The organism is Aquimarina aggregata, assembly GCF_001632745.1.
Classification (GTDB): domain Bacteria; phylum Bacteroidota; class Bacteroidia; order Flavobacteriales; family Flavobacteriaceae; genus Aquimarina; species Aquimarina aggregata.
Genome location: NZ_LQRT01000024.1, coordinates 403,701 through 461,371 on the forward strand (window position 1 = coordinate 403,701; position 57,671 = coordinate 461,371).

Here is a 57,671-nt window from a genome sequence, read left to right on the forward strand (position 1 = left end):
AAGGTGAAGGTAATGCTGTTGTAATTTTTGATGAAAATTTAACCAACTTAACGGGAATCAATATGCAATTAGTGAGTATAAGACAAGCTACTGCAGAGGACCTGTTGGTATTGCCGGCTAGTAGTTTTATAGGAACACTTGCCGATCCAAATAATCCTTTGTCTGTAAATGGAGTCGCGTTGCCTTTAGAAGATAAATGGGTATTAACGCCAGAAGAACAACAAGAAATCGCTACTGCCACAGAGCAATTTAATGGAGTTATTAATGCTGCAGTTCAGGGAGCTGGTTTAGCTTTTGTAAATGCAAATGAACTTTTAGATCAGGTTTCTGCAGGTGGATTGCAGTTTGATGAGTTTTTAATACAGGGAAATTTAGTTTTTGGAGGATTATTTTCTCTTGATGGAGTACATCCTACAGCAAGAGGGTATGCATTCTTGGCTAATAAAGCGGCAGAAGCTATTAATACAACTTATGGCTCTAATTTACCTATGGTTAAAGCAGCCGACTACCCCACTTTTTACTCGGCAATGCTTCAGTAAATAACTTAAAAAATAATACAAGATGCCTTCGTTTTCGAGGGCATTTTTTTATTGGTACAATAGATTGTTAGATAAGATCTTAATTGTTTTTTTCAAAAAATTGAAAGTAGATGGAAAATAATAATGATGCTACAATGTATATGCCTATAATATAAGTCCCTCTGCTAAATAGAGTGTCAATATAAAACCATCCACCATATAGTTTGATAAAATATGCTCCAAGTAGGGTTTTTACTATTTCGGCATATAGTGCGATATTGTGTTTGTCCATCAATGAGGTATAGGCAAATATTGAAATGGCTAGAAATGCAGCATAGTATAAGATTTGAGTAAATTCTAAATCGCCAACACTAATCAATAGATGATACATTAGTGTTGTCGTAATAACAAGTTGTGTCCACGACCATAGTTTTAATAGTAAGGAGTTGTTGGTTTCGTATTTTTTCCTGTTGTAGGGATTTGTGGTAACTAGAATCGGATATGTTTCTTTTATATCCTCGGGTCTCCAACCTGTAGGCATGAACCATATTTTGATTTTATCCAACCAGTTTTTGGTACGCCAAGCATCTTTTAGGATGCCCCAAAAATGCATAAAATTAATCAAGAAAGGATTCCAAGTGTTAACTGGTTTTTTAACGCCATATACAGGAGGTTTTTCAGATAACTCTTCTTGAAATGTTCCGAAAATTTTATCCCAAATTATAAAAATTTCAGAATAGTTTTTATCAAGATATTTTGTATTAATAGCGTGATGAACTCTATGATGAGATGGAGTAACAATAATGTATTCAAGTATCCCCATTTTGTTAATTAATTTGGTATGGTACCAGAACTGTGCAAAAAAATGAATAGGAGCGATAAAAGCTACAATGTGAGCAGGAATACCTATTAGTGCAATCGGAATGTATAAAAAGAAATAAATAGAAACGATGGCCGAAACATTCTGACGCAATGCACAAGCCAAATTAAATTCTTCACTACTATGATGAATAATATGTCTATTCCAAAATACATTTATAGTATGATTAAAACGATGAGACCAATATCCTGCAAAATCTAGCCCAATAAACGTTAAAACGTATGTGAGAACTGTAGATTTGATTTGAATAAGGGCTAAGTGATTTACCATCCATTCGTAACTAACAATAATAATGGTAAGACCAATAAGGTTCTTAAGAGTATTAGTAATCCCTGAACTAATACTCGAAATAGTATCCATACCTTGATTGGTTACTACTCCAATATATCGACCAATGAAATATTCTATCAAAATTAAAATGATAAAGCCTGGTATAGCATAGCTTAAAGCTGTAGCATAAGTTTCCATAAAACATGGGTTTATTTAAAAGTACAAAAAATATAATATTAAGAGTTTAGTATGTTTATACTATTATTTATACATAATTAGTATATTTGTACTAATTCGATAATATGTCAAATACTAAATCAGAAATTATAAGGCAATCTGTGACCCTTTTTAACAAAAAAGGATTCTTTAATGTTAGTGTTAAAGATATTGCCGATATAATGAAAATAAGCCCAGGTAATTTAACGTATCATTTCAAAAAAAAGGAAAATTTATTATCCGCTATACAGGAGGAGATATTAAGTAATTCAATAGATGTGATGCCCAAAGATCGGCTTATTACGCTTTCTCATTTTGAAGAAATGTTTCGAAAATTTCATGCAATACAAAAACAGTACAGCTTCTTTTTTCTTGATATCACTTATTTGATAGAAGAATATCCCATGATTATGAATGGGTATAAGGTAGCTACCTCCAAGAGATTTCAAGATGCAAGAAGATTGGTTGATCATTTCATAGCATCAGGCAGACTGATTCCAGAAAGTGATAGGATCGACTATGATATTATAATTCATAATTTATGGATGGTTAGTACATTCTGGAGTACAAGTACATCTATTATTGATAGAAAACATACGTCTGTATCTTATGATTCTCCTATGAATGCACTTTGGGGGACTTTATCACCTTATTTAACAGAAAAAGGATATGCCGAGTATCAAGAAATATTGCTTTTTAAAAAGGCAAAATTGAATATTAATAATTAAAATAAAGTAATATGGCAGTACCAAACCCACCGTTAGAAATGTTTCCCCAAAATACCCCGTTTCCTCCTAAATTTAATGATGCATTACAAGAAAGAGAATATCTAAAGAAGAAGTTAACAGGTGCTTTTAGAATTTTTGGAAAGTTTGGATTTTCTGAAGGTGTTGCTGGACATATAACAGTAAGAGATCCTAAACATAAAGACCATTTTTGGGTAAATCCTTTTGGATTATCATTTAATTTAATTACTCCTGCAGATTTGTTGTTGGTTAATCATAAAGGTGATGTTGTAGAAGGAAACCTGCCACTTAATAAAGCAGCTTTTGCCATTCATTCTCAAATACATGAAGCTAGACCTGATGTAGTAGCCGCAGCCCATGCGCATTCTGTTTATGGTAAGACGTTTTCAGCTCTAGGTCAAGAATTATTACCCATTACTCAAGATGCATGTGCTTTTTATAAAGACCATACGCTTTTTAATGATTATTCTGGTATTGTAAATGAATTAGAAGAAGGCAAGAGAATTGCAGCTGCACTTGGTGATACTAAAGCAGCGATATTACAAAATCATGGCTTGATAACCGTAGGGCACTCTGTAGATGAGGCGGCATGGTGGTTCATTACTATGGAAAGAACATGTCAAGCTCAACTATTAGCTATGCAAACAGGCGAAAAATTAATTGAAATAGACCATGAGGTTGCAATGAAAACAAGAGCCGAACTTGGTTTCCCATTGGCAGGATACTTTCAATTTCAACCCATGTGGCAAGATATAAGTGTGGCCTTAGATTTTATTAGAGTATAAATATGATTTTGAATTATAAATAGTAACAGTACATGAATGAGACCGGAACTATAATTATTGCAGTATCCTTAATGATCATAATGTTTGGGATGGGATTATCTCTTACTGTTAATGACTTTAAAAGAATTGTAAAGAGTCCTAAAGCTATTGCTATAGGGTTAGTAAATCAATTGCTGTTTTTGCCTATCATAGGGTATGTATTAGTTTCGGTATTGGATCTTGAACCAGAAATAGCTATTGGTATAATGATTTTGGCTGCTTGTCCTGGAGGTGCGACTTCAAATGTTATAGCTCATTTAGCAAAAGGAGATACCGCATTATCTGTTTCTCTTACAGCAATATCAAGTGTTATTACCATAATTACAATACCTTTTATTGTTCAATTTGCATTAGAAGAATTTTTAGGAGAAGCAGAAAAAGTTGTTCTTAATGTTCCCCAAATGATAACACAATTACTGTTTATTGTCATTGTGCCAGTTTTTATTGGAATGTTTATTCGTGCAAAAGCAGAAAATTTTGCGGTTAAAATGGGTAAACCTGTGCGAATAGCATCGGTGGTGCTTTTGGTATTTATTACTACAGCCTTATTTGTTAAGGAAAGTCATAATATCATCCCTTATTTTAAGCAAGCTGGATTACCTACAATCTTGTTAAATGTGTTGAGTATGGTATTAGGGTATACTACTGCATATGTTCTTAAACTAAGAAAACCTCAAGCCATAAGTATTGCAGTAGAGTCTGGTGTCCAAAATTCTGCATTGGCAATTACAATTGCTGTAGTCACATTACAAAACACTTCTTTTGGTATTGCAGGAGCTATCTATACGTTAGTAATGTATTTGGCAGGCTTTGCTATTATACTGTTTGGGCGAAAATAATTTTGCAGTTGTAAGACGTAGACCGCTGTTATATTGTTTTACAGTATTTTGCCTATAAAAACGACTTACAAAAGCTTGTATTTTTCCTCTTAAAAAAAACAAAACAAAAGGCGCTATTTTTTTATTTTAAAAGACTATATTTGCAGCCTGAAAAAGGGAAGTATTTTTAGTTATAGAATTTTAATCTTTTTCATATAGTTAAATACTAAACATTAAATAGTTAGATAATGTCTAAAGTTACGGGTAAAGTATCTCAAATTGTAGGTCCGGTTATCGATGTAGAATTCGCAGCTGGTTCCGAATTACCAAAAATTTACGATTCATTAGAAATTAATAAAACAGACGGTGGTAAAATAGTATTAGAAGTACAATCTCATATTGGAGAAGATACTGTTCGTACTATAGCCATGGACTCCAGTGACGGATTAAGCAGAGGAATGGAAGTTGTTGCGACAGGAGCTGCAATCCAAATGCCAATAGGTGGAGATGTATACGGACGTCTATTTAATGTAATCGGAGATGCGATTGATGGTCTTGGTGAACTTCCAAAAGCAGGAAAAGATGGTCTTCCAATTCACCGTCAAGCTCCAAAGTTTGAAGATTTATCAACTTCTACAGAGGTTTTATTTACAGGTATTAAAGTAATTGATCTTGTTGAGCCATATGCAAAAGGTGGAAAGATTGGATTATTTGGTGGTGCCGGAGTAGGTAAAACAGTATTGATACAAGAGTTGATTAACAATATTGCAAAAGGTCACGGTGGTCTTTCTGTATTCGCAGGAGTAGGAGAAAGAACTCGTGAAGGAAATGATCTTTTACGTGAGATGTTAGAGTCAGGAATTATCAAATATGGTGATGACTTTATGCATTCTATGGAAGAAGGAGGATGGGATCTTTCTAAAGTAGATAAAGAAGTAATGAAAGAGTCTAAAGCTACTTTCGTATTTGGACAGATGAATGAGCCTCCTGGGGCACGTGCACGTGTTGCACTTTCAGGTCTTACTATTGCAGAATATTTCCGTGATGGAGCTGGAGATGGACAAGGAAAAGATGTGCTTTTCTTCGTAGATAATATCTTCCGTTTTACGCAAGCAGGTTCTGAGGTGTCAGCACTTCTAGGGCGTATGCCATCTGCAGTAGGATACCAACCTACGCTAGCAACAGAGATGGGTGTGATGCAAGAACGTATTACTTCTACTAAGAAAGGATCTATTACATCTGTACAAGCGGTTTATGTACCTGCAGATGATTTAACTGATCCAGCACCAGCAACTACATTTGCTCACTTAGATGCAACAACAGTATTATCTCGTAAAATTGCAGAGCTTGGTATCTATCCAGCGGTAGATCCTCTAGATTCTACATCAAGAATTCTTACAGCTGATATTTTAGGTGATGAGCATTACAACTGTGCACAACGTGTTAAAGAGCTATTACAACGATATAAAGAACTACAGGATATTATTGCCATCCTAGGTATGGAAGAATTATCTGAAGATGATAAACTAGCGGTAGGACGTGCACGTCGTGTTCAACGTTTCTTATCACAACCTTTCCACGTTGCAGAACAATTTACAGGTATCCCAGGATGTTTAGTAGATATTAAAGAGACTATTAAAGGATTTAATATGATTATGGATGGTGAATTAGATCACCTACCGGAAGCAGCATTTAACCTTAAAGGATCTATCGAAGAAGCTATCGAAGCTGGTGAGAAAATGTTGGCTGAAGCATAAATAGTACTGAGAAATTAGTTTTTAATGAGATCAATTGGTTGCTCATTATAATCAAACTAACGACTCAATACTCAATACTAAAAGATATGTATTTAGAAATAGTAACTCCAGAAGCAGTATTATTTAGTGGCGAAGTAACATCGGTTGCTGTGCCAGGTGTAGATGGAGAATTTCAAATGTTGGATAATCACGCACCTATTATATCATTACTGGCAAAAGGTAATGTAAAGGTGTATGGAGATATGAATTTAGAGGAAGAAGTAGCAGACAAATTCACCAAAGGTGAAAATGGCGAAACTTTACTTCCTATCAATTCTGGAGCTATCGAAATGAAAGATAATAAAGTAATAGTATTAGCTGATTAGCAAATTATATTATTTTAAAAAATAATAAAATCCCAAATTCTAATTTTTGAATTTGGGATTTTTTATGCTTTGATTAGTCCACTTTTTTTATATTATCAATTCTGTTTTTATCTAACCTTGTGCCATAGGGATCAATTGCTATATAAGATGGGATGTCATCTACAATTATTTTGATCTGGGATTTATGTTTGTTAAACTGATGTGCTTTTAAATATAGGATATCATCATCAAGACCAACTTTTTTAGGATGCTTTCTAAATACACCTATTTGTATAGGTTCTTTAATAGGGATTTCAAGATCTTCGCCTTGTTTTTTTGTTTCAAACCTTTTTGTAATTACATCTAGAATAATCTCGTATTGACCATTTTGAAGCTTTTTATGTGAAGTGTTACCTATTTTTAGTTCATAAGTAATAATACGCTTAAACCAATCATCTATTAAGTCATGATACTTGTGCGGAGTTACTTGATACAATTCTTCAAGAAAATCTAAAGTCACGATTTCAAATTCATCTTTATATCCATATTTAGAAACCATTTTTTGTAATACAGTATTTATTTTTTCACTACCTATTAATTCTTTTAGAGCTAGCATGATAGTGTGATCTTTACCATATTGCAAGTAACTTTGACCATTTGATAAATAAGCTGGTGGTTCTGGTTCGGATGTATGAGAACGGCCTGTAAAATACCGATTATTAGCATTTTCAGATAAATTCCACAGCACACCTTTTCCATAATATTTTTCCATTACCACAATCTCAGTGTATTTAGCCAATCCTTCGATAAAAAAACCTGCTCCTACAGTCATTTTAGGAACTAAAATATGTCCCCACCATTGATGAGCAACTTCATGTATGGTACGTTTTGCTACGAGATCAAAAACATGAGTATTTCTTTGGTCTAGTAAATAAAAATTATCTTCAACCATACTAATCGTTCCTGGCATAGCTTGTCCTCCAAACGTCCAATGTGATGGGATTTCTGCGATGCGAAGGTGATCGAACGAGTAATTACCAAAGTTTTTAATACAATACGCTAATGTCTCTTTCGTGGCTTTCATTGTTGAAGAAATATTCATATTGTGTTTTGGGTGAAAATACTGTTCTATACTTACTCCATTATATTTTTCTTTTTGTACTTCATAACGTCCAGAAAAGTACCCAAGTAAAGGAGATACTTTATTATTGGTTTTATAGTGATAGTAGTTTCTGTCATCTTTTTTCCATGTGCTAATAAGGTTTCCTGGTGCAATGGCAATTTGGTCTGATTGAGTAGATACCAGGGTTTGAAACGATACTCTTCCTATCAAATTATCAGGAGTACCATGCAGGTCAATATTTTCTGTATTTTCTTTTTCTAACTTAGGTAACCCGCGTTTTTTGCGTTCGTCGGCATTTTTAATCTCTTTACTATTTTTATAGCCTAATGAGGGTTCAAAAGAAGAGTGTAGTAGATAACTACCGTTGTTGACAATATCATTTTTGGTATCAAAGCCTTCGTTTTTAACGATTATCTGGTATTTGAAACGTATTTTTTCACCCGGTAAAAGTGGATTTTCTAATTTAAATAAATGAGTCTTGAAAATAGAGTCATATTCGATTAAGATCGCATTTTCTAGAAATACCGATTGTAGTGGCTTTCTTGGAGAGATAAAAACTGTAGTGATTTTAGTATCACTTTTATTGCTTAAGATATAATCAGCTTTTACAGTATATTTTTGTTCATTTGGATAAATATCGACAGTTGTTTTTATATCAACAGGATACAGTTCTTCTAAGGTGTCATATTGCTTGAATTTTAATTCATATGCTTGGGCTAAGTCTAATTGCTTATTTGTAGATGCATATTCGTTTACAACATTGACATTATAAAAAATAAAGCTTCCGGATCCGATCAAAAGTAAAATAGATGAAATAAAGATGCTTTTTTCAAATTTCGTCCAATTATAAAATAGGCGATGTAAGCGAGATCTAAGGTTAACGATACTACCTCGTCTCCATAATTTAAATGCTAATAAAACAAAAAAACCTCCTAAAGCCAACCAATATAGAGTGTACCAATGAAAAGGTTTTAAGTAATACCCATATTCTGATAGGTCGTTATATTGAACTAATGGTGTTCTGCCTAATTTTAATAAAGGATGTTCAATACCAATAAAACTGCTTAAAGTACTACCAAACACAAAGATTAAAATTGCCGAAACAAACATACCTATATATTTGTTTGGCAGTATGTTCTGAATACATAATGCTAAAACCCCATAGAAGATCATTTCGACACCTTGGAAATAGAATAAGTTAATATATTGACGCCATTCGAAATGAAAATAATTTCCTATTATCTGGAAGCTTACTGATATTAGAATATTGATTAAAATCAATAGCATTGGTAAAACAAGTAAGGCTATATATTTTGAGAAAAAGAATGTGCTATTAGCTGTGGGAGTGGTATCCACAATTCCATTGAAATTTAGATTTTGTTCTTTCCAGACCAGTTCTCCGCTATAAAATATGATTAGAATTAACCCTAAAATAGGTAATACTTCTTTTGTTAATTCGATTAAAAGATAGGTTACTGGGTATAGACTATCATAATATGAGCCTCCTTCAAAAACTCTACTATATATTTCTGTTACCACTATTAAAATCCATATCAGTAATACCGCTATAAAAGGTAGGCTTTTAAAGATAGTACTTAGTTCTAATTTTGTTAAGGATAACAGGCTTATAAGTTGTGCTTTTTTTGTTTTAGGGGAAGTTAAGACTGGGGTGTATTTTTTTGTTAACGGGTAAATTATAGAAGGAGTCTTACTCTGTTTAATTTTTTGACTTCCTTTCCTGAATGAGAATAATCTAAATGTTAAGCCTAGCAAAAACAATGAAAATAGAGTCCAGATACTCCTATTCCAAAAAAAATAACCAGAAAAAGACAAAAGTTGAGAATTTTTTTGATGAGGTGTCCAATACATGGTTTGTTCAAAAAAAGCTGATAAACCAAATGGATCTGCTAAAGCTGCAATGATCATATTCTCTGGAGAAGGAGCTACAGCCTGTGCTAACATTGGTGAATTTAAGAATATAGAACATGCCCAATACAATGCATATATAAAAATTGCACCAATATAAATAGTCAATGCTTTTCTTGAGAGGGAAGCAATTGAGAATAATAAGGAGACAAGAATAAATAAATTAGGAAGCAAAATAGTTAACCAGACCCATATATAAGGAACAATAGTAAAGGGGGTAAATTTTTCTGGTTGCGAAGGAAAAAAAGTACCGATACCAAAGCCTACAAGCGCTAATGTCATCACCAATAAGCTTATCAGAAATACTCCAGAAAAGCGACTCCAATAAAAGTAGTGTTTCTTTATCGGTGTGCTGTGAATAATACCCTCTGTATGGTATTGTCGATCTCGAACCATTGCATTAACGCAATAAAACATAATAGCAAAAACAGATACCAAACTAAACATTCCTATAAAAAAACTTATTTGATAAGGGGAATTGCTTTGTACTATTTCTGATCCTCCTAATCGGCCTCTTGAAGACATAAAAAAACCAAAAACAAAAAAGACTATAGAAAATATATAAAATGATAATTGTTTAGAATGGTATTGCCATTCGAACTTAAAAAGTTGAGTAAACATGAGCTGTAAATTTTGTAGTTGTTTTTTATCCTTGTAGTGTGCTAAAATATACATCCTCTAATCCTGGGTGTATAGGCTCAAATCCAGCTTCTGGTTTTTTATCGGCGAGTATATGAAGTTGTGTTTTACCAGAAATCAAGCGAGTAGAAATTACGTTAAAAGCAGATTGATAACTTTTTAGATCTTGCTTTTTGACAATCTTGTGCCAGATTTTGCCTTCTAACTTTTCAGTTAGCTTAGCAGGAATGCCTTCGGTAATAATTTTGCCTTGACTAAGTATAGCCATATTAGAACATAAATCCTTTACGTCTTCTACAATATGAGTAGATAAGATGATAATAATATGTTCTCCTATTTCACTTAAGAGATTTAAGAAACGATTGCGTTCTTCGGGGTCTAAACCAGCTGTAGGTTCATCGACAATGATTAGTTTGGGATTACCGAGCAATGCTTGAGCAATCCCGAATCGTTGTCGCATTCCTCCAGAAAAAGTATGTACCGCTTTTTTTCGGTGTTGATATAGATTGGTTTGTAGCAATAGAGCCTCAACCTGTTCTTTGCGTTCTTTTTTATTAATGATTCCTTTTAGAATAGCTAGATGATCTAAAAGTTTTTGTGCAGAGATTTTTGGGTAAACACCAAACTCTTGTGGCAAGTACCCTAATTGATTTCTTAATTCCTGTGGATGTTTTACAATATCAATTTCGTTAAAAAGGATATTTCCCGATGACTGTTCTTGTAAAGTTGCTATTGTTCTCATTAAGGAAGATTTACCAGCTCCATTAGGTCCCAGTAATCCAAACATTCCATTATGGATGGTTAATGAAATGGTATCCAGTGCTTTTACACCATTAGCGTAGGTTTTGGATACATTAGTTATTTGTAATGTGTTCATAAGAATTAGTTTTGATTTTGGTACGAACATATAATGAGTAAAAAAACTAATCCAGTAATTTTTATAAACACTATCAATATTGAATAGATAGTTTAAAAAAGGAAACCAATGTTGCTCGTAATAAAAAAAGAAGTGTTCGTATAGATTTTGATAGTGTCTGTGCACATACTTATCAAAATGCATGTAGGTTTATTACTTTTGGTCTATGATTTCATTTTTAAAGAAATACCAAGCTATCCCGTATGGATTTGCTGTCCTTTATATTATTGTTCAAGGGCTTGTATATGTTGATTTTATAAGGGTTGATTCAAAAGAAATACTTTTTAATTTAATCGGTTTTATTTTTTGGGGATTAGTAGTTTCTATGATTATGCACGCACTGCTTTTTCACAGAAAAAAGAAGGTTTTTTATGTAATGATACTTGGTTGGGTAGGTGCGTTGTTAGGGTTTATATTAGGACGACTATTGGATTATAAAGTTTTAGGAGTTAGCTGTATATTTTTGTTCTTTATAATTAGTAGTTATATTCTTTGGTCATGGTATGTGCAACAGTATCAAAATAAAAAAGGACTTAATTTCTTAAAAGAACGCAAGCTTATTTTGATAAAGTTAGCGTCGCTCTCTGTAGTTTTTATAATTATGTTTTTTATAGATGACTATATGGGAGTTCCTGATAATCCGATAACATTTGTGTTACTGACTTTATTTTGGTTAGGGGTTTTTTATGTATTAGTTCCGAAATTCTTTCAGAAATACAGATTTTTAATTTTAGGTCTCTACGGGATACTTTTTGCTTTTTTTATTTTATTTATAACGTTGATACGTAGCAGAACACACGAGGAAAATTTAGATGTATTCATACTATTCTTATTTCCCTTACCATTATTTATCATATTATGGATTTATGACCAATGGAAATGGTTTAAAAACCTAAAAGCAGATAAAGCAAAAGCCGAATTGGCATTGTTAAAACAACAGGTAAATCCTCATTTTTTCTTTAATACATTAAATAACCTTTATGGATTAGCGAAACAAAAATCAGATCAAACTCCAGATTTAATTTTAAAACTTTCCGAAATTATGCGCTATGTTATTTATAAAGGAAAAGAAAATGAAGTAAAAATAGAAGAAGAAATAGAATACCTTGAGAATTACATTGAATTACAAAAAATACGACATCATGAAAAAGTAGCGATTACTTTTACTAAAAATATACAATGCGAAAATGTAACGATCACTCCGCTTTTGTTTATTATCTTGTTAGAGAACGCTTTTAAACATGGCGTAGATTCAATGATTTATAATGCCTTTGTAGATGTAAACTTAACGGTTTTAAATCATCAAATCCGATTCGAAGTTAGTAATAACTTCGATTTATCAGAAGATTCTAATGGCTCAAAAGGGATTGGTTTAGAAAATCTAAAAAAGCGATTAGAGATTATATATGCAAAAGATTACGTGTTTAATATTGTCACAGAAGGAAATATTTATAAGGCAAGTTTACTACTTAATATCTAGATTATGAATTATATCATTGTTGATGATGAACCTATAGCGCATACAATAATAGAAGATTATGCGGTATCACTAACCGATTTAATCTTAGTTGGTAATTGCTACAATGCCATTGAGGCTATTTCTCTTTTGCAAAAAGAACAAGTAGATTTAATATTTCTGGATATTGAAATGCCAAAATTAAAAGGATTGGATTTTTTGCGAACTTTAACCAACCCGCCAATGATTGTAATTACCTCTGCGTATTCAGAATTTGCTGTAGAGAGTTATGAATTAGAAGTGTGCGATTATTTATTAAAACCATTTTCTTTTGAACGTTTTTTGAAATCATATACCAAAATTATTAAAGTAAAAGAGCAAGTGCCAAAGAAAACAGCAAAAGCTACAGAAGCTACTAGTTCTAGTGTGTTTTTAAAAGGAGATAAAGAGACGCATCATGTTAAATTAACGGATATTAAATATTTGGAGAGTTACGGAAGCTATACTAAACTGTATTTAAAAGAAGAAATGTTATTGATACACGAATCTATTTCTCATTTTGAAACAATGTTGCCGGCAGATCAATTTATACGAATACATCGTTCTTTTATGGTAAATATTTTTTCTATTAAAAGCATTGTAGGTAATCAAATAAGATTAGAAGGAGCTAACATTCCTATTGGACAATCGTACAAATCAATGTTAAAGAATAGATTACTTTAAATAGGATTGGTTTTAAGCAAACATCTTCATGAAGTGATAAGTTATACAACTCTTCCTGTACCGTTATGGCAGATTAATCAATGATACTGATAGTTCGTAAATTATAAAAGTGTAAAAAGGTGTTGTTAGTAGTAAAGATAACTTTTGATGAGAATTGCTTAATCTATAGGTAATATGTTGAGAGCTATTATAAAGTAATTTTAGAAGCGCAAACTAACATAAAACCTATTAAAAAATGAAAAACAAGCTAATCTTTCTTATACTAATCGTAGTGTTTTTTAGTTGTGAAAAAGGTGATGATTTTATTCAAACACAATCCCAACGTAAGACTCAGAAGAACCAAAATTTCTATAATGATCTTGCCTATCATCACGCTCCGATACATTATCAAGATGTAGATCGTACAGGTTCTCATGGATTAAACGGAAAAGCAGATTTTATTACCAGATATGACTTTGATGGAGATCTAAATGCAAAAAATAATTGGAACAATATAGCAAGCAATACCAGAAAAGGTAAAGCCGTGGGTTATTATTCTATTGTAGAAACATCAACACATTATTTTATTATATACGCATTTTTTCACCCGAGAGATTGGACCGATATATGGTTTTTATATAGAATTGATGAACATGAAAACGACCTTGAAGGTATATTAACAATAGTAGAAAAAGACAATTCTTCTTATGGTAAGGCGTTGGGAATAGTGACTGTTTTTCATTCTGATTTTTACTCTTATAAAGCTCCCAATTCTGGAATTATAAGTGGAAATCAGGATGTAGATGGGACATTAACTTTACAGAATGATAGAGGTGTTATCCGTTTCAAGACTTCGGCAGAAGCTAAAGGACATGGTATAAAGGCTCATTCAAAACAACAACCAGGAGGCAATGATTATGTAGTGTATTATCCAAGTAAAACAATTAGCGAACACCCATCTGATATTTATGATAGAAACGTGAAGTATAAGTTGATTAATATTTTCGAAAATGATGGTATGTGGGATCAGAGGTTTAATACTAGTTTATTTAGTAACGGTAAATCTTTCAAAAAATCTTATGGTAATGGTACTGCTAATGCTCCATGGAATTGGGATGATAGAAACGACGGTGGAAACCAAGGATTACTTGCTGGTGGTTTAGCATACTATCCAGCTCATTTAATTGATGAATATTTTAATGGATTAGGTAATTTTAGTAAAGTGTATACCTATAACCCTTTTCTGGGTATTCAGTAAATAATGAAAACTAGAAAAAAGGGTCTTTTATGGCCCTTTTTATTGCCAATCCCACTGTACAATATGCCAAATTACATCATTAGAAGTATACACTAATAGGTCAGAGAAACCTACTGCATAATGGGCTTGTAAAGAACGAGTATTACTAGCAGCTACTTCAGTGATAAGTAGTTCGTATTTTTTACTTAATTCTTTTTTCATGGTTTGATATAGTCCTCTAAAAAGTCCTTGTTTTCGATAAGCCTTGTCGATACAAATCTGACCCATAGTTATATAAGTGGTTGTGGGATTTAGGATTTCGTCTATTTTAACAAACATCGGTTTTAATATTTCTATCTCATCCTGAAATTCTTTGACCATCGAAAGAGCATACCCTACTACTGTGTCACCACTTTTAGCAATGATATGGGCTTGCGTATCATTCATTTTTTTTAGAACTTCAATATCATGTTGAACAGTTACGAAACCTTCTTTTTGCTTTTCGTTTGTAGATATTGAAGCAGTTAAATTTTTACGTTGTAAAGTTATGATTTGCTGCAATTCTTCTTCACTAGTGGCGATAGTAAAGTTTATATTCATAATAGTTGTTATTTAGCGGTTAGCCATTTTTCACGGTTTTCTATAGCTTTTTTATTAGGCTTCGGTAGTAGGGCTGTTTCAATTTTTGGATCGCTACTTAAAATAATTTCTGTTTTGATTTCTTTTTCAAATCTTTTGTACAGAATTTCTATTTTGCTATCAGGCTTATATTTTTCGAGTATTTTGGATAGTTCGCCTTGACTAGTGAACGATTCTTGGTTTAAGGATAAAATGATATCATTTTTATCTAATCCAGCTTTGTATATAGGAGTGCCTTGTTTAGAATAGTTAGAAATAATAGCATTATTATGTTTGTCAAATTTTATAGACGCACCTAGGTGTGATTTTTCTGAATTAGCATTTATAACGATACCAAAATCAGCAAATAGTTTTTTGTAATCAGGAATTTTGCTGTCGTCAATATATTTTTTGAAGAAGTTATTAGCAAAATCATCTCCGGCATATTCTTGTAAACTTGTTAGCAGGTTTTCTTTAGAATAAGGCACTTCTGTTTTTCCATATTTTTGCCAAATCAACTTCATATAACCATCTAGATTACGATCGTTTTTAAGTGTTCTTAATGATAGGTCTAAGGCTAAACCTAAAACGCTACCATAAGAGTAGTAAGAAATAAATGTATTTTCTCTATTCACAGGATCAACAGATGTTGCAGCATCTACAAACGGAGCTTGATAACTCATTTCTGTTGGGTTGAAATATGCTAATGCAGGTGAGTTCCACACATAATTATACGATCCTTTTAACCCTTTTATATACTGTTCTTGACTTATAATACCAGCTCTACATAAAATTAATCCAGTATAATAACTCGTAAAGCCCTCGGCAAACCATAACTCTCCAGACATGTTTGCTTTTTCGAAATCAAAAGGTTCAAGTGTTTTTGGTCTAATGCGTTCTACGTTCCATGCATGAAAAAATTCATGTGAAACAGTGCCGATATTTTTTTTCATCCCTTCATTGGCGAGACTATTTTGGCTGGTAAGAATTGTTGAATTTCTGTGTTCCATACCATCACCAGATACTTGGGGCATATAACAAGCAAGAAAAGTATAAGTGCCATTATCAAATTTTGGATATTCTCCAAATACTGCTTTTTCTTGTACTACGATTTTTTTTATTTTTTCAAAATAAGTGCTTACTTCTTCTTCATTTCCTAAATGATGTAAGGCTAACTTTATAGTGTATTCGGACTCATTAGAGCCAACTTTGAACTCACGTGTTGCATGATTACTAAGCTCTACAGGACTATCCATGAAGTATTGCAAATTTGGAGCAGTAAATGTATTGTTTCCGATAGCGTTGAGTTGTGTAGCGATTTTCCAATTTAAATCTTTTCTAGGCTCGAAAACTATATCGATTGGTTGATCTTTACGTTTTGGGGCATATATAAAAGTTGCAGGAATATTAAGGTGTGCATGGGTTTCGTCGATTTGAGAATAGGTGCCATCTCCTCTATCAGCAAATAAAACATATGAAATAGTGACGGTTCCATCATGTCCAGAAATGTCCCATTGGTGTGGATTTGGGCGTGTTATTTTTACAGCCTCACCCTTACTATTTGTAGCAATAACATTATATACATTCTTGGCAAACTCATGCAAAGCATATCTGCCAGGTGATGTTCTACTCATTCGTAAAGAAAAAATGTCTGTTTTTATATTAGAAAAAGTAGCTTTTATATTGGCTTCATGATGAACAGCATTTTCAAAAGAAATATGATACGTGTTTTTGGTTTGAGCAAAAGAGACTAATGAAAATAAAATAAAAGCGGTAAATAACCTCATTTTAAAAGTGTTTTAAATAGACAAAATTAAATATAATTATTAAAATTATGGTCTAAGGTTTATATTCTAAAATATCAGAAGGTTGGCATTCTAGAGCTTCGCAAATGGCTTCGAGCGTAGAAAATCGTATGGCTTTGGCTTTACCTGATTTAAGGATAGAAAGATTGGCAGTAGTTATACCAATTTTTTGTGCCAATTCTTTACTTTTCATTTTTCGCTTAATAAGCATTACGTCAAGATTTACGGTTATGGGCATAATTATATGGTTAAGTCATTTTCCTCTTTTAGTGTTTTGGCTCTTTTGAATATTTCTGCAAGTAAATAAAAAGCGAGTCCGCAAGGGATTAAAAAGGTAAATTCGTTTTTAAGTTCTTTAAAAAAGTTAAAAGATGCCCCTTGTATTACAGAAAGTAAAAATTGTAAAACAAGAACATTAATAGTGTATGTAATAAAAACATTTCCAATTTTTTTGAAGTAATTAATGTTTTTTTGACTAAAGTAGTTTTCCTTTTCTATTTCTTTTAAAATAGAAACAAAATGAGTAAAACCATAAATTAGATACCCTCTCCAAAAGAAAAGAGCTGTTATTATGATGTAGTAACTCCACATGATTGCATTTTTTGATGTAAACCAATTTTCATTTTTGTTTACAGATTTTGACCAGCTTGCAAAACTTTTGAATTGCTCAAAATTAAATTCTTGGATATCATTTATTAATATAGATGTTGTAGAAATAAGGACAACATATGTGATGACTCTAAGAAGTGTTGTATTATTCTTCATATTGATAATAATTATTGTTTATCGATAATAAATATACAAAAAATTATTGTTTATCAATATTTTTTTATCGTTAAAGAATATTTTATAAATATTTTAGATAATAGTATATATGTATTTCGTACTACTAATTTATTGTATTTTAGCCCTATGGAAGGGTTGCCAAAAAAACTTCAAAAGAAACTATTTGATAGAGCGCAAAATAATGCGTTGCGCACACTTCCTGGTTCAAAAGGTTGGGTAGATTTTTCATCGAATGATTATTTAGGTTTTGCATCGTCAAAAGATATTTTCAATGAAACCCATAAGTTGTTAGAAGAAAAAAAAACCTTTAGAAACGGAGCTACAGGTTCTAGGTTACTTTCTGGAAATCATAATTTTTACATAGAAACCGAGCAAATGTTGGCAAAGTTTCATTATGCAGATGCAGCTTTGATTTTTAATTCAGGATATGATGCCAATATTGGATTTTTTTCTTCGGTACCACAACGAGGAGATATTATTTTTTATGATGAATTGATTCATGCCTCAATTCGAGATGGACTGCAGATGGGTATTGCTAAGTCTTATAAGTTTAAGCACAATGATATAGATGATTTACAAGAAAAGATAACGACACTTTCTGCCAAGTTAGAAAACGATAATGAAGTATATGTTGTTACAGAATCTGTTTTTTCTATGGATGGCGATTCTCCAGATTTAAAAAAGCTTGTATCTTTTTGTAAAAATAAAAATTATCAATTAGTTGTTGATGAGGCCCATGCCTTGGGAGTTTTTGGAAAAAATGGAATAGGATTAGTACAGGAACTTGGGTTAGAACATCAAGTTTTTGCAAGGATCAATACATTCGGAAAAGCAATGGGTTGTCATGGAGCAGTTATTTTAGGAAGTAAAGATTTAAAGAGTTATTTAATCAATTTCTCTAGAAGCTTTATATACACAACGGGGTTACCACCACATTCATTAGCAACCATACAAACTGCTTATAAAGAATTACAAGATTCTGTAGAGGCACAAAAATTAGTCGAAAACATTTCTTTCTTCAATAAAAAAATCAAAGAAACAGAACTAGATTCAATATTTATCAAAAGTAATTCTGCTATACATTGTTGTATAATTTCAGGAAATGAGAATGTAGAAAAAGTCGCTAGGCAAATTCAAGAAAAAGGATTTGATGTAAAGCCAATTAAATCTCCTACAGTGGCAAAAGGTAAGGAGCGATTACGTTTTTGTTTGCATAGCTTTAATTCTAAAAAAGAAATAACCAAAGTTATAGAGTTGTTAGCTATTTTTGCAAAGACGTAAACCCATACGAATATGTTGAAAATAGAAAACGAAAACCCTAAAAAAATATTTATAACTGGAATTGGTACCGATGTGGGCAAAACTATAGTTTCGGCGATTGTCACAGAGGCATTAAGTGCAGATTATTTTAAACCAATACAAGCCGGAGATTTAGACTATGCTGATGCACATAAGGTAAAAGAGTTGGTATCTAATTCAAAATCGCATTTTTTCCCAAATAGTTATGCGCTAAATACCCCTATGAGTCCACATGCTGCAGCAGAAATTGATGGAGTCGAAATTAAATTAGATGAGATAGTTTTACCTCAAACAGATAATCATTTGGTAATTGAAGGAGCAGGAGGACTTTTAGTACCTATTAATCAAGAAGACACTATTTTAGATCTAATTGCATCAGAATATAAGGTTATTGTGGTTTCAAGGCATTATTTGGGGAGTATTAATCATACGTTAATGACTATTTGGATCTTAAAAGAACAAGGATTTAATGTGTCGGTTATCTTTAATGGAGATGAGCATAAAACAACCGAGGATGTTATTCGTAACATGACAGATGTATCAGTAATTGGTAGGATAGATGATGAGCCATATTTTGATCAAAATGTAGTAAGAGAATACGCAGCATTATTTAAGGAAAAATTAGAATTACTTTAATTGAATTTTTGAAATTTAAGTTGTGAAAACAATGAAACCGAAATTGTTACTCCTTTCTGATTTGTGGGGTATTGAAAATGCCGTATGGATACAAGACTACCTACAACGTTTAGAGAGCGATTTTGAGATTAAAGTTTACGATTCTTGTCGTTTAGGAGAGATTAATACTTCTAGTACATTAGAAACCAAGAGACATCAACAATTTATTGATAAAGGAATCGATAATGCAGTTCAAAAACTTTTAAAATTAGAAAAAAAGAAAATCAATATTCTGGCATTTAGTATTGGGGGTACCATTGCATGGAAAGCAGGATTACAAGGTTTAGATATTGATCGTTTTTATAGTGTTTCTTCGACAAGATTGAGATATGAAGATGAAATCCCTAAGGCTAAGATTAAACTTTATTTTGGAGGAGATGATGTGTATAAGCCCAATGTAGAATGGTTCAAGAAAAATGAAATAGATAATAAAATCTATAAAAATAAAGCACATCATCTGTATTCTGAAATTGATTTTATAACTCATCTGTGTACTGAAATTATAGATGATGAAAAGAGATGTGTTTAGTACATCTTTTTAGAAAATGTATTGACAAATAATATAAGTAGTATAGCAATATGACCTTAAAAGAAAGAGATAAAAAACATTTATGGCATCCACTAACGCAGCATAAAATTCATCCAGATGCATTGCCGATTATAAAAGCAAAAGGAGCATTGTTATACGACGAAAGTGGAAAAACGTATATCGATGGGATTGCCTCTTGGTATACTGCTATGTACGGGCATTGTAATGACTATATTTTAGAGAAAGTACAGCAGCAAATGCAGCAATTGGATCAGATTGTTTTTGCTGGGTTTACACATGAACCAGCTATAAAATTATCGGAGGAACTAATTAAAATCTTACCGGATAATCAAGAAAAAGTATTTTTCTCGGATAATGGTTCTACGGCTAACGAAGTAGGTATTAAAATGGCATTGCAATATCATTTTAATAAAGGAGAAAAACGAAATACTATTATTGCGTTTGAAGATGGTTTTCACGGCGATACTTTTGGAGCTATGTCTGCTTCAGGTTTATCTGTTTATAATGGTCCTTTTGAAGACTTTTTTATAGATGTAAAACGTATACCCACGCCAAATTCAGAAAATATAAATGATGTTTTAGAGCAATTAAAATTCATCATTCAAGAAAACAAGGTTGCTGCTTTTATTTATGAACCCCTAGTACAAGGCGCAAATGCTATGCATATGTTCGAAGCTCACCATTTAGATCAACTCCTAGAACTTTGTAGAGCGAACAAAATTATTACGATTGCTGATGAGGTAATGACAGGTTTTGGAAAAACAGGTAAAACCTTTGCATCCGACTATCTTGAATTTAAACCAGATATTATCTCAATGTCTAAATCTCTTACTGCTGGATTTGTACCTATGGCAGTTACTAGTTGTACACAACAGGTATATGATGCATTTTTAGACGATTCTGTAGGAAAAGCGTTTTTTCATGCACATACCTATTCTGCAAATCCAATTGCGTGTACTGTAGCTTTGGCTGGGATAGAATTATTGCAAAGTGAAGAAATGCAACATAACATTCAACGAATAATAAGTTCACATACAACGTTTGATAATACCATAAAAAACCATCCTAAAGTAAAAATTACTCGTCAAAAAGGTGTTATATATGCTTTGGAGTTAAATATTGATATGAATCGCTATGGCAAAAAACGATATGAGATGTTTAACCACTTTATGCAACAAGGTGTTTTTCTACGGCCATTAGGAAATACCATTTACATTCTTGCTCCTTATGTGATTACAAAAGAAGAGTTAGATAAGGTTTATAATGCTATTTTAGAATTATTGGAAACAATTTAGGCATGTTGTTTGATATGTAGGAGGAAAACTTTTGACATGAAGTCACTTTTACTTTCTTTGCTAATAATTCCTTTTTTAGTTAATGGGCAATCTATACCAATAGACCAAAAGACTCACAATGAGGTTAATAAGAAATATCAATTTTATATAAGTACAAGATATAGTCAAATTCAGTATAATAAGGAATTACAAATTGACGAACCAGTGGATTCTATAGTAATAGACACTGTAGGTTCGCTTTCGATAAATGAATTTAAACAGAAGTACCCTAAATTAGATTCAATAAAATTTTCTTCTAAAGAAGCTATAGCATATAAATGGTTTTCATTAGTATATGTTAAAAAGTGGAAAGAAACCCCCGTATCTTTTATGAGAAGTGTTGCCAAGAAACGCAGAATTTATGAGAAGATTGATAACTTATTGTTAAATTGGAAGAAAGTTGAACAAAATTATGAAAATCAAGTTGGTATAGAATTAAAACTAGATCGGGATATAAAGTATATTAGTTATTATATTTTTGATACGATCAACAAGACACTTGTTCAGTATGATACACTAGGAGATACATCAAAAACTGCTTACGTTCATCTCAATAAGGACAAACAATTTTTATTAATTGTCTTTGATATCCAAGAAGATGAGATGTTTTATGCTAGAAGATATATTAACAGTCATGAAGATCAAGAAATACAACTTTCTTTTAAAGAGGTGAAAATAGATGAATTAGAATATTGCTTTAAGATACATTAAGCAAAGTACTATTCTTGATTTTATCTTCTAAAGTAGTTTTAAATTCTTCTTTAGTATCGATAAAAAATGCGATTCTTTTATAGGTCTTTTCAATTCCATAAAGACCTGTAAGTGTTTGTTCATTTTTTAAGGTAATGACCATATTATGACCTTCTAGTTCACCTAGAGGAGATAATTTTCGAGTTTTAGTATCAAATTCGATATCTTTTGATGTAATTTCTATGGTTTCTATTGAATTAATTTCTATACTCGTTTCACTTAAAATACCATAGCGTAGATGCAGTATATTATCGTCAATTACTATAGGCCTTTTTGCAATAGATTTTAAGAACCCAAAGATTTGAATACCTGAATAAATACTTAGTCCCGAAGCAATCCAAGCAGCAATAACGTTCCATTTTAAGAGAAGTATATGAATTGTATAGGTCTCAACTCCTATAATCAATATCAAAGCTAGTAGTAGTGCAATAGTGCCACTGTTTTTATGATAAGTAAATTCATTTTTCTCAATAGTTCTTTTTTTCCAAGCTATGAAACCGTAGTAAAAAACAGCTAGTTCCATAGCAACTAAAGTTGCTGCTTTACGAGGTAGTATTTCAATACACGTTTCTTTTAACGCAGTAAAAAAATCTGGTTTTAGTTGTGCATTAGCCTTATATCTCAGAATTGTTTTTCGAACCTTATAAAAAACATAACTCGCAACACTTAGCTCAACGATTGGAAATATCCAAGTTTTAGCCCAGTTTAGAGTAAATTGTTGTTCTTGAGGTATAATAAAAGAAGAAATCAGTACTCCTAGCACAAAAAATGAAACTACGGTAGTTTTGGGAATGTTTTTCTTCTTAATCAATAAAAAATAAACAAAAGGTATAGTAAATAACAAATCAATAGTTACCCCAACAGATAAGGCATCAGGATGTGCTTCGAATACTTTTGATCGCGTAATCAAAACCATCACAGCTATTAATGTTAACGGAAGCCCAAAGGTTACTAAAGAGGAAGTGTTAATTCTGGCGTTCGTCTTCGTTTTGCTCATATCCTAATAGATCTATTTGTTCATCTGTTCCAGAAATAATCACATACATGTCTGAATATGTCCATTGATCATTTCGTTTATTTCCAACCACATAAAGTTTAGCTTCTCCTTTTGGGCCTTTAATAGGAACAGAAATATTCGCTATTCCTACACTATTTTTAATTGAAATTTCCCCTTGCATCATGCCATTTGTCTCGATAGGTTCGCCTAGTATCTCAATCACATATTCGTCTTGTTGTACTTTGGCTAGGCCTTCTTTATAAGGGTCAGAACCGGTCATTAACTTACTGACCCCAAAAATCATAGATCCTAAAAAAACAAAAAATAAGACGATAATAGTTAAGCACCCTCCTAAAGGAACTACCCATCCCCAGTTTCTGGCAAACCAACTTTTTTGTTGTCCATGATCTTCCATATTGTATTGTTATAGTTTTGTTTATTAATATGTAGCTAAAAACTAGTTTTTGTTACGAAATTATAGGGTTATAATTATGTAAAAAACAGAATTACTATTGAACAAAACAGATCAAACCCCTACATTTGCCAAAATTTACAAATTGCAACACACAATATCCATTACAGCGATTTCTTCGATATCATCTTTAGGAATTTCGACAGAAGAGATATGGAGAAAATATAAGGAAGCTTCGCATTGTATTTCTTATAAAGATTTTAATGAAGAACAAACTGTTGTTGCCGAACTTTCTGAGCGCGCAAAACAAGTTATACAAGAACTAAGAACCGAATCTGATCACTATAAAGATTTAGATGACTCTGTACTTTTTGGAATATATGCAGCTAGAAATGCGGTACTTGAGGCTGGTTGGAAACAGGATCTTGATTTTGGTATTAATATAGGTTCTTCTAGGGGTGCAACCTCACTTTTTGAGAAATATCATCAGGAATTTCTAGCTACGGGTAAATCATCGACTTTAAGTTCTCCAACGACAACATTAGGTAACATCTCTTCGTGGATTGCTCATGATTTACAAAGTCAGGGGCCAGAAATTAGTCATTCAATCACTTGTTCAACGGCTTTACATGCTGTTTTAAATGGTGTTGCCTGGATACAATCTGGACTAGCAGATAAATTTTTGGTAGGAGGTAGTGAAGCACCATTAACACCTTTTACTATAGCACAAATGAAAGCCCTTAAGATTTATGCTGCTACCGACAAATCGAATTACCCTTGTCAAGCAATGAACTTGGATAAAAAGAGAAATTCTATGTTTTTAGGTGAAGGTGCTGCTGTAGCTTGCTTAGAAAAAGGGAATAAAGAAAATGCTTTGGCATATATAAAAGGAATTGGATATGCAACCGAACCCTTAAAGCACAATATATCAATATCGACAGCAGCAGATTGTTTTCAGAAGTCTATGAAAATGGCTTTGGGAGATACAGCTATAGATGAGGTTGATGCTATTGTATTGCATGCTCCTGGAACTGTAAAAGGGGACCTTGCAGAATATAATGCTATAAAAGCCGTTTTTGGAGATGTGTTACCTGCACTAACCACGAATAAATGGAAAATAGGGCATACTTTTGGGGCTAGTGGTATTTTAAGTTTGGAATTAGCAACATTGATGTTAAAGTATCAAGAGTTTATTCCTGTACCTTATATAGAAAATAATAATATACCAAAACAATTAAACAGAATTATGATCAATGCTGTAGGTTTTGGAGGAAATGCGGTGAGCATTTTATTGGAAGCACCTTTTAGAAATTAACAAGTTTTATGTTTTTTTGTTATTAAAAACTAAGAATTTGATATTTCTTAGTTGTGTTTTTTGATTATAAACAATTACTTTTGAAGATTCACATACCTTTTTTATGAACGTTATAAGACACGATTGGACAAAGCAAGAGATTCTTGATATTTATAATAAACCCATGATGGATTTACTGTATGAAGCAGCAACAATTCATCGCCAATATCATGATCAAAATACAGTACAGGTATCTACACTATTATCAATAAAAACTGGTGGATGCCCAGAAGATTGCGGATATTGCCCGCAAGCTGCCAGATATCATACAGATATTGAAGGAAATGATCTTATGAGCGTACGCCAAGTAAAAGCGCAAGCGTTACGAGCAAAAGCTTCTGGAAGTTCTAGAGTTTGTATGGGAGCGGCCTGGCGTAATGTTAAAGATGGACAGGAATTCGAGGATGTATTAGAAATGGTTCGGACCATCAACAAATTGGACATGGAAGTATGTTGTACTTTAGGTATGATTACCGAAAATCAAGCACAACGATTAGCAGAAGCAGGTTTATATGCGTATAATCACAACTTAGACACTTCTGAAGAGTACTATAAAGAAGTAATTTCTACAAGAGGCTATGAAGACCGTTTAAAAACAATCGATAATGTTAGAAAAACTAATGTTACCGTTTGTAGTGGTGGTATTATTGGTATGGGAGAAGAAGTAGCAGATAGAGCAGGTATGTTAGTTGCTTTAGCAAAACTAAGCCCGCAGCCTGAATCTGTGCCTATAAACGCATTAGTAGCTGTTGAAGGAACGCCGATGGAAGAAGAAAAACCAGTGGCAATTTGGGATATGATTAGAATGGTAGCTACTACTCGAATTGTAATGCCAAATACACAAGTTAGGTTATCTGCAGGAAGAACAGAAATGACTAGAGAAGGGCAAGCAATGTGTTTCTTTGCCGGAGCAAATTCTATTTTTGCTGGGGACAAATTATTAACAACGCCAAACCCAGATGTAAATGCAGATATGGAGATGTTTAAGTTACTTGGACTTCAGCCTCAAAAACCTTTCGTAAAAAAAGCACAACCAGAAACTGTTGAAGCCGAGGATTCTAAATATGAAGCTCTTGGAGAAAAACCGAAATGGACAAGACCTGGGCATACAATAGATAGAAACGAAACAGCTAAACAAAAAGCTAAAGAAATTATAGAAGATAAGTAAAAGCATGATTTGTGTCTTTGACATCATGAAGTTTTAAAATTAGTTCGCAGAAAATGGAATTAAATTTAGAGCCAATAAAAAGGGTTAAAACAATTTCCAAAGAGAAATTTCTTAAGGAATATTTTGCTTTGCAAAAACCTGTTGTAATAGAACGCTTAACCCAAGATTGGCCTGCATATCATAAATGGAACTTAAATTACATTAATGAAGTAGCTGGCGAAAAAAAAGTGCCTTTGTATGATGATAGGCCTTTATCGTCTGAGTTTAAATTTAATGAACCACATACATACATGAAAATGAGTGAATACATTAATTTGCTCAAAACCAAACCGACTAATTATAGGATTTTTTTATATAATTTACTTAAAGAGGTTCCGAAACTTCAGAAGGATTTTAAATATCCAGATATAGGATTTAAATTCTTAAAAAAAATGCCGATGTTATTTTTTGGAGGAATTAATTCTAAGGTATTTATGCATTATGATATTGATCTAGCTAATATTATTCACTTTCATTTTAACGGAGAAAAACAATGTATATTATTTCCTCCTTCGCAGACCAAGTATCTATATAAAGTCCCTCACGCTCTGATTTCTCATCAAGGTATAGATTTTCAAAACCCTGATGTTAAAAAATGGCCAGCTTTAAAAAATGCTCAAGGTTATATTACAAATCTAAAACATGGTGAGACACTGTATATGCCAGAAGGATACTGGCACCAAATGACCTATTTAACACCTGGTTTTTCCATGAGTATAAGGTCTTATCCTAAGAAAACTTTAAATTTTATAAAAGCAGTATATAATGTTTTTATCATGAGACACTTTGATAATGTTATGCGAAAAACAAGAGGAGAGAAGTGGATGAATTATAAAAATGAAAAAGCTATACTTCGTACCAATAAAAGGAATGGATACTTAATTAATGATGACCAATGAGTAACTATAATATATAAAAACAAAACCTTATATAAATTAAATAATAAGGTTTTGTTTTTTCTAAATGTATTATAAAATCGGAGTAAATTTTTTAATGTTATCGTACCATTCGATAGCTTCTTCTACTGCATCTACAATATCATCAATCCAATCTCCTAACCCTCCTCCTTGAGTTTGGGTAATTTCTTGAATATTTAGTTCTGTGACATTTAATTGCTTTACATTCTTCATGTTTTGTTGTTTTTAAGATTTGTAATTAGTTCTAATTAGATTGATCAAAAACACCAGCTTCTCTCATCAAGTCTTTTATCTTTTCAATTTGATATTGAATGTATTCCTCTATCCAATTTCCACCGTCAATTGATCTCATTTCTGCAGTGTTTAGTTCTTTAATGTCACACTTTTCTGTTTTTTTCATTTTTTGAAGTTTTAGATGTTATTTTCAAATTCAAACATATAGTAGAATGGTCTCAAATTATGAGAATATGATTTTAATATTGAATTAGAAATGGATTCAACTATGTTCAAAAGAAAATGAATAAGGAAGTATTATGATCTTATACAAACAAGAATATTATTAATAAAAGTATATTAGAAAGGGATAAGTTCATTAACTTTTTCGAAGACCAGATGAGTCTCCCAGCCACGGTATAAAAGGTAATCAACTAACTTTTTTCGTTGTTTGTTTTTTTCTGATTCACGAATTTTATCAAACTTCTTTTCTGCGAGTTCATGAAAGGTAGTTAGGTAGTCTTTGTCTGAGATTTCTTTAAGAGCTGTTTTTATATTGTATTCAGAAATTTCACGAAATTTAAGTTCTTTAATTATACGTTGTTTACCCCATTTCTTGATTCGAAATTTTCCTCGGGCAAAACTTTGTGCAAATCGTTCTTCATTCAAGAAATTATGTTCTAGAAGGTGTAAAATGATTTTTTCTTTGGCTTCAGGAATTAAGTGCATTGTAGCCAGTTTATTCATAATATCTTTATGACAACGTTCCTGATATGCACAATACCGCTCCATTTTGCTAGTAGCTTCTTTAACTGTTATAGATTGTTGCATTCGATTGTACATTGGCATAAAGGTACAACGCTTTTGCAACACCTTTTATAATTGAGCTTCTAAAATTAGCAACTTATTGGTAATGATATCTTTTTTAGAGAGTCTTTTCTTTTTTAAAAAAGTTCTTACTTTTCTTTCTTCTGGCTTGTCTTTTATATCGGTTAGAAGATTTTTTCGAGTAAGCTTTCGCAACTCTAGTGGGGCATATTTTGTTTTGTAATAATAGGTATCAAATAATAGCCACTCGGGCATTATTTTTTTGTTTTCCTTATAAATATGAATCCAGTCGTTATGGCCAATAAATTCGCAAAAATTTCCATTAGGTAATATGGTAAAATGAAAAGGATCTATTTCATGATCACTATCAATATCAGAATTAATAATACGAATAAGATTGTCTAGATTTAATGGATTGTCGGCATAGAACAAAAGTGTTTCTAATTTATGTGTGATGTCATAAGCTTCAATTTTATTCATTTCATCAAAATGCTTTACAATTTCATGAAGTATTTTCTTGTCGTTTTTCATGATTAATAAAGGTTATGAATTATACTTGAAGATATTTCTAAATTGATAGAATACTCTTTCAATTACTTTTAAGTCTTCTGTCACAATCCCTGCAGTACCTCTCATTTCTCGATTAAAGGATAATGTTTTTCCATAAGTTGTTTGCAAGTTTTCTGGTAAGTTTACTTCGATATAATAGTTGCCTTCGTTATCTGGGGATAAGGACATACTAATTACCTCGCCTCTTACCATTCCAAATTCCTGATAAGGATAATTATCTAGTTTGATTAGAACATTTTGGTTAGGTTTTATTTTTCCTGTATTAATTGCCGGAGTTGTTATTTTTCCGACTAAAAGTGATTTTGAAGGCAAAATAGTTAATACATTGTCTCCGGCTTTTACAAATTGATTTTTCCCCCAAAATTTTTGGAAACTTACTTTTCCATCGATAGATGCGATAAGTAAATAATTTTGTTCCCATTGTTTAAGGGCTCTTTTTAATTGTTTGTAAGATGAGATAACATCTTTAAGGAATTTTGTTTCGTTTTGAATTTTGCTAATATTAGATCCTTGAATTCCTCTGCGAGTATTGTTTTTGGATTCTTGGATTTGAGACATATTAATCTTTGTGTTTTCATAATTACGTCTTGCCTGTAAGTACTCTAATTCTTTGTTTTCAAACTCTACTTTAGAAATTACACCTTTGGTATATAACCCTTTGGTACGTTCTAAATCTTGTTTTCTAAACTCTAATTCTTTTTTTTCTAGTTCTCTTTGAGTCTGTAATACTTGTATTCTACCATTTAATTCAGATAGCGTTTGTTGACCAGAAATAGCTTCCATAGAAAAAGGTTTTAAATTTTTATTCAAAATAAAATCAGTAAATGATTTTTCAAATAAGGCATAATCTTGTTCCAATTCTCCAAGAGATAAATGTGCTGTTTTATCTATAGGAAACTCAAAATTCTGATAGTCTAAACGCAGCGTGTCTACGATACTTTTTAGTTGTAAGAAATCTTCGAAATTTGCAGTATTTTCGATAACAGCAAGTATTTGTCCATGTTTTACATATTCTTGATCTTTAACCAAAAGCTTAAGAATTCTTCCACTATTTTTTGCTTCAATTTTTTCTACTGGGACTTCGGTTGTAATAGTGATGTTTGAAGTAACCATATCTGGATATTCTACAATGCAACTAGCTCCAACGATTAACATTAGAATGAAGAAAACCACTGTGATCCCCCAACGAGTCATCCAACTTGGGGGATTACTTAATATTTCTTGGACCTCTTCTGAGCGTAATTCTAATTCTTTAAGTTTATTTTTTTCTATATCATTCATAACGATAAATATTATTTTAACTTATAATTGTAGCTACAGAATTACCATTAAGAAACTCTGCAGGCAATGGTTTCTTGCCATTTAATTTTTCTAATTCTAATTGGTTTTTTACCAATTCATAATAGGCTCCTTTATAGTCTAAAAGTTCTTTATGTGTTCCTTTTTCAACTATTTTTCCGTTATCCATTACTAAAATTTGATCTGCATTTTTTACTGTACTTAATCGATGTGCAATGACTACTGCAGTTCGACCTTTAAAAAATGTATTTAGATTTTCCATGATCGTTTTTTCATTGTTAGCATCTAATGCGCTTGTAGCCTCATCAAAAAATATAAAATCTGGATTTTTATACACAGCTCTAGCAATTAATAACCGTTGTTTTTCTCCTCCGCTGATTCCAACTCCTTCATTTCCAATTTCGGTATTGTAACTAAGAGGTAATCTTTCTATAAAATCTTTGATATTCGCAACTTTTACAGCATGTAAAAGCTTGTCTTTATCGATGTAATCTTCTCCTAAGGCAATATTGTTTGCAATGGTATCATTAAAAATATAACCATCTTGCATAACGACGCCACAATGACCTCTCCAAGTTTTTTGTGAGATATTTTCAAAATTTTGATCCCCTATTTTAATAAGCCCTTTGTTAGGTTTGTAAAAACGCATTAAAGCTTTCATTAAAGTTGTTTTACCACTTCCAGATGCTCCAACAATTGCCGTCTTTTTATTACGCGGAATAACAAGATTCATGTCTTTGATAATTGGTTCTTCTGCACCGATGTACCTAAAAGTTAAGTTCTCTATTTTTATATCACCTTCAGTTGGAATTTCATAAACTTTAGCATCTTCTATGTTTTCTTCATTGTCCTGATCATGAACTTCTTTTAACCTTTCAAGACTTATTTTTGCATCTTGTGTTTCTTGAATGAATTGTAATAATTGTGATATAGGATTATTTAATTGACCTATTATGTATTGAATAGATAACATCATCCCCAAGGAGATTTGACCACTTAAAACCAAAGAGGCAGACGTAAAGGTGATGAGTATATTTTTGAATTGATTAATAGATGTAGAACCTATAGTCTGTGTTTGTTCTAATGTTAACCCTTGAGTTGCAACTTTAAATAGCCTAATTTGTATAAACTCCCATCCCCAGCGTTTTTGTTTCTCTGCATTATGTAACTTAATTTCTTGCATCCCTTCGATAAGTTCGATGGTTTTGCTTTGCTCATCACTCATTTGTTTAAAACGCTTATAATCTAATTCCTTTCTTTTTTTAAGGAAAAACAAAATCCAGATAACCAAAAGCGTACTTCCTATTGCAAAAATTCCAAATATCTTAAGATTGTAATAGGCCAAAACTGCACTAAAAACTACGATGTTAAAAAAGGAAAACAGGGTATTTAAAGAAGAATTGGTTAGTAGTTTTTCAATTCTTTGATGGTCATTAATACGTTGCATTAAATCACCGGTCATTCTAGTGTCAAAATAAGATATTGGAAGGTTCATTAGCTTGATAAAGAAATCGGAAACTAGTGAAATGTTGATTCTGGTACTTAGGTGCAGTAATATCCAACCCCTTATGGCATCAATACTAATTTGACCAATGAACAACATAATTTGCGCTCCTAGGATTAGATGTATAAAGTTGATGTCTTGATTTTGAATTCCAATATCAACAATACTCTGTGTTAAAAAAGGAAATATTAATTGTAGTAAACTTCCAGCTAACAATCCAACTAGAAGTTGCATCATTAAACTTTTATATTTAAATAAATATCTAAATAAGAATGAGAATCCAGATTTACCATTGTTTACTTTATCCCAATTGGTATCATAAAATTTAGGTGTTGTATCCAGAGATAAAATAAGCCCCTCTTGGGTTTTTTCATTAGCATTGTTTCCAATCCATGCTTCTACAAACTCCTTTTTGCTATAATCGATCAACCCATAAGATGGATCTGAGATATATACTCTGTCATTTTTAATTTTATAGACTACTACAAAATGGTATTTTTTCCAGTGTACTATGCATGGTAGTGGCACATCTTCTTTAAAAGTTTCATAATCGGTTTTTATACCAATTGATTTGAAACCCATGTTTTCTGAAGCTTCGGCAAGTCCTAAAAAAGAACTTCCTGTCCTTGTTGTTTGACTTAAGTTGCGTATGGTTTCCAGAGGAATAACTTTGCCATGATGTTTGCTTATAATTCGCAAACATGTTGGACCACAATCTTTGGCTCCGGGTTGTTTATAGAAAGGAAAAGTTTTCAAATTCTTGTATTTTATGTTCTGTTTGTATATCGTTTAAACCAGTGTTAAATCAACATTATATTCCTGTTTCTCATGTAAAAAATCACTGTCGTTAATCAAATCTTGAATAAAATAATCCAGATTTTCTATATCATAGATTAGTGGGTATTGATATCCATTAATCAGTACTACTGGGGCAAAATCTATTTGATTTTTTGCACACCATTTTTTTTGATGTATAAATGTTGTATTCGCTCTAGATTCGTTTATTTCTGAACCATATTTATCCAGCCAGTTAAAGACATTTTCGTTTTTAAACCAATCATTTAAGGCACCGGAAAAATGTTGTCTTCCTTCACTTAATTGTATAGTAATTAAACGTTGACAAAGTAATTTGTACTCCTCGTATTCATCTTCGATATCAACATTAAGAAGTATGTCTAGATGCAGTTTTTCAGGGTACTTCTTAATTAATTCTTCTAGAAAAAAATGAGCATTTTTACAGTGATCGCAGAAAGGGTCAGTTACTAGTGTAATTGTTACATCTGCAAGCGTATTTTTTGGTGCAATAGTAGTAATGGGGCTTTTGTTCAGAATAGCATTTTTGAATATTGAATAATTACGTAAAAAGCGAGTAGATTTAATCTCATGCGTTCTTAGGTAATTAAGCTTATTTAATATTTTTTTAAGGTAAGTCCAACCAAAAACCAATATAATTTGTATGCCTATAAATAACTGTATTGTATCAAAATTAAATTGAGGAGTTATGGTATTTAGAACAAAAACCATTTCAATAACAAGTGTAGTTAGTATAGCCAGACATATAGGACACCATTTTTTTACAATAAATTTTTGAAAATAGATAGAAGTAACAATTATCGGAAGACTCCCTAGAAGGAGTATTTTTTGATAGATAAAATATGTTGAGGTATTATTAGAGATTGAAAAAACGAAATAAGAAATGAGTTGGGATAAAAAGAAAACTAAACTTAAATCAGAAAAACTGATTTTCTCAAAAACTTTCCATTTTTTGGAATTCAAAACGGCATTGCAGTTAGCGCTTGAAGAAATTGAGCAAAATTTATTAAAAATCCTTGAGTCAATTTTAAATAGATCTTTCAGAGAAAAAATAGAAAGTGTTAATCCAACTATTGGAAATATATAGAATAAGTTTTCTATGATCGTATTGTATTTGCTAACAAGTGAGGTAAAAAAAAGAATAGATAATAAGACTAAAGCAGAAAGAGCATATTTGTTTTTTGACTTTCTAGGTTGGTTTTCTGTGGTTTTATGATCTAATAAAAGCACAATACCTTTCCAACGTTGTTTTAGGTGAGCCAAAGAAGTCTTTTTTGAATCTAGGTAATAAGTATTGTTTTTTTTCTGTATTTGGTGTAGATCTTGTTTTGCATATCGACCTTTTAAGAACGTAAGATAATGATCTGGTGTTATATCAATATCTTTAAAATCAACACTGTAAGCGTCACAATTAATTTCAAAATATGCTAAAGTATCTATTACAGATGTTATGTTTGGGTACTTAGGATGTGTTAATAACCTAAAACCAAAGGCTTCTTTATCCAAAGAAATGTTTTGTTGCTTTGAATAGCTTAGTATTGATTGTAAAAGATTATTATTTTCCATCTGTCGATTTTTAGTTTTTTAAACAATTAAGGTTTTAGAATAACATAAAGAAGTCGCTCCAATCATATTGGTTGTAGTGTAACGATAGTAATACTAATCCTGTTCCGCATAACCCATTAAGAACAGAGACTTGATCCATTGTATACGAAGAATCTTCATTTTGTCTATACCAAGGCAAGTAGATATCGCCTTGTATGTTTAATTGTTTTTCTAGATTTTCTAGTAGTTGTTTTTTCCAAAAATCAATTCGTTTGTCTAGAGTAGTATTTTTTAATTGATTATTGATTTTTTGAAAGATGTAAGTTATTCCACTAAGACCATGGCAAAATCCAGTATCAAAAAAAGAATAGTCTTCATAATGATCTAGTTTAGAATTGCTCATTCTTCTAAGCACAATACTATTTAAGAGTGTTTGAATTTCTTTTTTTAAGTCATCTCTTTTTAGAATTTTGCTGGCATATAATAATGTATTTGCAATACCTAGATCTCCGTAACACCAACCTAAACGACTGTTCATATTTCTTAGGTGTACATCTTCAGAAAAATAGTCTGGAAATTGACTTAGAAGTTTCGTCTCATTTTTGAAGCAAATAAAGCTCTTTATAATCCCTTCAATTAAAGTATCTATATGTTCGTGTTTGTATCCTAATTCTTTTAATCTTACAAGAAATGCTAGTATGCCTGGGAGACCATGCGCCATACCCAAATTAACAAGTTCTTTGTTATCCTCGTTTTGATCGTACCAAAAGATACCTTGATCTGTTTCTTGACGATGCTCATATAGTGAATTTAAAAATTGATCAATTAATCCATTTACTTTTTCTTTATCCTGGTTTTTAGAATTTATAAAGTATAATAGTTTACCAATACTACCGTGCATTGGATCAAAGTGATTGGTTTTAAAATCAATGGATAACGATTGTAGCAGATATTCTTCAAGCCCTTCTAGAATTTTTTCATCTTCTATGATATTACATTTCATTAGATATTGAATCACATAAAATATTCCTTCAAATCCTTCAAAGAATCCAGAACCTAGATTTCGTTCGCCAAATACTTGAGTTAATGTTTTAAGAAGCTTTAATGCTTTTTGTTTGTAGATATCTTCATTCGTATATCGATATAATGTTGCTTCAAAAATCAAAGCCCCAAGATCATTATGAATTGTTGGAATTTCCATTTTTTCAGCTTTTTCAAAAAGAATAGATTCTATTTTTTTTATCTGTGTTTCTATCATTTTTAGTGTATTTATAAGCAACTTTTGTGATTGTCGAATTGTAGTATCATTTTTCTGAATGAAATAAGTCTTGTACTACTGTAGAAAATAATTTTATTGTTAAAAAAGAATTTCTTTGTTTAACTTTACCTCTTGAGAAGTAGTTTTTCTATTGCTTCGTATTAATACTTATTTTTTCCATGCACATATGGAATTAAATTAGGAGAGATTTTGCCAGCAATTTTTAGACCTTTTGCTGGCAAAAATCTAAACCTCCTATGAGAAGAACATTCAGGTTTGGTTATCATGGGATGTTTGTCAAAATAACGGTTACCTGTTTGTTGCTTTAATTACTCAATTGTAATTACAAGATTTGTTGGATCCTCGCAGCAAGGTTTTCCTTTTCTTGTACTTCTTTTACAACTAGCAAGACAGATTTCAATCCCTCCGTTTACACTTGCCATTTCATCGTTGTCCATTTTAGAGATAGTCTCTTTGTTTAAATTTAATTTATTCATTGTTTTGATTTTTGTGAAGTAGTTTTTTTAGTACTTCGTATTAATACTCATTGTTTTTCCATGCACACATGGAATTAGATTAAGAGAGATTTTGCCAACAGTTTTTAGACCTTTTGCTGGCAAAAATCTAAACCTCTTAATTTGGAAAATACTTAGGCTTGGTTATCGATATACATACCAAAATAACGGTTACCTGTTTGTTGTTTTAATTACTCAATTGTAATTACAAGATTTGTTGGATCCTCGCAGCAAGGCTTTCCTTTTCTTGTACTTCTTTTACAACTAGCAAGACAGATTTCAATCCCTCCGTTTACACTTGCCATTTCATCGTTGTCCATTTTAGAAATGGTTTCTTTGTTTAAATTTAATTTGTTCATTGTTGAAAATTTTAAAAATTACCTACTCTTTAAAGGATTTTCGGCTTACTCCTGTGCTATTAATACTTTTTTTGGTACACTATTTTTCATTTGTGCAGCTTTGCTTCTATAATATTGATATAGATAATTATAGAGTACCCATTCGTTTAATCGTTGATTGGATTTAAAAAGGCGATTGCAATGCATATGAATGTAACTACTCAATAAATCAGGAAGATCTAATTTGGTTTTCATGCCTTTATTTTTTCTAGCAATTTGAGAAACAACCCTTTTATTTTCTTCTAGATAATTTTGAAGAACCATATCAAATTCTTCATTTGTATTTTGATCCATTATTTGATTAATATCGCTTCTATTGTTTCTAAATTTTTTAGATAGTTGCCGGTTTATATCTGTATTAGCACCCATTTCTTGATCAAAATCTTTTTTCAAGCCCTCAAAAAAATCTCTTTTTTGAATTACACTCATATTCCAGGCATCTAAAAATGTATCGATCGTTTTTATGCCCCATAACCACCTTTGATTATCATTGGTAACTCTAGAGATTAGGTATACTATTAATCTACTGTTGATAAAAAATATAGATTCGGATTCGTCTATAGTTTCATTGCCATATCTTTCTAACTCTCTTTTATAAGTATCTGCAACGACCTTTTTTATGGTCTTATCGTTTATATATGGCAGTATAGCTTTATGTAACGATTGGATCACATAGTTAAGATTTTGAGGATCTAAGACTCTAAATCTAATACGCACATGTCTCTCTGTATCTTTATAATTAATGAAGAACCATTTATCTATTACATTTTCTTCTAATAATTGGTTTGCAATAGGCGTAAGTGTTTTGGTTAAAAAGATATCCGAGATTCGTGATCCCATATATAATTTATAGTATAGCCACTCACTTCCTATAAAAAAATAACGCTGTACTTTTGGTGTCATATCCGGTTCTTATTTTTGTTTGATGAATGAAAAAAACAGCTCGTTACAAAATGCTTCTCCTTGTCTGGTTACCAATGCATTTTCTTCGTCAAATAAATACTCTGCCAAAGTAATTTGAGATCGTTTTTTTATAGTCGACAGAAATGTTTGTACACTTAAGGGATGGTCTAAGTCTATTAACAATTCATTATCATCATCTTTCAGCATTATTTTTTGCGGTAATTTCTTTTCTTTTCTCCATTCAGTTAGATCATCTAGTTGAATAATTTTTTGAATTTCTTTTTTTCCAATTGTCCATTGAGCAAGAGAAAGTATTATATTTTTATAGCGCACTCTTGGCAAGAAATTTCTGTTTTGTGCAGCATTTCCCCAATCGAATTCTAGATTTTCACGTAGATTCTGTGTTTGGATGTCGCATAAAAAGTGATAAATAGGCAAAGCGTTGTAAGAGAAATTATGAGCAGTTGCCATACGAGGCATAATCTCTTTATTTAATTTTTTTGAGAACAATACAATTCTATCATTTTCTACAGATACTAGAATATCATCAATGGGTATTTGTTGCTCAACAGGTAATGTGCTTTTTGTTAGATAAGGAATTTCATATGCTCTAAGATGACTCCTATTAATGATATTACCGGTTCTTTTTTCTGGGAGATGAGCGATTTCGGCAAAAATCACATCTTTTTTCTCGCTTTCTTTTTTGGTAATTTTCTTTAGAAGCTGATCAATTTTTTTATCTGCTTGTGTAAATCGTCCAAGCATGTAGGTGGCAGAAGCTCCTCCTACATAGGACATATTAATTAATGGATTGTCACTATCATTATTAAATACATGGGCGATAACAGTAAAAGACAATGGTAGATTATTCCAATTTTCTTTAAAGTAATCAAGATCACTTTCTGTAAGAAACATTTCTGTTGCGTCTTTATCTAACTCGATTAATTTTTTATTTAAGAATCCATCTATTCTAGTCCATCTTATTTTTTTGTGCTGGGCGGTATAGTTCTTTTTAGATATATTTAGATCATTAATTAAGGGAGATATATCATAATCATCTTCATTATTAAAGCCATAGCCTACACCAGTTTCTACATCTAAAGCAAGCGATAGAGGGACTTGTTCTTCTTCGAATATGGCGAAGAATCTATTTCTAAAATTTGTTAGCTTTTCATCTTCTCGGTATGGAACAAGCTTATTAAGAAGCTGTACTCCTTTTTGTATATCTTTTATTACTTTTTCTGAAAGTGTGTTGGAGGCTGCTGAGATAATTAAATCGGTCTGAAACAAGTATTTTTTATTATAGCTAATTTCAAATGAATCTAGTAATTCAGATAGTTTTTCGTAATACGAAAAGTTATTGGTATACTTACTATTGTCTAGAGTTTCTAAAAGCTCTTTTATTTGTTTTAATCTATTTTTTATGTCTTGATCAGGAATAGTATCCACTAATATTTCTAAGTAATTTTTTCCTGTTACAGAAGGTGAAATAGAGCTTATTAATATTTGATTGTCGATAAGTTGATGAACAAAAGCCGTCGCGTCTTCTATTGAGACTTCTGGATCTACAATAAATTGTGCTAATTCCTTGATTTTTATGCCTTTTTTAGTGTGATTTAAGATGTGTTCTATGAATTCTGAATTGTCAATAGATACCGTAAAATGACGTCGATTAGCATTTTGGTACCGATATTCTATATACCTTTGTTTATTGCCGACAGGATATAAACTAGTGTTTGGATAATAGGTGAGTTCACTTCTGATTTGGGTTGTTTTTTCTAATTGTTGAACCAATGTACAGATGTAACTCATGTCAATTCTGGTAAATCTTTTGTGATGTTCAGAAGAGTTAAGTTCTATTTTGGTTTGCTCATCAATAGTGCCAACAGAGCAGCCGCTAAATAATCCAAAAGGTGTGCATCGATGGCCCATTCTAAGAAGATACTTATGTAAAGATTGAATCAATCGATCCGGATCTTTCATTTCTTTTCCGTTAAGATATTTTGTCATTTCCTGATGTAATTCTGGAGAAGCCAAGAAAATAGCTTCGGATACAATTGGAGATGCGCATAGTTCTTTGATTTTATCAACAGTAAGACCTGAGACTTCTGTAGAGGCTAAGTTGTGTGTTCTTAGAACATACTCATCGGCTGGTGTATAGATTTCTGTCATCTTCTGTTATTTTTAGTTTTTTACTAGGTTATAATTCAGTAAGTCTTTTTAAATCTAAAAAAAGGTTACTGCAGATTTTACAACTTCAAATATGATTTCTGTTACTTCAAAAACATAGTGTGTGAATATGGATATCATTTTATTTGAAATTTAATGTTGAAAGTTTGTCGTCTGTTTTTCATTTTGACTTGAGCAAATATATGTTCGATAAAACCTTAAAAACAAGGCTAGTAACCTATGATTCATGAATAACCAGCAGACTATTTATGAATTAACAGTAAGAATAAAATTTGTTAAAGGGTATAAAATGAAGGGTTTATAAAACAATTGGTCACATTACTATTAAAAAAAGAAAATGTTATATTTATCCTTCGCCATATGAGCGAATATTACTCTTAAACTTTAGTAAAATTGGAAAATCTATATTCTTTTTTTAGATATTATCATGTTAGAATACTCTACAAAAGAGTGGTTGTTTTTTTGATTCTTATAAATACGATCAATGTTTTTTCTCAAGAAAAAATAGATTCTTTGCAAAACAAGACATACATAGAATTGGCAGATGCTTTTTTTAATGAGGATGACAATAAGGATACGATTGCAGCAACTAGTTATGCAACATATTTTCTTGATAAAGCAAAAAAAGAAGACTTCCTAGAAAGAATAGCTCAAGGGTTTAATTTATTAGCACATATTCATAAAGGCCAGGATAAATTAAATTATTTAGATAGTATTATACAGTATACCAAAGATGCAAATTTAAAAGAATACCCTCTAGAAGCATATATTCATAAGACGGGATATTATTATGCAAAACGAGATTTAAAAAAGGCATTAGATAATTGTATACAAGCCAACCTATATGCGGATAGAAGTGATAATGAAAATCAGAAAATCAGAACTAAATTTAGGATAGGTTTGATTAAAACCCGATTGGGATATTATGAAGAAACTTTAGAAATATTTAAAGATTGCGCAGATGGTTATTTAAAGGAATCTTCGGATAATAGTTATTTAACATCGTTATATGCTATAGCCGATACGTATAGGCATTTGAAATTATTAGATTCTGCATCTTTTTACAATGAAAAAGGAATTAAGACAGCATTGTCAAAAGGTTATGAAGAACGATATTACTATTTCTTGTTAAATGAAGGTGCGAATCAATATGATAAAAATAATTATCAAAAGTCTATAGATTATATAGATAGAGCTATTCCATATCTTCAAAAAATTAACGATAAACCCAATGTTGCAATGGGATATCATTTTTTAGGAAAAGTATATAAGCAATTAAATGATAATGAAAAATCTGAACTCTATTTAAAAAAAGTAGATACAATCTATCAAGAGACTTCTGATATTCATCCAGAGTTAAGAAGTGGATACGAAATCTTGATTGATATCTATAGAAAAAATGGTGATACAGAACAACAATTGTTGTATATCGAAAAATTACTAAAAATAGATAGTCTTTTAAAAAGTAACTATGAATATTTAACAAAGAAGCTTACAAAAGAATATGACACTCCGAAATTAATTAATGAAAGAGATATTATTATTAAAAAATTAGAGAATAAAAATATTTATTGGAGCATCTCTTTATTAATAACTCTTGCCGCTTTTGGAGTTGTTTTGGTATATAACTACAAAAGACAACAAATTAATAAAAAGAAATTTGAAGAATATTTAAGTTCACAAAAAAGAATAGACAAACCAATTGAAGTCAAAAGCGATGAACTACTGATATCTCAAGATATTCAAGATCATATTAATCTAGGGTTAGAAAAATTTGAAAAGAATAAAGGATATTTAAATGATTCTATTTCCTTAAATAGTTTAGCAAAGCAACTACATACCAACACTAATTATTTATCTAAAATGGTAAATCATTATCAAGAAAAAAGTTTTGGAAGCTATATTAACGAACTTAGATTAGAGCATACTATTGAGCGACTAAAAACGGATCTAGTTTTTAGAAAATATTCGATCAAAGCAATTTCCGAAGAGGTCGGTTTTAAAAGTCCAGAGTCTTTTTCGAAAGCATTTTATAAAAAAACACAGTTAAAACCTTCTACTTTTATAAAACAGCTCAAAAAAGAAGGATAATTATAAAGCATTGTAAATCAGTTTTTTACATTAAAATAAAACTGCTTATTCATAAATGTAGACTGGTACTCAATTAAATGAGTACTAATTACAATCGGTTTCTTATACATTTGTTTCATCACAAATTAAAACTTTCGCAAAATGAAAAATCGACTTAAAAAGAAACTGAATTTCGAAAAATTGACAATTGCAAAATTAAATAATATCGATAGAATTAGAGGTGGTTATGGTGATGGAGATACGGTAGATCCACCTATCGAACCAACCAAGTCTACGGATCCTTTTAATCCTAGATGTAGATCTAAAGGAGCTTGTGTCATAGGAATTATAAATATTGCTTAGAAACAATTGATTATAGATATGTAAAAGGTGATGAGAGATTTAACTCATCATCTTTTTTAAATTTCCTTAAATGAAGTATAAACTTATTTATCCCTTACTTATATGCCTTCTCGGTTGTTGTTCTAAACAACGGCCAAATTATTTAGTTTTTGATACTATTACAGTATTTCAAAAGAAAAATAATAAACTTTCTGAAGACGACTTAAAAGATTGGCAGTATAAAGATATTATAACCGATACAATACCGGGGATAAGCTTAGAAAAAACATACACAAAAATATTAAATACTAAAAAAGGAGATGAAATTATTGTTGCAGTGTTGGATTCTAGGTTTGACATAGATCATGAAGACCTAAAAAACCAAATTTGGATAAATCCTGATGAGATTCCAGATAATAACATAGATGATGATAAAAACGGATATATAGATGATGTATATGGCTGGAATTTTCTGGGTAATGATCAAGGAAAAAGTATAATTTATGCAAATTATGAATATGTAAGAGTAATAAGGAGGTATAAAGAATTACATGATCAAATTCCGGAAGATACTTTCTCACAAGAATATAAAGAATATCATCAGGCATTAGAAACCTATGAAAGAGAACGTAAAAAAGCACAGTTGTTCTTGGACTATGCAATAAACGTTAATAATAAATATGTAGAGGCAAAAGCTAAAATAAAAAAATATATACCTGATGGAAATTATACTTTAGAAAACCTCAAAAAGGTAGATACTATTAATAATGATTTAGGTAAATATGTAAAAAGTATTTATGATATCATAGATTATGGGTATTCTGAATCAGATATAGAAGCACTGTTAACAAATAGAGGTATTAAAGTTCATCAACAACTTAATCTTGACTATAAAGAAAGAGCTATTCTTAATGATGATTCAAATAACCTTTCCGATACAAATTATGGAAATAATAGAATCTCAGATAACATAGATAAACTACCCCATGGAACTATTGTATCTGGTGTTATTGCCGCTACTAGAGATAATAATATTGGAATTCAAGGTATTTCTAATCATATAAAAATTATGCCAATAAGTGTATCTCCTATAGGAGATCCGCATGATAAAGATATTGCTTTAGGAATACGATATGCAGTAGATAATGGAGCAAGAATAATTAATATGAGTTTTGGAAAGCAATTTTCATTACATAAAAAATGGATTTTAGAAGCTATTAAATATGCGGCAGAAAAAGACGTTTTGATTGTTTCTTCCTCAGGAAACGGCGCATTAGATTTAGAAGAAATAAATCATAACTATTATCCAAATGATCATAATTCTGGGAAGGAAGTTGCTAGTAACTTTATTATGGTAGGTGCTATTACGAATCAAGTAGATCATACATTGCTAGCGTCTTATTCTAATTATGGTAAAAAGGATATTGATTTATTTGCCCCAGGAAGTGAAATTTATACAACTTTACCCAAAAATAAATATAAAACAGATAGTGGTACATCTATGGCATCAGCTATCGTTTCTGGCGTAGCTGCTTTAGTACGATCTTATTATCCTAAATTATCGGCAAACCAAATCAAAGAAATCTTAATGAAATCGGGAACATCTTATGCTATTAAAGTGAAGATTTCATCAAAAGATGAGAAGTCAGAAAAGATGATTCCTTTCTCAGAACTTTCAAAATCTGGTAAGGTTATTAATGCATATAATGCATTATTGTTAGCCGATAGAATATCTAATCCTAAATAATTTTAAAAGTTTGGTTTAGGTTAGATAAGGTCTAGTCTATAATAGACTAAACTTCTAAAATCAGTAATTTGTTTGTAATCACATTTTTTTTACAAAGACTGCACTTTTTTAAAAAAGTTCTCACGTTGCCTTCTTCAGGCTTATCTTTTATATCGTCTAAGAGATTTTTTCTAGTTAGTTTTCTGAGCTCAAGAGGGGCATATTTTGTTTTATAATAATAGGTATCAAAAATTGACCACTCTGGCAATAACCTTTTATTTTCTTTATAAATATGAAGCCAACTATTGTAGCCTATAAATTCGCAAAAATTTCCATTAGGCAGTATCGTAAAATGAAAAGGATCAATTTCATAATCATCCTCAATATCAGAATTGATAATAGTTTTTAGATTTTTAACACGTATTGGATTATCAGCGTAGAACAAAAGTGTTTCTAACTTATGGGTTAGATCATATGCCGTTATCTTATCTAATCCATCAAAATGTTCTATGATTTTATATAAAATCTCTTTGTCTTTTTTCATGCTATTGTAGTATTTAGGATATTTTAATGGTTATGATTTAATTGTTTCTAGTCTTATAAATTAAATTTCCCCATGTTCTGACTAGATCATGGGGAAATTAGAACTCACTAAACTCACATAATTAGCCTTATAAACTAATACTTTGCATGCCAGCACCAGTATTTACCCAATCAAATGGTTTATAGTCAAGGTCTGACACATATATATCGAATGGATTTAATCCATGAAAAATGGTTAATATAGAAGGTACATTTCCTCCTAAAGTTTTTGAAGTCTCTTGGATCTTCATTTCAGTAACACTAAAAGCGTTTAAATTATCCATATTCTTTGATTTTAAGGACCTGCCTGTAAAACAGACAGGTTTGATATTTTTTTCTTAGAAAGGAAACTGATTATCTTGGTCTCTCGGATCTCCATATGGAGGTCTTGGAAACTTAGGTTTAGGACCAACTATAATTATTGGACCTTGACCACAATCTCCGATTTGGCATCCTCCATTAATATCTTTTGTTTCTTGTTTTGATAATGTTTTCATATTCTTTGATTTTAAACCTACTTATGTGCAGTAAGGTTGGGTTTTTTTTAAAAGTTAAACGGGAACTGATTGTCTTGATCTCTTGGATCTCCAAATGGCGGTATTGGAAAATCTGGTCCGATTACAATGATTGGACCTCCAAACGGTGTTGGGCAAGGATCAACTTGACATCCACCGTTAATACTACTTAATTCGTTGTTTGATAATGTTTGTAAATTTTTCATATTTTTTGATTTTTGAACCTGTCTGTCTAGAGACAGGTTGATGAATAAAATGATTAATTAATGATGTTGATTGATGAATTGTAATTGCGTGATTTCTTATCTGTTGATAATGAATCTAATGTTGTTTAAAGCATCGAAAAGTTCTTGTAATTCTGGACAGATATAATCTTCTGTCATTGTTGAACCCCCATTGATAGTTGTAAGTTCTTGTGAGGATAAAGATGTGTACTGGTTTTTTGCTTGATATTTCATAACGCTGTATTTTTTAATTAATTAATGATGTTCTTTAATAGTACAATGATAGACCGTAGTTGTCTCATTTTTTGAGATGGATTGTTATATTTTGAATTCTAGTAGGAATTTAGATTTGAAGTATAAATGATATTAAGTATCTACAATCTGGTGTGAATGAAAAAAGGATTGATTTTTAAAACCAATCCTTTTCAAATAATAATTTTCATTCTTTTTTGATACAGAAGGGTAGGATTTACTTCTTAACCTGTACTATTAAAAGTCTCCAAGAATATGTACAACTGTATCAATTAATTGTCCTACTGGTGAAGTAGAATTATGAAATACAAGATGTAGTGCCATGAGTACAGAGTCGTCTGTGCAACCGCCATTAGTGTTTTCGATTTCGGTTTGAGTTAAACCTCTGAATGATTGTAAATTTTCCATGTTTTTTGATTTTAAATATTTTACATACTACAAAGAGAGTGTTTTGCTCACTTCATCAGTACAATAATAAAGTTGATTTATCTCATTTTTTGAGATTTTAAAGATTACCCCCAATTGCTTTTTTGAATCTTTTGTTTAAGTTTAAAATAAAAAACCTTCGGAGATTAATCTCTGAAGGTTTTTTTGGAGTAATTAAATAACGATTATTATTTCTCGTCGTCGTCATGCTTTCCACCAGAAGCATCATGATATCCTACATAAGCCGCCAAACCTGGAAGCCCAAATAGAAGCATCCATTCGTTACAACCTCCATTAATTTCTAATGTTTCTTTGTTTGATAATTCTTGAAATTCTAAATTTTTCATTTTTTTATGATTTAATGATTAATGATTTTTGTTTAAATTGTGCCTACACTATTTATTTGGTCAAATATCTATGTAAGCTTTTTTGTTGTTGTAACAATCTTGAAAGGTGTTATTGTTTCCCTTTCACAATACAATGATACAGTCTGGAGGTCTCATCTTTTGAGATTATAAGTATCTTTATCATTATTTTGAAATAAAAAAACCCTTTATCTATTAAGATAAAAGGTTTAAAAATGCATCCCGTACTATTGACTTATTTGTTAAACGGTCATATATGTATACGCTTTATATATTAATTCTGTTATAATTAACATCATTATAATTAAAGTAAATACTTGACCTATAATTTTAATCAATTTTGGAATTTCACTCTGTTTACATAGATAAAATAGACTTACTACAATAATTGGAAGTAATGTTATGTATGGCATAAGAGTGTTTATTTTATTATTTCTCGTCGTCGTGCTTTCCACCAGAAGCATCATGGTATCCTACATATGCCGCCAAACCTACAAGACCAAATAAAAGCATCCATTCGTTACAACCTCCATTAGTTTCTGTTAATTCTTTTTGTGATAATTCGATTACGTTTTTCATGATGTATATTTTTTACAATTATTAAATGATTTGATTAGTGAGTTGCATAGTAATATGCTTTTCCTGCATAATATGATACACCCATTGCTATCGTCGTTAATGCTACGGCAGCTATTATTACAGGACAATCAACACCAGCAATACCTCCTCCGTTAATTTCTAATGCTTCTTTGTTTGATAATTCTTGAAATTCTAAATTTTTCATTTTTTACGATTTAATGATTAATGATTTTTGTTTAAATTTTGCTTACACTACTTACTTCGTCAAATATGTATGTAAGCTTCTTTTTTATTGTTGTAACAATCGTGAAAAGCGTTGTTGTTCCCCTTTCATAGTACAATGATAGGGTCAGGATGTCTCATCTTTTGAGATTGTAAATGTTTTTCGTAATTTTTTAATGATAAATAAATTTTAGTGTTGTTTTTAAGGATTTAATAGATAGCCGTAAAAACAAAAAAGAGTTGAACATAAGGTCAACTCTTTTTTTAAAATAGAATGATGATTGAAATATTGAAATTTATTAAATAAGCCTTACCTAACTTAAAACTAGTATTGTGATATGTATAATACCATTCTAGAATTTGTTATTCCAAAGGCTATTATGATTTCTTTTAAAATTCAATCTTGGTAGTTCTTAATTTTGTGCGTTGTGATTTCCGATACAACTGCCTTGCTCTTCTTGTTCTGGTCGATCCAAAATAAGATCAATTATAGGTTGTATCAAATCTAGTATTCCTGTTCCGCCATTTGTTTCAACTAATTCTTTTTCGTTTAGATTTTTCATGATTTCTCTCTTTTTATAATTAATGATTATTTGAATTTCTATAATTTTCTTTTTCTTCTTCGGGTACTCCAAAAAAATAATCTGCTAAAGGTTGTAACCAGGTAGGAATAGGAAAAGGTGATCCTCCATTGATTTCTAATAACTCTTTGTTACTTAGGTTTTTCATTTTTTATGTTTTTGTGATGAATAATTTTTAACTAGAAGCGCCCTCTAAGGGGTTCTATAGTACAAGAATATGGTAAGCATGTCTCTTAAGATGAGATTTGAGATAATAGTATATCAAAAAACCCAGAAAATACTTTTCTGGGTTTTTATTCAAAAGAATTTTTCATGTTGAAATCTAATTTTATAATAATTGATGCCTATAGTTGCGTAAAACAAGATTGAAAATCAACAGTTAATTATATAGCGGATTTTTTAGTTTATCTATATCAAAAAATAAAATTATTTCTTTTAGTATGGGTGATCATTATTTAATTCTTTTGTTTGTTATGATATTTTCGCCAAATAGTGTAGTCTTTCAAAAGCACTTCCTCCATTTACAGATTTAATCTCGGTAGCATCGAGTTCTTTTGTGTAGAATCCAAACTTAAACCCTACGCTTTCTTCATACACAAAACTTTGTATGGTGAAATCGTATGTAATAGGAGCTTCTAACTCTTTCATGATATCGATCATTCTATAGGTTTGTGCTCTAGAAATCCCTAATCTAGACGCTAATTCTACAGGTGTTCCTGTAGCATGCATACGAATAAGACGATCTATTCTCTCTATAAGTTCGATTTGTTTGATGATGATGTTCATAAGTGTTCGTTTTTAATAAATAAGATGATAACTAAGAATTTTGATTGATTTTATGATGTGTTTTATAGATTATATCCAATCCATCATGTCATCATTGTCAATATAAATCTCGTAATCTTCAGAATACGATATAACGTCAGAGATAACATCTTTGAGTTCGGGATCACGTATTTCTTGTAGTAAGAATTCGTTTTCGATTTCGCCTTGTGTTAGGTCATTTTCTTTTGTTTTTGGATCATAGTTTTTCATAATTTTTATGTTTAAATGTGATTATACTATTCTTAAGCTTGGATATTTAAAATCTACAGAAGCTATTATACTTTGCGTGCCATTTGAAGATACCTCTAGTACTTCTTCTCCATAAAGTCGTCGCGTATAAAAACCATATCTAAAATTTGTCGATTTCTCAAAAACATAACTCTGCAGTTTAATATCAAATACAATAGATGCGTTTAGTTGTTTCATGGCAATTATTATTTGAAACAAAGATGTCTTTGAAATTTCTAATTTTTCGGCCAATTGATCAGGAGTTCCTGTTTCTCCTAATCGTATGAATTGATCTAATTGTTCTATGACTTCAATTTGACGTTCTATTTTTCTCATGGCCTAAGGTTTTGGTTTTAAAAAATTTAGTTAAGCAACAGCATTGATATTGGGTATTTGATCTAGTACTGGCATTTGTTTTTGCCATAACTCATAATATTTTTCCTGCCTTGCATATAATACTTCGTGATTTCCTTCTTCTACTACTTTACCTTTTTCTAGCACTACAATTTTATCGGCGTTTATGACGGTACTTAATCGATGTGCAATAATGATGATTGTTTTATCATGATCACGCAGACTTTGTACGGCTTTTTGGATATAGTTTTCTGAAGTACTATCCAGTGATGAAGTTGCTTCATCCAAGACCAAAACTTCGGGATTTTTGTACAAAGCTCTAGCAATTGCGATACGTTGTTTTTGCCCACCAGATAAGGTAGCGCCATTTTCTCCTAGATAGGTAGCAAAACTATTGGGTAACCCCTCGATAAATTCAAGAATACCTATAGCTTTACATATTGCCATAATACGATCTACATTGGGCGCAAATTCACCAACCGCGATATTATCCATTACATTCCCGGCAAAAAGATCTATTTTTTGTGGTACTACACTAACCAAATCCCTTAAACTGCTATTATCTATATGTTTTAGATCCTGTTCTCCTATAGAAATCTGTCCTTTTTGTATCGGATAGATATTTTGAAGTAAAGACATCAAGGTTGACTTACCTGATCCACTTTCTCCGATAATTGCAGTGATTTTACCTTTAGGGATCTGTAAATTAAAATCTTTAAACACTTCTACCCTTGAACCGTATCTAAAGTCTACATTAGAAAAGCTGATATTACCGATACTTTCTTTTGTTAGTTTTATTTTTTGCTCATCATCTTCACGTTCAAGATCCATGATTTCAAACAAACGATCTGCTGCAATTAATGCATTTTGAATTTGTTTGTTAGCACTAATCAAGCTAGCAACAGGACTCGTAAAATAGCCGATGATTGCATAAAATGCCATAAGCTCTCCTGCTGTAATTTCTTTTTGAATAACAAAAAAAGAACCGCTCCATAATAGGATGATAGTAAATAGTTGTGCAATTGTGCCTGTACTTGCTCCAGAAAAAACACTATTTAATGCAGATTTGTATCCAGTTTTTAATAATCCAATAAAACGTGTTTCAGTTTTAATATTAGCATAATCTTCAAGACCAAATCGTTTTATGGTTCCTACAGCATTTAAGGATTCTACCAATTGACTTTCAAGATCAGCAGATTTTTCCATAATACCTCGCTCAGTACGTTTATTTAGTTTATTGGTAACTGCGTAAATGATCGCATATATTGGAATAATGGCTAGCATAATAAGCGCAAGTTTCCAATAGTAAGTAAACATGAGACCAAATGAAAATACCAGAATCATTACATTAACTGTTAGATTTAAGGCTACGCCATTAATGAAAGCTCTAATTTTTACAGCATCCCCGATTCTTGATACGATTTCTCCAACTCGCATGGTGTCAAAGAATTGTTGAGGTAGTTTAAGTAAGTGTTTGTAATACCCTAGAATTAATCGAGAATCGATTTGTTGTCCTGTTTTGATCAAAAAAACATCTTTGTAAGCACCTACAATTAATTTTAAAACTAATAATGAGATCATGACAATACCTAATAGGTTTAGTAGTTTTGTACTGGTCCCCATAAAGACATGATCTGTTAGTTTTTGGATGTATATCGAAGTCGAAAAGCCCAATAAAGTATAAATAATAGCGCCAATAAAAGCCTGTAGCAGTACGCTTTTATGCGGTTTCAGTAAGAACCAGAATCGTTTTAATACAGAGACTTTTTCATTACCTGTTGTAAAATCTTCTTTTGGTAATAACAATACCAGTATACCTGTCCATTCTTTTGTAAATTCTTCATGCGTTTTTTTATGAAACCTGCCATCTCCCGGGTCCATGATTTTGACGTATTCCCCAGTAACTTCATAAATCACGACATAATGATGTAATTTTTCGTTTACAATCACATGGGCGATGGCAGGTAGAGGAATTTTAGATAAACTATCTAACTCCCCACGTACTCCTTTGGCTTCAAACCCGAGCTTATCGGCAGCCTCAATTAATCCTAATACATTAGTCCCTTTTTTATCGGTACTTGCAAATTGTCTGATACGAGCAATAGGCAATTGTAATTTGTAATGAGCAGATATCGATGCCAAACAAGCAGCACCGCAATCTGTAATATCGTGTTGTTTTATTTTTGTCTTTGCCATGGTATTTACAGTTTAATGATGAGTGTTACTAATTTTGAATAGATGCAATTGTTGGACTGGATGGATTTAACCAATCATCAACTTTGTCATAGAGTAATTCAAATAGCGTACGCTCGGTAAGTTGAAATCGAGCACTAAGGGTCATTCCTTTATTAAAATTTCCTTTAAAACCATTTTTGAGTTCTAGATATTTTTGATCTACAGCGCAACGCACTTTAAAAACAGGCTGATCATTAATCACGTCAACATCTTTGCTGATCTCTAGAATTTCTCCTGTGGCCAATCCCCATTGGTTATAGTTAAAAGCATCAATCTGGAAATTAACGGCTTTATCCTTACTAATCAATCCAATATCAGATGGATATATATAACACTCTGCAATCAATCCCGTATCTGGGGATATTTCTGCAAGTTGTACACCTCCGGGGATTAAACTACCTGGTTCAATACCTAATACATTTTTTAACACTCCGTCTATTGGCGCAGTAATGACTAACTCTTTTTGATTTTGTTGTAGCTGTGATACGTTACTTTCTAAATCACGAATAGCATTTTGATACTCTGTTAACGTGGCTTGCCAATTGTTACGTTGTTGTTTTCTGTATTGTTGCAATGTACTAGCCGCCAGTTGATGTTCAAAAGCACTATTTTCGTAATCTACTTTGGCAACTACTCCTTTTTTGTACAATTTTTCGTTACGTAACTCATCAACTTTTGTTTTCTCGAATCTGGTTTGTAATTCTTGTATTTTTTGAGTGAAGTACAAAAATTCTTTTTGGTAACGGGCAGATTGTATGTTGCTAAAGTTTGGTTTGCTGGTATTAATTAAATATTCACAATCGCGCATAAATTTTTTAGTTTCTACAATTTGTGTGGTAGCCCTTTTGATATTATCCTTAACCACTGTAGTATTGGTCATCATCAGAGTGTCTCCTTTTTTGACCTTTTGATTATCAACCATATTTGCATATACGACCTTACCAGATTGTAAAGGTGTTATGGCGATTCTTTCTTTACTAGGTTTAAGCATTCCTCTGGCGGTTGTATAGATATCGACCTTGATAAAGGGTAGTAAAGCCAGAGTAATAATAAATGCTAATAGTATCGTGCTGTAAATGATTTTACTTTTACTACTATGTTCAAATTGATGAACCTCTACTGTGTTTTCAATAATCTCTTTTGGAAATAACTGTTTCATAAAACTACGATTAAGCATTAAAAATTAGTGAGTACATCGTCATACAGTGATTCATTAAAAATTCGGTAAGAGATGTAATGATGTTGAGCAGTAGATGTATCATAAGATTTGATTTTAGTGATGTGAGAATAGATAAGAACTATTCGTTTTTTGATTTGATCAAATATAGCCTCGATAAAAGCGGTAAAACAAGTGAAGTCCATCTGCATTCCCGAATAACGACCCGCTATTCTAGGAATCCAGACTAAGATTTATTTATTTTAAAATATTGATTATCAGAATGTTGAAGTGTTTTTGTGATAAAATGAATTCAAAGTAGAAAACGCAATTACCTCAAAACTATTAATGAGATGGTTTTTATGAATTTAATAGATTTTGAGATTAAATAAGTAGTTTTACCTTGGTGTTTTGTTGTAGTTGATAGTTTACTTAAGACATGATCTTTATATAGTCAATAAGAATACTAAAAAGAAAATAGTATCTTTACCTCCATTACCCTAGTAATATAGTAGATTTAAAAAATTACCTCTTGAAAACGAATACATTATATACTTTTTTTCAGTCTTTTTTGAAAGTAAAACGATATTCTTCGACTGATATCACACCCAACGCTATGACTATATATAAACAAGGTATAATTATTGTGTTACTTTGCCAGATATCAAATGCTATTGTATATCAAAAACCATCAAGATTTCTAGAGCCGTTTTTTGCTGTAAATTTTGTGTTTTAAGTTGTATCCAGTAAGATAAAAGTAAGCCATCGATTATGAGAAAAGTAGCTCAGCTATTTATAAGTATTCTTTTATTACAAACTATTTCTTTGTTTGCTCAAGAAGAAATAGTTACCCTTCCGGATTCTTTAAATACTTTAAGTTATGAAGAACTTAGTGCCAAATTTTATAGGGTATTACGAGTGAACAATGAACTCGCTAGCTTATATTCCAAAGTATACTTGCAAAAAGGTAAAAATGAGAATAATAAATTAGAAACTGCCAATGGATATTCTTTAATTAGTTATAATTACCGTTCGAAGGGAGAGTTTAATAAAACACTGGTTTATCTTGATAGCGCGATAGTATTTTCTAAAGAATTAAATAATAAAAGATTTCCATTACTTTTTTATATAAATAAAGGAGTAGCATATGAGGATATGGGAGATTTTAAAAGTGCTTTAGATAATTACTTAGATGCTATAAAATTAAGCGAAAAATCTAAAAACAAACACTTAGGGTTTATAACTAAGAATAATATTGGACTTTTAAAACGAAGATTAGGAAAGTATAATGAGGCTAAAGATATTTTTAAAGAATGTCTGACATACAGAATTAATAAAAAAGAGATGTCTAGAAAAGACTCTACTGTCTATCTAGTAACATTATCATATTTGGTCAATACATACCGTCTTAATAATCAAATTGATTCAGCCCTAATTTTAAACAAAACTGGAATTGTATCTTCAAAGAATAGGGATTTAAAATATTTATTTGAATTAAATAAAAGTATACTTAATTATTACAAAGAAAATTATTTAGAGGTAGTAGAAGAAACTAATAAATTATTACCTACATTATTAAAACCTGAAAACAGATATTTTTTTCCGACAACAAATTTAATAAACACATACCTTCATCAAGGAAAGGCTTTTGAAGCTATTAATGATAAATACTCGGCTATAAAATGTTATAAAAAAATAGATTCGCTTTTTCAAGCTACCAATTACTTTATTCCAGAAACAAGAAAGATTTATGCAAAATTAATTGATCATTATAAATTTTTAGATGATAAAAACCAGCAATTATTTTATATCAATAGATTGTTATATTCTGATAGTATACTAGATAGTAGTTATAAATACTTGATTAATAAACTCAATAAAGATTATGATACGCCAGAACTTTTATTACAAAAAGAAAAATTAATTGAAAATTTAGAGGCAAAACATAATAGTTCATCTTTAAGTGTTAGTATTCTTTCCATAATTTTGAGTATTGGAGCTGTGTTTTTGATTGTGTTTTACCGAAAACAAAAACAATATCAACAACGTTTTGAAGAGTTAATTAGCGCACAAAATAGGGAATCAAAACCAAAAGAAACTCCAATACCTAAAGAGACTCCAAAATCAATTGGAATTTCGGAAGATATTGTTAACTCAATTCTTAAAAATCTTGAAGAGTTTGAACGTGAACAAGGTTTTATTGAAGCTAATATTACGACTTCTTCGTTAGCTAGTCAATTTAAAACCAACTCTAAGTATTTATCCAAAGTAATTAATACCTATAAACGAAAGAGCTTTATACACTATACGAATGACCTGCGTATAGACTTTATTATTGATAAATTAAAAAATGAAAATAAGTATAGATTATATACCATAAAAGCTTTGGCATCTGAGGCTGGTTTTAATACTACCGAAGCTTTTTCTAAATCGTTTTATAAAAAAACAGGTATTTATCCTTCCTACTTTATCAAACAGCTCGAAAAAAAGGAAGAAACCTTGAAACAGTAGTGAAGGTAATGTATCGACGAAGTCTGGATTCAGGAATACTGACCCTGTATTCAGGAATACAGAGACCAAGACCATCTTAAATCCGAGTTTTTTTTACTTTTTCTTATATATTCGCTTCATCACAAACTTATAAACTCACATAAATAAAGTAAACATGAAAAAGCTAAGGTTAAAGAAAATTAAGGTGTCTAGATTATCAAACAATCAATTATTAAAGGTACAAGGGGGATCAGAAGAAAGATGTGGAGGAGATGACGGTACTCAAAGTCGAGATGGAGGACCAATGTGTGCAAATGGTACTGGTATTGAAATAATAGCATTTTTTTAGGTGTAAATAATCGACGTTAAGATTCTTATTAAATTTTAATGCAATACAGACATATGTATAAAAAACTTTTTATGGCTCTATTATTTGTGTCGTGCTCAAATGAAGTTTTAAAGCCGCCAGTTGCAAATTCCGTTAAAGTGATTGATAATTACCACGGTTACCAAGTAGAAGATTTGTATAGGAACCTAGAGGATTTAAAGGATTCTACAGTAATTGATTGGTTTAAATCGCAAGGAGATTTTGCTTTTAATAGGCTTAAAAAGATTCCTAAGAGACAACACCTAATTGATATGCAAGATAGGTTTGATAAAATAGCTTCATATCAAATAAGTAATATTTCTAGTACATCAAATGGTTTTTATTTTTACATTAAATCGAATGCTGAAGAGAATATAGGAAAATTGTATTATCGTTCTAGTATTAATATAGAAGAAAAATTACTTTACGATCCTTCTGAGTATCAGAAGACACTCGAAGAAAAATATATTATAAACTATATACAGCCTGATTGGAAAGGAGAAAAAATAGCTGTTAGTTTATCCAAACAAGGAGAGGAGATTTCTGAAATTATTATAATTGATGTTCTAACAAAAGAGGTGTTACAGAGGATTGTGAAAAATGCAAACCCAAGTTACGGTGGTATACAATGGTTACCAGACAATTCAGGTTTTATATATGTTCATTTTCCTATTACGGACCCTAAAGATTCTCAATATAGTATACAATTGAAGTCTGTTTTATTTAGGCTAGATGGTGATCCAAAGAATTTGGAGGAAGTATTTTCAAAAAACAACAATCCAAAATTGCAATTGAAGGATGAAGATTTTCCTTTTGTACATATTAATACGGATTATGATGAGTATGTATTTGGAGAGGTAGGTGGATCATCGTCTTTTAAGCGTATGTATTTTAAGGAGACTAAACATCTCCTTTCTGAGACAAAAAAATGGGAGTTATTATATCGAAAATCAGATATGATAAAGAAAGTAGTCTTAGATGGAGAAGATTTGATTTTTTTGTCTGCAAAAAATGCTTCTAATTATAGAATTTGTAAAACTTCTATAGTTAATCCAAATTTTGAAAACCCCAAAATTTTAGTTTCTGAAAATAGTAATGAAGTAATTACAAATTTTGAAGTAACTAAAGACGGAATTTTCTTTGTTCGTGTAAAGAATGGAGTAGAGGCAAAATTATATAGTTCCATAAATGGATTGGAAGAAGAAATAAAAATACCAAATCCATCAGGAAAAATACAAATAAGTGCTGTAAACTCTGTATCTCAAAAATTGTTAGTTTCCAATTTGGGTTGGATTAAAGGAAATACTTCATATGTCTATAATACCTTAAAAAATACATTTACTAATTTCAATCTTAAATTATCAGATATAGATGAGGATTTCGAAAATTTAATAGTGAAAGAGATTGAAGTAAATTCACATGATGGAACAAAGGTACCTTTGTCGATTATTTATAAGAAAGGAATTCAAAAAAATGGTAAAAACCCTACTTTGTTTTATGGATATGGGGCATATGGTACTTCTGCGGGCCCTTTTTTTTCTACAGGTTTCCTTAGTTGGGTTGCCGAAGGAGGAATATTAGTGATTGCTCATGTAAGAGGTGGAGGAGAAAAAGGAAATGCTTGGCATAAGGCGGGATTTAAAATGACTAAGCCTAATACTTGGAAGGATATGATTGCCTGTACAGAGTATATGATTAAAGAAGGATATACTAAACCAGAAAAATCAGCAATATGGGGTACAAGTGCAGGAGGCATTATGGCTGGTAGGGCAATGACTGAACGCCCTGATTTGTATGCGGCAGTAATTTTAGTATCACCTTCTGTAAATATGGTGCGTGGAGAGTTTCAAGGTAATGGACCTAATAGTATAAAGGAGTTTGGGACTATCAAAAATCATGAAGAATTTAAGGCTTTATTAGAAATGGATTCATATCACCATATTAAAGAAGGCATAAAATATCCATCCACATTAGTTACAGCGGGATTAAACGATGGAAGAGTGGCCCCATGGATTCCTGCAAAATTTGTGGCAAAATTGCAAGCGTTTAATCGGTCTAATAATCCAATGCTTTTTGCTGTAGATTTTGAATCAGGTCATGGAGGTATGAATAATGGGGCATTAAAACTATACGAACAATATGCTAATGCACTATCATTTGCATTTTGGCAAACTGGGCATCCTGGATATCAACCAGAGTAAAATTAGTATAATACTATAATTAAAACTTCATAGCTTTATCCAAGCTATGGAGTTTATTTTTTTAACAAGGTTAGGTTATCCCACAAAAGGATTCAGCCTACTACTGTTTCCTTCCTTCTCATAAAACCCGCAAGCAAAATTCACTTCTTCTTGATAGATAAAACTTTGTAAAGTCATATCATAGACTATGGGAGCATTTAAAGCTTTCATGGTGTTTAATATTCGGTATAATTTGGTTTTTGAGACTCCTAATCGATCTGCAAATACTTCTGGTGACCCAGTGGCTTGTAACCGAATTAATTTATCGATTCGGTCTATAATTTGAATGTGTTTGATAATACTACTCATTTTTAATTCCCTGTATTTTATTAAATAATCACGATTGTATATGCAAAGTATGAGATTGTTTACGTTATACTTTATGTGGGGTAAGTTGCGTGACAACATGATTTTTGATCTGGCCAAATGTAAGATCATGGTGTACTTAAAAACAAGTAAAGTATATCGGTTTTGATAAAATCAGAGCCTTTATGATTTATGTAATAGATTGATAATCAACTCAAAGAAAACGATTGATTGTTTTTAGGGTTAGGCGTTTCTAAAGCTTAAAAAGTTAGTTTAAAGCGATGTATTTTGAGTAAGAAATTGGGGATGTACCACATTATTTTGATATTTTTGAACGACTCAGAAAAACTACCTATGCACGCTCGCCAACTTATCCTGTTTCTTTTTTTATGCTCTTGTTTAGGATATGGGCAATCTTTTAAGATTCCGGATTCTTTAGCAAGTTTAAGTTATGAAGAACTTAGTAATAAGTTT

62 protein-coding genes (2 of these 62 cut by a window edge) are annotated in these 57,671 nt (G+C 31.2%); 24 read left to right on the forward strand and 38 right to left on the reverse strand.

Going from position 1 to position 57,671, the window contains the following annotated elements; all coding sequences use genetic code 11:
- Nucleotides 1–539 carry the 3' end of an SGNH/GDSL hydrolase family protein gene (locus AWE51_RS16935; protein ID WP_066315709.1) on the forward strand. It extends 988 nt beyond the left edge of the window, so only the last 539 of its 1,527 coding nucleotides appear in the window; the start codon falls outside the window, past its left edge; it ends in the stop codon at nt 537–539.
- 79 nt (nt 540–618) lie between these two features.
- On the opposite strand, the gene AWE51_RS16940 is transcribed toward AWE51_RS16935, so the two are convergent.
- On the reverse strand, nt 619–1,866 hold the full coding sequence (locus tag AWE51_RS16940; RefSeq protein ID WP_066315716.1) for a sterol desaturase family protein: 1,248 nt from the start codon (nt 1,864–1,866) through the stop codon (nt 619–621).
- 104 nt (nt 1,867–1,970) lie between these two features.
- Here AWE51_RS16940 and AWE51_RS16945 point away from each other — a divergent pair, with 104 nt between their 5' ends.
- The 5 genes from AWE51_RS16945 to AWE51_RS16965 all read left to right on the forward strand — a co-directional run bounded on the left by AWE51_RS16945 (nt 1,971) and on the right by AWE51_RS16965 (nt 6,394).
- The gene (locus tag AWE51_RS16945; RefSeq protein WP_066315718.1) at nt 1,971–2,612 is read left to right on the forward strand and encodes a TetR/AcrR family transcriptional regulator; all 642 of its coding nucleotides are present in this window, start codon (nt 1,971–1,973) and stop codon (nt 2,610–2,612) included.
- Nucleotides 2,613–2,623: 11 nt separating this feature from the next.
- Complete coding sequence (locus AWE51_RS16950; protein WP_082832487.1) at nt 2,624–3,415, forward strand: class II aldolase/adducin family protein; 792 nt, start codon at nt 2,624–2,626, stop codon at nt 3,413–3,415.
- 32 nt (nt 3,416–3,447) lie between these two features.
- Entirely contained in the window at nt 3,448–4,293 is an 846-nt protein-coding gene (locus AWE51_RS16955; protein WP_066315720.1) for a bile acid:sodium symporter family protein, read from the forward strand.
- Nucleotides 4,294–4,520: 227 nt separating this feature from the next.
- On the forward strand, nt 4,521–6,029 hold the full coding sequence (gene atpD, locus AWE51_RS16960; protein WP_066315722.1) for a F0F1 ATP synthase subunit beta: 1,509 nt from the start codon (nt 4,521–4,523) through the stop codon (nt 6,027–6,029).
- Between the two features lie 86 nt (nt 6,030–6,115).
- Nucleotides 6,116–6,394: a F0F1 ATP synthase subunit epsilon gene (locus AWE51_RS16965; RefSeq protein ID WP_066315724.1), complete on the forward strand. Its 279-nt coding sequence runs from the start codon at nt 6,116–6,118 to the stop codon at nt 6,392–6,394.
- A gap of 73 nt (nt 6,395–6,467) precedes the next feature.
- On the opposite strand, the gene AWE51_RS16970 is transcribed toward AWE51_RS16965, so the two are convergent.
- Nucleotides 6,468–10,043 (reverse strand): ABC transporter permease/M1 family aminopeptidase, encoded by a 3,576-nt coding sequence (locus tag AWE51_RS16970; RefSeq protein ID WP_066316360.1) that lies wholly within the window; start codon nt 10,041–10,043, stop codon nt 6,468–6,470.
- A 25-nt stretch (nt 10,044–10,068) separates the two neighbouring features.
- Entirely contained in the window at nt 10,069–10,938 is an 870-nt protein-coding gene (locus AWE51_RS16975; protein ID WP_066315727.1) for an ABC transporter ATP-binding protein, read from the reverse strand.
- A gap of 205 nt (nt 10,939–11,143) precedes the next feature.
- Between AWE51_RS16975 and AWE51_RS16980 the strand changes: the two genes are divergently transcribed.
- The 3 genes from AWE51_RS16980 to AWE51_RS16990 all read left to right on the forward strand — a co-directional run bounded on the left by AWE51_RS16980 (nt 11,144) and on the right by AWE51_RS16990 (nt 14,393).
- A complete protein-coding gene (locus AWE51_RS16980; RefSeq protein ID WP_082832489.1) occupies nt 11,144–12,457 on the forward strand; it encodes a sensor histidine kinase in 1,314 nt (437 codons plus the stop codon).
- 3 nt (nt 12,458–12,460) lie between these two features.
- The gene (locus AWE51_RS16985; RefSeq protein WP_082832490.1) at nt 12,461–13,156 is read left to right on the forward strand and encodes a LytR/AlgR family response regulator transcription factor; all 696 of its coding nucleotides are present in this window, start codon (nt 12,461–12,463) and stop codon (nt 13,154–13,156) included.
- A 235-nt stretch (nt 13,157–13,391) separates the two neighbouring features.
- Nucleotides 13,392–14,393, forward strand: a complete 1,002-nt coding sequence (locus AWE51_RS16990; RefSeq protein ID WP_066315731.1) for a hypothetical protein — start codon at nt 13,392–13,394, stop codon at nt 14,391–14,393.
- Between the two features lie 39 nt (nt 14,394–14,432).
- Here AWE51_RS16990 and AWE51_RS16995 read toward each other — a convergent pair whose 3' ends face one another.
- The 4 genes from AWE51_RS16995 to AWE51_RS17010 are packed head-to-tail and all read right to left on the reverse strand — an operon-like array spanning nt 14,433 to nt 17,560.
- Nucleotides 14,433–14,972 (reverse strand): GNAT family N-acetyltransferase, encoded by a 540-nt coding sequence (locus AWE51_RS16995; RefSeq protein ID WP_066315732.1) that lies wholly within the window; start codon nt 14,970–14,972, stop codon nt 14,433–14,435.
- 8 nt (nt 14,973–14,980) lie between these two features.
- Entirely contained in the window at nt 14,981–16,777 is a 1,797-nt protein-coding gene (locus AWE51_RS17000; protein ID WP_066315733.1) for a M61 family metallopeptidase, read from the reverse strand.
- Nucleotides 16,778–16,829: 52 nt separating this feature from the next.
- Nucleotides 16,830–17,033, reverse strand: a complete 204-nt coding sequence (locus AWE51_RS17005) for a helix-turn-helix domain-containing protein (protein ID WP_066315736.1) — start codon at nt 17,031–17,033, stop codon at nt 16,830–16,832.
- 2 nt (nt 17,034–17,035) lie between these two features.
- Complete coding sequence (locus tag AWE51_RS17010; protein ID WP_066315738.1) at nt 17,036–17,560, reverse strand: DUF2975 domain-containing protein; 525 nt, start codon at nt 17,558–17,560, stop codon at nt 17,036–17,038.
- A gap of 147 nt (nt 17,561–17,707) precedes the next feature.
- Here AWE51_RS17010 and AWE51_RS17015 point away from each other — a divergent pair, with 147 nt between their 5' ends.
- The 5 genes from AWE51_RS17015 to AWE51_RS17035 are packed head-to-tail and all read left to right on the forward strand — an operon-like array spanning nt 17,708 to nt 22,150.
- Nucleotides 17,708–18,862, forward strand: a complete 1,155-nt coding sequence (locus tag AWE51_RS17015; RefSeq protein WP_066315740.1) for an aminotransferase class I/II-fold pyridoxal phosphate-dependent enzyme — start codon at nt 17,708–17,710, stop codon at nt 18,860–18,862.
- Between the two features lie 12 nt (nt 18,863–18,874).
- Nucleotides 18,875–19,516 carry a dethiobiotin synthase gene (gene bioD / locus AWE51_RS17020; protein WP_066315743.1) on the forward strand — a complete coding sequence of 214 codons (642 nt, stop codon included), beginning with the start codon at nt 18,875–18,877 and terminating at the stop codon, nt 19,514–19,516.
- Between the two features lie 31 nt (nt 19,517–19,547).
- Complete coding sequence (locus AWE51_RS17025; protein ID WP_066315745.1) at nt 19,548–20,084, forward strand: hypothetical protein; 537 nt, start codon at nt 19,548–19,550, stop codon at nt 20,082–20,084.
- Nucleotides 20,085–20,134: 50 nt separating this feature from the next.
- Nucleotides 20,135–21,400 carry an adenosylmethionine--8-amino-7-oxononanoate transaminase gene (gene bioA, locus AWE51_RS17030; RefSeq protein ID WP_066315748.1) on the forward strand — a complete coding sequence of 422 codons (1,266 nt, stop codon included), beginning with the start codon at nt 20,135–20,137 and terminating at the stop codon, nt 21,398–21,400.
- A gap of 36 nt (nt 21,401–21,436) precedes the next feature.
- Nucleotides 21,437–22,150 (forward strand): hypothetical protein, encoded by a 714-nt coding sequence (locus tag AWE51_RS17035; protein ID WP_066315750.1) that lies wholly within the window; start codon nt 21,437–21,439, stop codon nt 22,148–22,150.
- Here AWE51_RS17035 and AWE51_RS17040 read toward each other — a convergent pair.
- The gene (locus AWE51_RS17040; RefSeq protein ID WP_066315752.1) at nt 22,137–23,186 is read right to left on the reverse strand and encodes a hypothetical protein; all 1,050 of its coding nucleotides are present in this window, start codon (nt 23,184–23,186) and stop codon (nt 22,137–22,139) included. The two genes, AWE51_RS17035 and AWE51_RS17040, sit on opposite strands and share 14 nt — an antisense overlap.
- On the reverse strand, nt 23,155–23,601 hold the full coding sequence (locus AWE51_RS17045) for a cytochrome c oxidase assembly factor Coa1 family protein (protein WP_066315754.1): 447 nt from the start codon (nt 23,599–23,601) through the stop codon (nt 23,155–23,157). The genes AWE51_RS17040 and AWE51_RS17045 overlap by 32 nt, the downstream gene beginning before the upstream one ends.
- A gap of 142 nt (nt 23,602–23,743) precedes the next feature.
- On the opposite strand from AWE51_RS17045, the gene AWE51_RS17050 reads away from it, so the two are divergent.
- The 3 genes from AWE51_RS17050 to AWE51_RS17060 all read left to right on the forward strand — a co-directional run bounded on the left by AWE51_RS17050 (nt 23,744) and on the right by AWE51_RS17060 (nt 27,058).
- On the forward strand, nt 23,744–24,913 hold the full coding sequence (locus AWE51_RS17050; RefSeq protein WP_066316370.1) for a beta-ketoacyl synthase N-terminal-like domain-containing protein: 1,170 nt from the start codon (nt 23,744–23,746) through the stop codon (nt 24,911–24,913).
- Between the two features lie 103 nt (nt 24,914–25,016).
- On the forward strand, nt 25,017–26,120 hold the full coding sequence (bioB, locus tag AWE51_RS17055) for a biotin synthase BioB (protein WP_066315755.1): 1,104 nt from the start codon (nt 25,017–25,019) through the stop codon (nt 26,118–26,120).
- Nucleotides 26,121–26,173: 53 nt separating this feature from the next.
- The gene (locus tag AWE51_RS17060; protein WP_066315759.1) at nt 26,174–27,058 is read left to right on the forward strand and encodes a cupin-like domain-containing protein; all 885 of its coding nucleotides are present in this window, start codon (nt 26,174–26,176) and stop codon (nt 27,056–27,058) included.
- 69 nt (nt 27,059–27,127) lie between these two features.
- Here the strand turns inward: AWE51_RS17060 and AWE51_RS26595 are convergent, their stop codons facing one another.
- The 12 genes from AWE51_RS26595 to AWE51_RS17100 form a co-directional block, all read right to left on the reverse strand.
- Nucleotides 27,128–27,289, reverse strand: coding sequence for a hypothetical protein (locus AWE51_RS26595; RefSeq protein ID WP_157766142.1), 162 nt, complete (start codon nt 27,287–27,289; stop codon nt 27,128–27,130).
- Between the two features lie 31 nt (nt 27,290–27,320).
- Complete coding sequence (locus tag AWE51_RS26600) at nt 27,321–27,476, reverse strand: hypothetical protein (RefSeq protein WP_157766143.1); 156 nt, start codon at nt 27,474–27,476, stop codon at nt 27,321–27,323.
- A gap of 173 nt (nt 27,477–27,649) precedes the next feature.
- Nucleotides 27,650–28,120, reverse strand: coding sequence for a regulatory protein RecX (locus tag AWE51_RS17065; RefSeq protein ID WP_232517402.1), 471 nt, complete (start codon nt 28,118–28,120; stop codon nt 27,650–27,652).
- Nucleotides 28,121–28,165: 45 nt separating this feature from the next.
- Complete coding sequence (locus tag AWE51_RS17070; protein WP_066315761.1) at nt 28,166–28,648, reverse strand: hypothetical protein; 483 nt, start codon at nt 28,646–28,648, stop codon at nt 28,166–28,168.
- Between the two features lie 12 nt (nt 28,649–28,660).
- Nucleotides 28,661–29,968, reverse strand: coding sequence for an HlyD family secretion protein (locus tag AWE51_RS17075; protein WP_066315763.1), 1,308 nt, complete (start codon nt 29,966–29,968; stop codon nt 28,661–28,663).
- 16 nt (nt 29,969–29,984) lie between these two features.
- A complete protein-coding gene (locus AWE51_RS17080; RefSeq protein WP_082832491.1) occupies nt 29,985–32,246 on the reverse strand; it encodes a peptidase domain-containing ABC transporter in 2,262 nt (753 codons plus the stop codon).
- 33 nt (nt 32,247–32,279) lie between these two features.
- Nucleotides 32,280–33,869, reverse strand: coding sequence for a vitamin K epoxide reductase family protein (locus AWE51_RS17085; protein ID WP_066315767.1), 1,590 nt, complete (start codon nt 33,867–33,869; stop codon nt 32,280–32,282).
- A 34-nt stretch (nt 33,870–33,903) separates the two neighbouring features.
- Nucleotides 33,904–35,106: a lanthionine synthetase LanC family protein gene (locus tag AWE51_RS17090; RefSeq protein ID WP_066315769.1), complete on the reverse strand. Its 1,203-nt coding sequence runs from the start codon at nt 35,104–35,106 to the stop codon at nt 33,904–33,906.
- A gap of 329 nt (nt 35,107–35,435) precedes the next feature.
- Nucleotides 35,436–35,603 carry a class I lanthipeptide gene (locus AWE51_RS26605; RefSeq protein ID WP_157766144.1) on the reverse strand — a complete coding sequence of 56 codons (168 nt, stop codon included), beginning with the start codon at nt 35,601–35,603 and terminating at the stop codon, nt 35,436–35,438.
- A gap of 209 nt (nt 35,604–35,812) precedes the next feature.
- Entirely contained in the window at nt 35,813–35,980 is a 168-nt protein-coding gene (locus AWE51_RS26610) for a class I lanthipeptide (RefSeq protein ID WP_157766144.1), read from the reverse strand.
- A 45-nt stretch (nt 35,981–36,025) separates the two neighbouring features.
- Entirely contained in the window at nt 36,026–36,922 is an 897-nt protein-coding gene (locus AWE51_RS17095) for a thiopeptide-type bacteriocin biosynthesis protein (RefSeq protein WP_066315771.1), read from the reverse strand.
- Nucleotides 36,923–36,931: 9 nt separating this feature from the next.
- The gene (locus tag AWE51_RS17100) at nt 36,932–39,094 is read right to left on the reverse strand and encodes a lantibiotic dehydratase family protein (protein WP_066315773.1); all 2,163 of its coding nucleotides are present in this window, start codon (nt 39,092–39,094) and stop codon (nt 36,932–36,934) included.
- 411 nt (nt 39,095–39,505) lie between these two features.
- On the opposite strand from AWE51_RS17100, the gene AWE51_RS17105 reads away from it, so the two are divergent.
- The 3 genes from AWE51_RS17105 to AWE51_RS17115 all read left to right on the forward strand — a co-directional run bounded on the left by AWE51_RS17105 (nt 39,506) and on the right by AWE51_RS17115 (nt 43,271).
- Nucleotides 39,506–41,203: a helix-turn-helix domain-containing protein gene (locus tag AWE51_RS17105; RefSeq protein ID WP_066315775.1), complete on the forward strand. Its 1,698-nt coding sequence runs from the start codon at nt 39,506–39,508 to the stop codon at nt 41,201–41,203.
- A 141-nt stretch (nt 41,204–41,344) separates the two neighbouring features.
- A complete protein-coding gene (locus AWE51_RS17110; RefSeq protein ID WP_066315777.1) occupies nt 41,345–41,545 on the forward strand; it encodes a hypothetical protein in 201 nt (66 codons plus the stop codon).
- 70 nt (nt 41,546–41,615) lie between these two features.
- On the forward strand, nt 41,616–43,271 hold the full coding sequence (locus AWE51_RS17115) for a S8 family peptidase (protein WP_066315779.1): 1,656 nt from the start codon (nt 41,616–41,618) through the stop codon (nt 43,269–43,271).
- 46 nt (nt 43,272–43,317) lie between these two features.
- On the opposite strand, the gene AWE51_RS17120 is transcribed toward AWE51_RS17115, so the two are convergent.
- From AWE51_RS17120 to AWE51_RS17150, 16 genes are all read right to left on the reverse strand, one after another.
- Nucleotides 43,318–43,794, reverse strand: a complete 477-nt coding sequence (locus AWE51_RS17120) for a hypothetical protein (protein ID WP_066315781.1) — start codon at nt 43,792–43,794, stop codon at nt 43,318–43,320.
- Nucleotides 43,795–43,921: 127 nt separating this feature from the next.
- The gene (locus tag AWE51_RS17125; protein ID WP_066315785.1) at nt 43,922–44,116 is read right to left on the reverse strand and encodes a hypothetical protein; all 195 of its coding nucleotides are present in this window, start codon (nt 44,114–44,116) and stop codon (nt 43,922–43,924) included.
- Nucleotides 44,117–44,170: 54 nt separating this feature from the next.
- Complete coding sequence (locus tag AWE51_RS26615) at nt 44,171–44,329, reverse strand: hypothetical protein (RefSeq protein ID WP_157766145.1); 159 nt, start codon at nt 44,327–44,329, stop codon at nt 44,171–44,173.
- A 47-nt stretch (nt 44,330–44,376) separates the two neighbouring features.
- Complete coding sequence (locus AWE51_RS26620) at nt 44,377–44,553, reverse strand: bacteriocin class II family protein (RefSeq protein ID WP_157766146.1); 177 nt, start codon at nt 44,551–44,553, stop codon at nt 44,377–44,379.
- 96 nt (nt 44,554–44,649) lie between these two features.
- Nucleotides 44,650–44,805 carry a hypothetical protein gene (locus tag AWE51_RS26625; protein ID WP_157766147.1) on the reverse strand — a complete coding sequence of 52 codons (156 nt, stop codon included), beginning with the start codon at nt 44,803–44,805 and terminating at the stop codon, nt 44,650–44,652.
- Nucleotides 44,806–45,060: 255 nt separating this feature from the next.
- Nucleotides 45,061–45,231, reverse strand: a complete 171-nt coding sequence (locus AWE51_RS26630) for a hypothetical protein (RefSeq protein ID WP_157766148.1) — start codon at nt 45,229–45,231, stop codon at nt 45,061–45,063.
- Nucleotides 45,232–45,437: 206 nt separating this feature from the next.
- Nucleotides 45,438–45,596 carry a hypothetical protein gene (locus AWE51_RS26635; RefSeq protein WP_157766149.1) on the reverse strand — a complete coding sequence of 53 codons (159 nt, stop codon included), beginning with the start codon at nt 45,594–45,596 and terminating at the stop codon, nt 45,438–45,440.
- 447 nt (nt 45,597–46,043) lie between these two features.
- Nucleotides 46,044–46,193 (reverse strand): hypothetical protein, encoded by a 150-nt coding sequence (locus tag AWE51_RS26640; protein ID WP_157766150.1) that lies wholly within the window; start codon nt 46,191–46,193, stop codon nt 46,044–46,046.
- Nucleotides 46,194–46,227: 34 nt separating this feature from the next.
- Nucleotides 46,228–46,398 (reverse strand): hypothetical protein, encoded by a 171-nt coding sequence (locus AWE51_RS26645; protein WP_157766151.1) that lies wholly within the window; start codon nt 46,396–46,398, stop codon nt 46,228–46,230.
- A 430-nt stretch (nt 46,399–46,828) separates the two neighbouring features.
- On the reverse strand, nt 46,829–46,978 hold the full coding sequence (locus AWE51_RS26650) for a hypothetical protein (protein WP_157766152.1): 150 nt from the start codon (nt 46,976–46,978) through the stop codon (nt 46,829–46,831).
- 19 nt (nt 46,979–46,997) lie between these two features.
- Nucleotides 46,998–47,144, reverse strand: a complete 147-nt coding sequence (locus tag AWE51_RS26655) for a hypothetical protein (RefSeq protein WP_157766153.1) — start codon at nt 47,142–47,144, stop codon at nt 46,998–47,000.
- Nucleotides 47,145–47,467: 323 nt separating this feature from the next.
- Nucleotides 47,468–47,782 carry a hypothetical protein gene (locus AWE51_RS26900; RefSeq protein WP_066315788.1) on the reverse strand — a complete coding sequence of 105 codons (315 nt, stop codon included), beginning with the start codon at nt 47,780–47,782 and terminating at the stop codon, nt 47,468–47,470.
- 69 nt (nt 47,783–47,851) lie between these two features.
- On the reverse strand, nt 47,852–48,031 hold the full coding sequence (locus tag AWE51_RS17135) for a hypothetical protein (RefSeq protein ID WP_066315791.1): 180 nt from the start codon (nt 48,029–48,031) through the stop codon (nt 47,852–47,854).
- 21 nt (nt 48,032–48,052) lie between these two features.
- On the reverse strand, nt 48,053–48,385 hold the full coding sequence (locus AWE51_RS17140) for a hypothetical protein (RefSeq protein WP_066315793.1): 333 nt from the start codon (nt 48,383–48,385) through the stop codon (nt 48,053–48,055).
- A gap of 30 nt (nt 48,386–48,415) precedes the next feature.
- Nucleotides 48,416–50,599, reverse strand: a complete 2,184-nt coding sequence (locus AWE51_RS17145; RefSeq protein WP_066315795.1) for a peptidase domain-containing ABC transporter — start codon at nt 50,597–50,599, stop codon at nt 48,416–48,418.
- Between the two features lie 28 nt (nt 50,600–50,627).
- A complete protein-coding gene (locus AWE51_RS17150) occupies nt 50,628–51,797 on the reverse strand; it encodes an HlyD family secretion protein (protein WP_066315797.1) in 1,170 nt (389 codons plus the stop codon).
- A gap of 768 nt (nt 51,798–52,565) precedes the next feature.
- Between AWE51_RS17150 and AWE51_RS17155 the strand changes: the two genes are divergently transcribed.
- From AWE51_RS17155 to AWE51_RS17160, 3 genes are all read left to right on the forward strand, one after another.
- The gene (locus AWE51_RS17155) at nt 52,566–54,305 is read left to right on the forward strand and encodes an AraC family transcriptional regulator (RefSeq protein ID WP_066315799.1); all 1,740 of its coding nucleotides are present in this window, start codon (nt 52,566–52,568) and stop codon (nt 54,303–54,305) included.
- A 154-nt stretch (nt 54,306–54,459) separates the two neighbouring features.
- Nucleotides 54,460–54,633, forward strand: a complete 174-nt coding sequence (locus AWE51_RS26660) for a hypothetical protein (RefSeq protein WP_157766154.1) — start codon at nt 54,460–54,462, stop codon at nt 54,631–54,633.
- 71 nt (nt 54,634–54,704) lie between these two features.
- Nucleotides 54,705–56,852, forward strand: a complete 2,148-nt coding sequence (locus AWE51_RS17160; protein WP_198403843.1) for a prolyl oligopeptidase family serine peptidase — start codon at nt 54,705–54,707, stop codon at nt 56,850–56,852.
- 75 nt (nt 56,853–56,927) lie between these two features.
- On the opposite strand, the gene AWE51_RS17165 is transcribed toward AWE51_RS17160, so the two are convergent.
- Nucleotides 56,928–57,200: a hypothetical protein gene (locus AWE51_RS17165; protein ID WP_066315803.1), complete on the reverse strand. Its 273-nt coding sequence runs from the start codon at nt 57,198–57,200 to the stop codon at nt 56,928–56,930.
- A gap of 285 nt (nt 57,201–57,485) precedes the next feature.
- Between AWE51_RS17165 and AWE51_RS17170 the strand changes: the two genes are divergently transcribed.
- Nucleotides 57,486–57,671, forward strand: partial view of an AraC family transcriptional regulator gene (locus AWE51_RS17170; RefSeq protein WP_157766155.1) — the 5' portion only. The gene runs 1,614 nt beyond the window's last position; the window shows 186 of its 1,800 coding nt (coding positions 1–186); it begins with the start codon at nt 57,486–57,488; its stop codon lies beyond the right edge, outside the window.

Coding starts and splice junctions, on each gene's coding strand:
- bioB (WP_066315755.1), top strand. CDS start 25,017: ATGAACGTTATAAGACACGATTGGACAAAGCAAGAGATTCTTGATATT.
- AWE51_RS17090 (WP_066315769.1), bottom strand. CDS start 35,106: ATGATAGAAACACAGATAAAAAAAATAGAATCTATTCTTTTTGAAAAA.
- AWE51_RS26600 (WP_157766143.1), bottom strand. CDS start 27,476: ATGAAAAAAACAGAAAAGTGTGACATTAAAGAACTAAACACTGCAGAA.
- AWE51_RS17135 (WP_066315791.1), bottom strand. CDS start 48,031: ATGAAAAACTATGATCCAAAAACAAAAGAAAATGACCTAACACAAGGC.
- AWE51_RS16955 (WP_066315720.1), top strand. CDS start 3,448: ATGAATGAGACCGGAACTATAATTATTGCAGTATCCTTAATGATCATA.
- AWE51_RS16940 (WP_066315716.1), bottom strand. CDS start 1,866: ATGGAAACTTATGCTACAGCTTTAAGCTATGCTATACCAGGCTTTATC.
- AWE51_RS17165 (WP_066315803.1), bottom strand. CDS start 57,200: ATGAGTAGTATTATCAAACACATTCAAATTATAGACCGAATCGATAAA.
- AWE51_RS26595 (WP_157766142.1), bottom strand. CDS start 27,289: ATGAAGAATGTAAAGCAATTAAATGTCACAGAACTAAATATTCAAGAA.
- AWE51_RS17025 (WP_066315745.1), top strand. CDS start 19,548: ATGAAACCGAAATTGTTACTCCTTTCTGATTTGTGGGGTATTGAAAAT.
- AWE51_RS17160 (WP_198403843.1), top strand. CDS start 54,705: ATGGCTCTATTATTTGTGTCGTGCTCAAATGAAGTTTTAAAGCCGCCA.
- AWE51_RS26605 (WP_157766144.1), bottom strand. CDS start 35,603: ATGAATAAATTAAATTTAAACAAAGAGACTATCTCTAAAATGGACAAC.
- AWE51_RS26620 (WP_157766146.1), bottom strand. CDS start 44,553: ATGAAAAATTTACAAACATTATCAAACAACGAATTAAGTAGTATTAAC.
- AWE51_RS26625 (WP_157766147.1), bottom strand. CDS start 44,805: ATGAAATATCAAGCAAAAAACCAGTACACATCTTTATCCTCACAAGAA.
- bioA (WP_066315748.1), top strand. CDS start 20,135: ATGACCTTAAAAGAAAGAGATAAAAAACATTTATGGCATCCACTAACG.
- AWE51_RS17000 (WP_066315733.1), bottom strand. CDS start 16,777: ATGAGGTTATTTACCGCTTTTATTTTATTTTCATTAGTCTCTTTTGCT.
- AWE51_RS17060 (WP_066315759.1), top strand. CDS start 26,174: ATGGAATTAAATTTAGAGCCAATAAAAAGGGTTAAAACAATTTCCAAA.
- AWE51_RS16990 (WP_066315731.1), top strand. CDS start 13,392: ATGAAAAACAAGCTAATCTTTCTTATACTAATCGTAGTGTTTTTTAGT.
- AWE51_RS16995 (WP_066315732.1), bottom strand. CDS start 14,972: ATGAATATAAACTTTACTATCGCCACTAGTGAAGAAGAATTGCAGCAA.
- AWE51_RS26645 (WP_157766151.1), bottom strand. CDS start 46,398: ATGAAAAATTTAGAATTTCAAGAATTATCAAACAAAGAAGCATTAGAA.
- atpD (WP_066315722.1), top strand. CDS start 4,521: ATGTCTAAAGTTACGGGTAAAGTATCTCAAATTGTAGGTCCGGTTATC.
- AWE51_RS17005 (WP_066315736.1), bottom strand. CDS start 17,033: ATGCCCATAACCGTAAATCTTGACGTAATGCTTATTAAGCGAAAAATG.
- AWE51_RS17095 (WP_066315771.1), bottom strand. CDS start 36,922: ATGACACCAAAAGTACAGCGTTATTTTTTTATAGGAAGTGAGTGGCTA.
- bioD (WP_066315743.1), top strand. CDS start 18,875: ATGTTGAAAATAGAAAACGAAAACCCTAAAAAAATATTTATAACTGGA.
- AWE51_RS17045 (WP_066315754.1), bottom strand. CDS start 23,601: ATGGAAGATCATGGACAACAAAAAAGTTGGTTTGCCAGAAACTGGGGA.
- AWE51_RS16980 (WP_082832489.1), top strand. CDS start 11,144: ATGATTTCATTTTTAAAGAAATACCAAGCTATCCCGTATGGATTTGCT.
- AWE51_RS17115 (WP_066315779.1), top strand. CDS start 41,616: ATGAAGTATAAACTTATTTATCCCTTACTTATATGCCTTCTCGGTTGT.
- AWE51_RS26640 (WP_157766150.1), bottom strand. CDS start 46,193: ATGAAAAACGTAATCGAATTATCACAAAAAGAATTAACAGAAACTAAT.
- AWE51_RS17120 (WP_066315781.1), bottom strand. CDS start 43,794: ATGAAAAAAGACAAAGAGATTTTATATAAAATCATAGAACATTTTGAT.
- AWE51_RS17040 (WP_066315752.1), bottom strand. CDS start 23,186: ATGAGCAAAACGAAGACGAACGCCAGAATTAACACTTCCTCTTTAGTA.
- AWE51_RS16970 (WP_066316360.1), bottom strand. CDS start 10,043: ATGTTTACTCAACTTTTTAAGTTCGAATGGCAATACCATTCTAAACAA.
- AWE51_RS17155 (WP_066315799.1), top strand. CDS start 52,566: ATGAGAAAAGTAGCTCAGCTATTTATAAGTATTCTTTTATTACAAACT.
- AWE51_RS17100 (WP_066315773.1), bottom strand. CDS start 39,094: ATGACAGAAATCTATACACCAGCCGATGAGTATGTTCTAAGAACACAC.
- AWE51_RS16945 (WP_066315718.1), top strand. CDS start 1,971: ATGTCAAATACTAAATCAGAAATTATAAGGCAATCTGTGACCCTTTTT.
- AWE51_RS16985 (WP_082832490.1), top strand. CDS start 12,461: ATGAATTATATCATTGTTGATGATGAACCTATAGCGCATACAATAATA.
- AWE51_RS17010 (WP_066315738.1), bottom strand. CDS start 17,560: ATGAAGAATAATACAACACTTCTTAGAGTCATCACATATGTTGTCCTT.
- AWE51_RS26660 (WP_157766154.1), top strand. CDS start 54,460: ATGAAAAAGCTAAGGTTAAAGAAAATTAAGGTGTCTAGATTATCAAAC.
- AWE51_RS17140 (WP_066315793.1), bottom strand. CDS start 48,385: ATGAGAAAAATAGAACGTCAAATTGAAGTCATAGAACAATTAGATCAA.
- AWE51_RS26610 (WP_157766144.1), bottom strand. CDS start 35,980: ATGAACAAATTAAATTTAAACAAAGAAACCATTTCTAAAATGGACAAC.
- AWE51_RS17065 (WP_232517402.1), bottom strand. CDS start 28,120: ATGCAACAATCTATAACAGTTAAAGAAGCTACTAGCAAAATGGAGCGG.
- AWE51_RS26630 (WP_157766148.1), bottom strand. CDS start 45,231: ATGGAAAATTTACAATCATTCAGAGGTTTAACTCAAACCGAAATCGAA.
- AWE51_RS17085 (WP_066315767.1), bottom strand. CDS start 33,869: ATGGAAAATAATAATCTTTTACAATCAATACTAAGCTATTCAAAGCAA.
- AWE51_RS17145 (WP_066315795.1), bottom strand. CDS start 50,599: ATGGCAAAGACAAAAATAAAACAACACGATATTACAGATTGCGGTGCT.
- AWE51_RS16965 (WP_066315724.1), top strand. CDS start 6,116: ATGTATTTAGAAATAGTAACTCCAGAAGCAGTATTATTTAGTGGCGAA.
- AWE51_RS17075 (WP_066315763.1), bottom strand. CDS start 29,968: ATGAATGATATAGAAAAAAATAAACTTAAAGAATTAGAATTACGCTCA.
- AWE51_RS17125 (WP_066315785.1), bottom strand. CDS start 44,116: ATGGATAATTTAAACGCTTTTAGTGTTACTGAAATGAAGATCCAAGAG.
- AWE51_RS16975 (WP_066315727.1), bottom strand. CDS start 10,938: ATGAACACATTACAAATAACTAATGTATCCAAAACCTACGCTAATGGT.
- AWE51_RS26635 (WP_157766149.1), bottom strand. CDS start 45,596: ATGAAAAATTTAGAATTTCAAGAATTATCAAACAAAGAAACATTAGAA.
- AWE51_RS26650 (WP_157766152.1), bottom strand. CDS start 46,978: ATGAAAAATCTAAACGAAAAAGAATTAGTTGAAACAAATGGCGGAACA.
- AWE51_RS17150 (WP_066315797.1), bottom strand. CDS start 51,797: ATGAAACAGTTATTTCCAAAAGAGATTATTGAAAACACAGTAGAGGTT.
- AWE51_RS17035 (WP_066315750.1), top strand. CDS start 21,437: ATGAAGTCACTTTTACTTTCTTTGCTAATAATTCCTTTTTTAGTTAAT.
- AWE51_RS17110 (WP_066315777.1), top strand. CDS start 41,345: ATGAAAAATCGACTTAAAAAGAAACTGAATTTCGAAAAATTGACAATT.
- AWE51_RS26900 (WP_066315788.1), bottom strand. CDS start 47,782: ATGAACATCATCATCAAACAAATCGAACTTATAGAGAGAATAGATCGT.
- AWE51_RS26615 (WP_157766145.1), bottom strand. CDS start 44,329: ATGAAAACATTATCAAAACAAGAAACAAAAGATATTAATGGAGGATGC.
- AWE51_RS26655 (WP_157766153.1), bottom strand. CDS start 47,144: ATGAAAAACCTAAGTAACAAAGAGTTATTAGAAATCAATGGAGGATCA.
- AWE51_RS16950 (WP_082832487.1), top strand. CDS start 2,624: ATGGCAGTACCAAACCCACCGTTAGAAATGTTTCCCCAAAATACCCCG.
- AWE51_RS17070 (WP_066315761.1), bottom strand. CDS start 28,648: ATGAAAAACGACAAGAAAATACTTCATGAAATTGTAAAGCATTTTGAT.
- AWE51_RS17015 (WP_066315740.1), top strand. CDS start 17,708: ATGGAAGGGTTGCCAAAAAAACTTCAAAAGAAACTATTTGATAGAGCG.